At 72.6% G+C, this 48,443-nt stretch carries 40 protein-coding genes; 28 read left to right on the plus strand and 12 right to left on the minus strand.

Annotation, left to right across the window (positions count from 1 at the left end; translation table 11 throughout):
* Positions 1-163: 163 nt before the first annotated feature.
* Entirely contained in the window at positions 164-445 is a 282-nt protein-coding gene (locus ACFWUY_RS31705) for an HPr family phosphocarrier protein (RefSeq protein ID WP_384117785.1), read from the minus strand.
* Positions 446-661: 216 nt separating this feature from the next.
* On the opposite strand from ACFWUY_RS31705, the gene ACFWUY_RS31710 reads away from it, so the two are divergent.
* From ACFWUY_RS31710 to ACFWUY_RS31725, 4 genes are read left to right on the plus strand one after another with little or no spacing between them, the layout of a single operon-like run.
* The gene (locus ACFWUY_RS31710; protein WP_384117790.1) at positions 662-3,730 is read left to right on the plus strand and encodes a GNAT family N-acetyltransferase; all 3,069 of its coding nucleotides are present in this window, start codon (positions 662-664) and stop codon (positions 3,728-3,730) included.
* Positions 3,731-3,790: 60 nt separating this feature from the next.
* Positions 3,791-4,387, plus strand: coding sequence for a DUF5998 family protein (locus tag ACFWUY_RS31715; protein WP_384117795.1), 597 nt, complete (start codon positions 3,791-3,793; stop codon positions 4,385-4,387).
* Positions 4,387-5,592: an alkaline phosphatase family protein gene (locus ACFWUY_RS31720; protein WP_384117801.1), complete on the plus strand. Its 1,206-nt coding sequence runs from the start codon at positions 4,387-4,389 to the stop codon at positions 5,590-5,592. The genes ACFWUY_RS31715 and ACFWUY_RS31720 overlap by 1 nt, the downstream gene beginning before the upstream one ends.
* A gap of 52 nt (positions 5,593-5,644) precedes the next feature.
* Positions 5,645-6,295, plus strand: coding sequence for a thymidine kinase (locus ACFWUY_RS31725; protein WP_384117806.1), 651 nt, complete (start codon positions 5,645-5,647; stop codon positions 6,293-6,295).
* A gap of 87 nt (positions 6,296-6,382) precedes the next feature.
* On the opposite strand, the gene ACFWUY_RS31730 is transcribed toward ACFWUY_RS31725, so the two are convergent.
* From ACFWUY_RS31730 to ACFWUY_RS31745, 4 genes are all read right to left on the minus strand, one after another.
* Entirely contained in the window at positions 6,383-6,688 is a 306-nt protein-coding gene (locus ACFWUY_RS31730; protein WP_384117811.1) for a hypothetical protein, read from the minus strand.
* Positions 6,685-11,271 (minus strand): DUF6531 domain-containing protein, encoded by a 4,587-nt coding sequence (locus ACFWUY_RS31735; protein WP_384117817.1) that lies wholly within the window; start codon positions 11,269-11,271, stop codon positions 6,685-6,687. Before ACFWUY_RS31735 ends, ACFWUY_RS31730 begins: the two co-directional genes overlap by 4 nt.
* Before the next feature lie 312 nt (positions 11,272-11,583).
* Positions 11,584-12,771, minus strand: coding sequence for a PucR family transcriptional regulator (locus ACFWUY_RS31740; RefSeq protein WP_384117824.1), 1,188 nt, complete (start codon positions 12,769-12,771; stop codon positions 11,584-11,586).
* A gap of 86 nt (positions 12,772-12,857) precedes the next feature.
* Positions 12,858-13,064: a hypothetical protein gene (locus tag ACFWUY_RS31745; protein WP_384117826.1), complete on the minus strand. Its 207-nt coding sequence runs from the start codon at positions 13,062-13,064 to the stop codon at positions 12,858-12,860.
* A 212-nt stretch (positions 13,065-13,276) separates the two neighbouring features.
* On the opposite strand from ACFWUY_RS31745, the gene ACFWUY_RS31750 reads away from it, so the two are divergent.
* The 8 genes from ACFWUY_RS31750 (at position 13,277) to ACFWUY_RS31785 (ending at position 24,464) form a co-directional block, all read left to right on the plus strand.
* Positions 13,277-14,233: a DUF3068 domain-containing protein gene (locus ACFWUY_RS31750; RefSeq protein ID WP_384117828.1), complete on the plus strand. Its 957-nt coding sequence runs from the start codon at positions 13,277-13,279 to the stop codon at positions 14,231-14,233.
* A 260-nt stretch (positions 14,234-14,493) separates the two neighbouring features.
* On the plus strand, positions 14,494-15,747 hold the full coding sequence (locus ACFWUY_RS31755) for a glycosyltransferase family 4 protein (RefSeq protein WP_384117831.1): 1,254 nt from the start codon (positions 14,494-14,496) through the stop codon (positions 15,745-15,747).
* A 172-nt stretch (positions 15,748-15,919) separates the two neighbouring features.
* Positions 15,920-16,597, plus strand: a complete 678-nt coding sequence (locus ACFWUY_RS31760) for a class I SAM-dependent methyltransferase (RefSeq protein WP_384117950.1) — start codon at positions 15,920-15,922, stop codon at positions 16,595-16,597.
* A gap of 22 nt (positions 16,598-16,619) precedes the next feature.
* Positions 16,620-20,948 carry an alpha-(1->3)-arabinofuranosyltransferase family protein gene (locus ACFWUY_RS31765; protein ID WP_384117834.1) on the plus strand — a complete coding sequence of 1,443 codons (4,329 nt, stop codon included), beginning with the start codon at positions 16,620-16,622 and terminating at the stop codon, positions 20,946-20,948.
* A gap of 80 nt (positions 20,949-21,028) precedes the next feature.
* The gene (locus ACFWUY_RS31770) at positions 21,029-22,396 is read left to right on the plus strand and encodes a condensation protein (RefSeq protein WP_384117837.1); all 1,368 of its coding nucleotides are present in this window, start codon (positions 21,029-21,031) and stop codon (positions 22,394-22,396) included.
* Positions 22,393-23,307: a class I SAM-dependent methyltransferase gene (locus ACFWUY_RS31775; protein ID WP_384117840.1), complete on the plus strand. Its 915-nt coding sequence runs from the start codon at positions 22,393-22,395 to the stop codon at positions 23,305-23,307. The genes ACFWUY_RS31770 and ACFWUY_RS31775 overlap by 4 nt, the downstream gene beginning before the upstream one ends.
* Before the next feature lie 3 nt (positions 23,308-23,310).
* Entirely contained in the window at positions 23,311-24,216 is a 906-nt protein-coding gene (locus ACFWUY_RS31780) for a DMT family transporter (RefSeq protein ID WP_384117843.1), read from the plus strand.
* On the plus strand, positions 24,213-24,464 hold the full coding sequence (locus tag ACFWUY_RS31785) for a Trm112 family protein (protein ID WP_384117846.1): 252 nt from the start codon (positions 24,213-24,215) through the stop codon (positions 24,462-24,464). The genes ACFWUY_RS31780 and ACFWUY_RS31785 overlap by 4 nt, the downstream gene beginning before the upstream one ends.
* 49 nt (positions 24,465-24,513) lie before the next feature.
* On the opposite strand, the gene ACFWUY_RS31790 is transcribed toward ACFWUY_RS31785, so the two are convergent.
* A complete protein-coding gene (locus tag ACFWUY_RS31790) occupies positions 24,514-25,203 on the minus strand; it encodes a TetR/AcrR family transcriptional regulator (protein WP_384117849.1) in 690 nt (229 codons plus the stop codon).
* Between the two features lie 186 nt (positions 25,204-25,389).
* On the opposite strand from ACFWUY_RS31790, the gene ACFWUY_RS31795 reads away from it, so the two are divergent.
* The 5 genes from ACFWUY_RS31795 (at position 25,390) to ACFWUY_RS31815 (ending at position 32,265) form a co-directional block, all read left to right on the plus strand.
* Positions 25,390-26,310 carry an MBL fold metallo-hydrolase gene (locus tag ACFWUY_RS31795; protein ID WP_384117854.1) on the plus strand — a complete coding sequence of 307 codons (921 nt, stop codon included), beginning with the start codon at positions 25,390-25,392 and terminating at the stop codon, positions 26,308-26,310.
* Between the two features lie 58 nt (positions 26,311-26,368).
* Complete coding sequence (locus tag ACFWUY_RS31800) at positions 26,369-26,992, plus strand: isochorismatase family protein (protein ID WP_384117862.1); 624 nt, start codon at positions 26,369-26,371, stop codon at positions 26,990-26,992.
* A 139-nt stretch (positions 26,993-27,131) separates the two neighbouring features.
* Entirely contained in the window at positions 27,132-29,681 is a 2,550-nt protein-coding gene (locus ACFWUY_RS31805) for a YfhO family protein (RefSeq protein WP_384117869.1), read from the plus strand.
* A 163-nt stretch (positions 29,682-29,844) separates the two neighbouring features.
* Complete coding sequence (locus ACFWUY_RS31810; protein ID WP_384117872.1) at positions 29,845-30,810, plus strand: glycosyltransferase family 2 protein; 966 nt, start codon at positions 29,845-29,847, stop codon at positions 30,808-30,810.
* A 3-nt stretch (positions 30,811-30,813) separates the two neighbouring features.
* A complete protein-coding gene (locus tag ACFWUY_RS31815) occupies positions 30,814-32,265 on the plus strand; it encodes a polysialyltransferase family glycosyltransferase (protein ID WP_384117876.1) in 1,452 nt (483 codons plus the stop codon).
* Positions 32,266-32,433: 168 nt separating this feature from the next.
* Here ACFWUY_RS31815 and ACFWUY_RS31820 read toward each other — a convergent pair whose 3' ends face one another.
* Complete coding sequence (locus tag ACFWUY_RS31820; protein ID WP_384117883.1) at positions 32,434-33,207, minus strand: VOC family protein; 774 nt, start codon at positions 33,205-33,207, stop codon at positions 32,434-32,436.
* Between the two features lie 173 nt (positions 33,208-33,380).
* Between ACFWUY_RS31820 and ACFWUY_RS31825 the strand changes: the two genes are divergently transcribed.
* Entirely contained in the window at positions 33,381-34,208 is an 828-nt protein-coding gene (locus ACFWUY_RS31825) for a sulfurtransferase (RefSeq protein WP_384117890.1), read from the plus strand.
* A gap of 96 nt (positions 34,209-34,304) precedes the next feature.
* Here ACFWUY_RS31825 and sepH read toward each other — a convergent pair whose 3' ends face one another.
* Positions 34,305-35,345, minus strand: coding sequence for a septation protein SepH (gene sepH, locus ACFWUY_RS31830; RefSeq protein ID WP_384117893.1), 1,041 nt, complete (start codon positions 35,343-35,345; stop codon positions 34,305-34,307).
* Between the two features lie 561 nt (positions 35,346-35,906).
* Here sepH and ACFWUY_RS31835 point away from each other — a divergent pair.
* A complete protein-coding gene (locus ACFWUY_RS31835) occupies positions 35,907-36,737 on the plus strand; it encodes a hypothetical protein (protein WP_384117896.1) in 831 nt (276 codons plus the stop codon).
* Between the two features lie 3 nt (positions 36,738-36,740).
* Here ACFWUY_RS31835 and ACFWUY_RS31840 read toward each other — a convergent pair whose 3' ends face one another.
* The gene (locus tag ACFWUY_RS31840; protein ID WP_384117899.1) at positions 36,741-38,081 is read right to left on the minus strand and encodes a D-arabinono-1,4-lactone oxidase; all 1,341 of its coding nucleotides are present in this window, start codon (positions 38,079-38,081) and stop codon (positions 36,741-36,743) included.
* Positions 38,020-39,285: an MFS transporter gene (locus tag ACFWUY_RS31845; RefSeq protein ID WP_384117902.1), complete on the minus strand. Its 1,266-nt coding sequence runs from the start codon at positions 39,283-39,285 to the stop codon at positions 38,020-38,022. Before ACFWUY_RS31845 ends, ACFWUY_RS31840 begins: the two co-directional genes overlap by 62 nt.
* Positions 39,286-39,458: 173 nt before the next feature.
* On the opposite strand from ACFWUY_RS31845, the gene ACFWUY_RS31850 reads away from it, so the two are divergent.
* Together ACFWUY_RS31850 and ACFWUY_RS31855 are read left to right on the plus strand one after the other, a co-directional pair.
* Positions 39,459-40,586 carry a ferrochelatase gene (locus tag ACFWUY_RS31850; protein ID WP_384117905.1) on the plus strand — a complete coding sequence of 376 codons (1,128 nt, stop codon included), beginning with the start codon at positions 39,459-39,461 and terminating at the stop codon, positions 40,584-40,586.
* Between the two features lie 10 nt (positions 40,587-40,596).
* A complete protein-coding gene (locus tag ACFWUY_RS31855; protein WP_384117910.1) occupies positions 40,597-41,442 on the plus strand; it encodes an inositol monophosphatase family protein in 846 nt (281 codons plus the stop codon).
* Positions 41,443-41,639: 197 nt separating this feature from the next.
* On the opposite strand, the gene ACFWUY_RS31860 is transcribed toward ACFWUY_RS31855, so the two are convergent.
* On the minus strand, positions 41,640-41,816 hold the full coding sequence (locus ACFWUY_RS31860) for a hypothetical protein (protein ID WP_384117957.1): 177 nt from the start codon (positions 41,814-41,816) through the stop codon (positions 41,640-41,642).
* Between the two features lie 372 nt (positions 41,817-42,188).
* Here ACFWUY_RS31860 and ACFWUY_RS31865 point away from each other — a divergent pair, with 372 nt between their 5' ends.
* The 4 genes from ACFWUY_RS31865 to ACFWUY_RS31880 all read left to right on the plus strand — a co-directional run bounded on the left by ACFWUY_RS31865 (position 42,189) and on the right by ACFWUY_RS31880 (position 45,820).
* On the plus strand, positions 42,189-42,842 hold the full coding sequence (locus ACFWUY_RS31865) for a response regulator transcription factor (RefSeq protein ID WP_030146958.1): 654 nt from the start codon (positions 42,189-42,191) through the stop codon (positions 42,840-42,842).
* 3 nt (positions 42,843-42,845) lie between these two features.
* A complete protein-coding gene (locus ACFWUY_RS31870; RefSeq protein WP_384117916.1) occupies positions 42,846-44,084 on the plus strand; it encodes a sensor histidine kinase in 1,239 nt (412 codons plus the stop codon).
* Positions 44,085-44,479: 395 nt separating this feature from the next.
* Complete coding sequence (locus ACFWUY_RS31875) at positions 44,480-44,776, plus strand: DUF4193 domain-containing protein (RefSeq protein ID WP_003955561.1); 297 nt, start codon at positions 44,480-44,482, stop codon at positions 44,774-44,776.
* Positions 44,777-44,788: 12 nt separating this feature from the next.
* Positions 44,789-45,820 (plus strand): hypothetical protein, encoded by a 1,032-nt coding sequence (locus ACFWUY_RS31880; RefSeq protein WP_384117923.1) that lies wholly within the window; start codon positions 44,789-44,791, stop codon positions 45,818-45,820.
* Between the two features lie 67 nt (positions 45,821-45,887).
* Here the strand turns inward: ACFWUY_RS31880 and ACFWUY_RS31885 are convergent, their stop codons facing one another.
* A complete protein-coding gene (locus ACFWUY_RS31885; RefSeq protein WP_384117931.1) occupies positions 45,888-46,391 on the minus strand; it encodes a DUF3093 domain-containing protein in 504 nt (167 codons plus the stop codon).
* A gap of 58 nt (positions 46,392-46,449) precedes the next feature.
* Here ACFWUY_RS31885 and ACFWUY_RS31890 point away from each other — a divergent pair, with 58 nt between their 5' ends.
* The 3 genes from ACFWUY_RS31890 to ACFWUY_RS31900 are packed head-to-tail and all read left to right on the plus strand — an operon-like array spanning position 46,450 to position 48,312.
* On the plus strand, positions 46,450-47,034 hold the full coding sequence (locus ACFWUY_RS31890) for a PaaI family thioesterase (protein WP_384117935.1): 585 nt from the start codon (positions 46,450-46,452) through the stop codon (positions 47,032-47,034).
* Complete coding sequence (dut, locus tag ACFWUY_RS31895) at positions 47,034-47,546, plus strand: dUTP diphosphatase (protein WP_384117940.1); 513 nt, start codon at positions 47,034-47,036, stop codon at positions 47,544-47,546. Before ACFWUY_RS31890 ends, dut begins: the two co-directional genes overlap by 1 nt.
* A 1-nt stretch (position 47,547) precedes the next feature.
* Positions 47,548-48,312 (plus strand): DUF3710 domain-containing protein, encoded by a 765-nt coding sequence (locus ACFWUY_RS31900; RefSeq protein WP_384117947.1) that lies wholly within the window; start codon positions 47,548-47,550, stop codon positions 48,310-48,312.
* Positions 48,313-48,443: the final 131 nt, after the last annotated feature.

Raw genomic sequence — 48,443 nt, forward strand, 5'->3', positions numbered from 1 at the left:
ACTTAACCGCCCACCACCTATATAAACACCAACCATAGCGTGGCCTGGTACTTTTGTTAAAAAGCCACCGCCCCTAACGGGGGGATTTGTAAATGAGAAAGGCCGTGACCGCCGGAATTCCGGCGGTCACGGCCTTTCGTCGTAGCGGGGGGGGCGACCCGGATCAGACGGTCTCGGGAAGCTCGTCGAGACCCTCGGCGACCAGCTTCGCCAGACGGTCCAGGGCGGCCTCGGCGCCCTCGGCCTCCGAAGCGAGGACGATCTCCTCGCCGCCCTGCGCGCCCAGGCCGAGCACCGCGAGCATGGAAGCGGCGTTCACCGGGGAGCCGTCGGACTTGGCGATCGTCACCGGGACGCCGGAAGCCGTGGCGGCACGGACGAAGATGGACGCGGGGCGGGCGTGCAGGCCCTCGGCCCAGCCGACGTTGACGCGGCGCTCAGCCATGGTGTTGCCCTTCAAGTCTTAAGGGGTTGTCTAGACCAGTCTCTCACGGGATGCTCGGTGCTCGCGCCGACCTCCGGCCCGGACCGGACCGCCCTTCGGCCCTCCCGCGCCGCGCACGGCGTGCTCCCACCTTGCACGGGGTTGCCCCCACCTTGCACGGCGTGCACCCGCCGCGCGAGCGGTACCACCGTCGTGTCGCGGCCGTAGGCTGGCCCCATGCAGAGCGCGTCGGAGCAGTCGGAAGCGGCGGAACGACCGGCAACACCCGCATCACCCACGCCACCCGCACCACCGGCGAGTCCGGAACCACCGCAGCACGACTACCCCGACCACTGGGAAGCGGACGTGGTGCTCCGTGACGGCGGCACCGCGCGCATCAGGCCCATCACCGCCGACGACGCCGACCGTCTCGTCAGCTTCTACGAGCAGGTCTCGGCCGAGTCGAAGTACTACCGCTTCTTCGCCCCGTACCCCCGGCTCTCCGCCAAGGACGTCCACCGCTTCACCCACCACGACTTCGTGGACCGGGTCGGGCTCGCGGCGACCGTGGGCGGCGAGTTCATCGCCACCGTGCGCTACGACCGCATCGACGACCGCGGACTGCCCGCCTCCGCGCCGGCCGACGAGGCCGAGGTCGCCTTCCTGGTCCAGGACGCCCACCAGGGACGCGGCGTCGCCTCCGCCCTCCTCGAACACATCGCGGCCGTCGCGCGGGAACGGGACATCCGGCGCTTCGCCGCCGAGGTCCTTCCCGCCAACACCAAGATGATCAAGGTCTTCACCGACGCGGGCTACACCCAGAAGCGCAGCTTCGAGGACGGGTCCGTACGGCTCCACCTCGACCTCGAACCCACCGACCGCTCCCTCGCCGTCCAGCGGGCACGGGAGCAGCGGGCCGAGGCCCGTTCCGTGCAACGCCTCCTCACCCCCCGGTCCGTCGCCGTCGTCGGAGCCGGGCGCGCCCCCGGCGGCGTCGGCCGGACCGTCCTGCGCAACCTCCTCGGAGCCGGCTTCACCGGACGCGTGTACGCGGTCAACGCCGCGCTTCCCCCCGGCGGGGCGGCGGAGTTCGACGGCGTCCCCGCCCACCCCTCCGTCGCCGCCATCGGCGAGCCGGTGGACCTCGCGATCGTCGCCGTCCCCGCCGAACGGGTGCCGGAGGCCGTCGCGGACTGCGGCGAGCACGGTGTGCAGGGTCTCGTCGTCCTCTCCGCCGGATACGCGGAGAGCGGGGCCGCCGGCCGCGAGCGGCAGCGCGCGCTCGTACGGCAGGCCCGCTCGTACGGGATGCGGATCATCGGCCCCAACGCCTTCGGGATCATCAACACCGCCGCCGACGTCCGGCTCAACGCCTCCCTCGCCCCCCAGACGCCCGCCGCCGGGCGGATCGGGCTCTTCACCCAGTCCGGTGCGATCGGCATCGCCCTCCTCGCCGGACTGCACCGGCGGGGCGCCGGCCTCTCCTCCTTCATCTCGGCCGGCAACCGCGCCGACGTCTCCGGCAACGACTTCCTCCAGCACTGGTACGACGACCCCGGAACCGACGTCGTCCTCCTCTACCTGGAGTCGATCGGCAACCCCCGGAAGTTCACCCGGCTGGCCCGCCGCACCGCGGCCGTCAAGCCCGTCGTCGTGGTCAAGGGCGCCCGCCACAGCGGCAGCGCCCCGCCGGGCCACCGGGTGCCGGTCACCCGTGTCCCGCACGCCACGGTCTCCGCGCTGCTCCGCCAGGCCGGTGTGATCCGGGTCGACACGGTCACCGAGCTCGTGGACGCAGGACTGCTCCTCGCCGCCCAGCCGCTGCCCGCCGGGCCCCGGGTCGCGATCCTCGGCAACTCCGAGTCGCTGGGCCTCCTCACATACGACGCCTGCCTGACGGAGGGGCTGCGCCCGCTGCGGCCGCTGGACCTGACGACGGCGGCGGAGCCCGCGGACTTCCGGGACGCGCTGGCGGCGGCGCTCGCGGACGAGACCTCCGACGCGGTCGTCGTCAACGCGATCCCCTGGGTCGGCGAGAACGGGGCCACCGAGTTCGGCGACGGCGAGGTCCTCGCCGCCTCCCTCCGCGAGGCCGTCGCCTCCGCCCCGGCCCCGACGAAGCCGGTCGTGGTCGTCCACGTCGAGATGGGCGGCCTCGCGGAGGCCCTCGCCATCGCGACGAGCACGCGACCGGCGGCGCCGGTCCGGAGCGGCGGCCCGGGCCCGGGCGCCGGTCCACGGCCCGGAACGCCGACACAGCAGGAACCCGCGGCGCCGACCGGAGCCGGAGCCGGAGCCGCGGCCCAGGCCGGAGCACCGGCCGAGGCCCGGACCGGGACGTCGGCCGGGGGTCCCCCCGCCGGGTCCCCGGCCGGTTCCGACGACGGCCCGGAGGCGGCGGCCACGGGCACCGCGGCCGGTGCGGTCGGGAGCACCATCCCCGCCTACCCCGCCGCCGAGCGGGCCGTGCGGGCGTTGGCCGAGGCCGTGCGGTACGGGCAGTGGCGGCGGCAGGCGGCCGAGCCCGGACGGGTCCCCGCGTACGAGGACATCGACGAGGCCGGGGCCGCCGCGCTCATCGAGCGGGTGCTCGGCGCCGGCGAGGAAGCCGATCCCCGGGGTGTGACCCTCGACACCGAGCAGACCGGGGAGCTGCTCGCGCGGTACGGGATCGCCGTCCGGCCGACCCTGTCCGCGCCGACGCCCGACGCCGCCGTCGCGGCCGCCGGCCGGCTCGGCTACCCGGTCGCCCTCAAGACGACCGCGCCGCACCTCCGCCACCGCCCCGACCTCGGCGGAGTCCGGCTCGACCTGGCGTCCGAGCAACAGCTGCGCACGGCGTACGCGGAGCTGACCGAGGTCCTCGGCAAGCCCGAGGAGCTCCAGCCGGTCGTGCAGGCCATGGTTCCCCGGGGCGTCGACACCGTCGTCCGTTCCGCCATCGACCCGGCCGTCGGGGCCGTCCTCTCCTTCGGCCTCTCGGGCGCCGCGTCCGAGCTGCTCGGCGACACGGCCCACCGGCTGGTCCCCGCCACGGACCGGGACGTCGCCGAACTGGTCCGTTCCCTCCGTACCGCCCCGCTGCTCTTCGGCTGGCGCGGCTCCGCGCCCGTCGACACCCCGGCCCTCGAGGAGGTCCTGCTCCGGGTCTCCCGGCTCGTCGACGACCACCCCGAGGTGGTCGCCGTCTCCCTGGAGCCGGTGGTCGTGGCGCCGCGCGGACTCTCGGTCCTCGGCGCCACCGTCCGGCTGGCCCCGCCGCCGCCCCGGACCGACCTGGGGCCGCGCAGCCTGCCGAGCTACTGAGGGGCCCGGAGAGCCACCGAGGGACCTGAGGGGGCCCCGCCGCCCCGTAGGATGGAGTCCATGGCGAAGACCGGTACGACGACCCAGGGGCTGCGCGCGGCGATCGAGCGCAGCGGCTACTACCCGGCCCTCGTGGCCGAGGCGGTGGAGTCCGCCGTCGGCGGCGAGGCCGTCGCGTCGTACGTGGTGCACCAGGAGACCACCTTCGACGCGAACGAGGTCCGGCGCCACGTCACCGTCCTCGTCCTGACGCCGCACCGCTTCATCGTCAGCCACACCGACGAGCAGGCCGCCGACACCAGCTCCCCGACGCCGTACGCCACGACGTCGACCGAGTCCGTGAAGCTCGACCGGATCTCGTCCGTCGTCGTCAGCCGCGTGGTCGCCAACCCGGAGTCGTACACGCCGGGCACGCTGCCCCGCGAGGTGGTCCTCACCATCGGCTGGGGCGCCGTCTCCCGCATCGACCTGGAGCCCGCCGCCTGCGGCGACTCCAACTGCGACGCCGACCACGGCTACACGGGCAACGCCACGGCCGACGACCTCAGCCTGCGGGTGAGCGAGGCCGGGGACGGTCCGGACACCGTCCGGCAGACCCTCGCGTTCGCCCAGGCCCTCTCCGAAGCCATCGCGGCCACCGCCGCCCCCACCCGCTGATGGTCCAGCCCACCGCCGTGAGCCACGGCTGGCCCGACGATCCGGTCCCGCTCGCCCCGGAGACCGCGCCGGTCCCCGAGTACACCTTCGGTTCCCTCGGCGACCTGCTGCCGACGCTCGTCGCCGGCCAGGGCGTGCCCGGTTTCACGCCGCGGATCGCCGAGCTGGCCCCGGCCGACCGGAACTGCGTCTTCCTGATCGACGGACTCGGCTGGGAGCAGATCGCGGCGCACCCCGACGAGGCCCCCTACCTCACCTCGCTCCTCGGCTCCTCGCGGGGCGGCACGGGCCGCCCCGTCACCGCCGGCTTCCCCGCCACCACGGCGACCTCGCTGGCCTCCGTCGGCACCGGCCGCTACCCCGGTACGCACGGCCTGCCCGGCTACACCGTGCGCGACCCCGCGACCGGCGGGCTGATGAACCAGCTGCGCTGGAAGCCGTGGACCGCGCCGCACGTCTGGCAGCCGTACCCCACCGTCTTCCAGCTCGCGCACGAGGCCGGGATCCACACCGCCCAGGTGTCCTCCCCGATCTTCGAGCAGACCCCGCTCACCAAGGTCGCGCTCAGCGGCGGAACGTTTCACGGGCGGCTCTCCGGCGAGGAGCGCATGGACTTCGCCGCCGAGCAGCTCGCCGCCGGTGACCGCTCGCTGGTCTACACGTACTACAGCGAACTCGACGGCGCAGGACACCGCTTCGGCATCGAGTCCGACGCCTGGCGCGGCCAGCTGATGTTCGTCGACCGGCTCGTGCAGCGGCTCGCCGAGCAGCTGCCGCCCCGTTCCACGCTGTACGTCACGGCCGACCACGGCATGGTCGACATCCCCTTCGACGACCAGCACCGCATCGACTTCGACGAGGACTGGGAGCTGCGCGCCGGCGTCGCCCTCCTCGGCGGCGAGGGGCGGGCCCGTCACGTCTACGCCGTGCCCGGCGCCGAGGCGGACGTCCTCACCTGCTGGCGCGAGGTGATCGGCGAACAGTTCTGGGTGGCGAGCCGCGACGAGGCGATCTCCCTCGGCTGGTTCGGCGACGAGATCGACGAGCGCGTGTACGGCCGGATCGGCGACGTCGTCGCCGCGGCCCACGACGACGTGGCGATCACCGCCTCCGTCAACGAGCCCCACGAGTCCGCGATGGTCGGCATGCACGGTTCCATGACCGCCGCGGAGCAGCTCGTCCCGCTGCTCGAAGTCCGTTCCTGAGCCCCTCCGGCATCCTCACCTTCCCCACGACCTGAAAGGTCCCCGTTCCGTCATGCCCGAGCTGGTCTTCTTCTCCGGAACCATGGACTGCGGGAAGAGCACCCTGGCGCTCCAGATCGCCCACAACCGCGACGCGCGGGGGCTCCAGGGCGTGATCTTCACCCGTGACGACCGGGCGGGCGAGGGCAAGCTGTCCTCCCGGCTCGGCCTGGTGACGGAGGCGGTCGAGGCTCCGCAGGGCATGGACCTGTACGCGTACCTCGTCACCCAGCTCTCGCAGGGCGGCAAGGCCGACTACGTGATCGTCGACGAGGCGCAGTTCCTCGCCCCCGAGCAGATCGACCAGCTCGCCCGTATCGTCGACGACCTCGACATGGACGTCTTCGCCTTCGGGATCACCACCGACTTCCGGACCAAGCTCTTCCCCGGTTCACAGCGGCTGATCGAGCTCGCGGACCGGATCGAGCAGCTCCAGGTCGAGGCGCTGTGCTGGTGCGGCGCCCGCGCCACCCACAACGCCCGTACGGTCGGCGGCGAGATGGTCGTCGAGGGCGAGCAGGTCGTCGTCGGCGACGTGAACCGCCCCGCCGAGGAGATCGGTTACGAGGTCCTCTGCCGCCGCCACCACCGCCGCCGCATGACCTCGTCCTCGGCTCACGCCGGCGTCCTGTCCCCGGACGTCCTCCCGGTCAACCACGCCTGACAGCTCAAAGGCGGAGCCCCCGCGGCCGCGGCCGGTTCGTCAACACCCGCGCTCCCCGCTCCGCCCCGTACTCGCCGTACCTCCTGCTCACTCCGTCCGGGCCGGGCCTCCCCAGGGCGGAGGCCCGACCTGAAGCCGAATCTGCTGGTCCCGGTCGACCAGGCTCACCACGGTCCCCTCGACCGTCTCACCGACGTTCGGGAGCGGTGCCGGAGTCTCGCCGCCCTGATCGCCCGGGTTGTACGACACGATGTCGACGAACCCTTTCACCGCAGGTGCTTCCTCCAGTTCGAGGAATACGCCGAAGTCGAAACGGGCTTTGACGACTCCTCGCGCGGTGGAGCCCACGGGGTACCTCTCCTTGGCCTTCTGCCACGGTTCTGCAAGCGTCACTTGTGTCGGATCCTTGGGTACTTGTTGAGCTCTTCCACCACGGTGTTCGGTATCTCGAGCTCCGTCAGCGGGCCGCCTTCGTAGGGGCGTTCATACTGTGCGTAGCGTGCATCGTAGTCCGCCTTCGGGATCCTCACCTCGATGATTCCTTCACCGTAGTGAGGTGCGTACTTCTCGGCGAGTTCCCGTTCCTTCGCGAAATAGACGAGGCCGTTCATGTAGGGGTCGTCCGGGCCGCCGGGGAAGTTCTCCTCCAGATATCCGTCTCTCTCCTGGGCGTCGCCCTGATTCCTCTGTGGCGCCTTCCAGAGGGACTGTGTGTCGTCGTCGGGACACTCGGGTGCGAGCCCGAGGTGGTCGCTCCACGTGTGAGGGTTGTGGACGTAGACCGCCGGGTTCGGGGCGGGCGCCAGACCGAGGGGGTCCGGGGAGAGATAACGCCCGGTCTGCGGGTCGTAATGCCGGCGGAAGTTGTGGTGCAGACCTGTTTCCGGATCGAAGTACTGGCCGGGAAACCTCAGGGGCGTGTACGCCGTACTGGTGGCGGCCCAGGTCGTGCCGCCCCAGAGCGTGCCACGCGTGCGCCAGGCTATGTCGCCGTTCTCGTCGACCAGTTCGCTGGGAGTGCCCACGAGGTCGGTCACGATGGCGAAGAAGCGTGTGTCGACCTCGCTCTGGGGCGTGTCCCGCCCGAGGATCCGCTCGGTCTGGGCCAGCGGCCGCAGACCGTCGTGGTCCCAGGTGAGAGTGACCGGGTGTGGCAGGAAGTCCGCGTGGGTGGTCTGCTCGCAGAGAGTGCTGCCGTCCCAGGTGAAGTCGGTCCGCTCCACGATGCCCGCACCGTCCGCGGCCAGACGTTGTTTGGCGATGCGCCGGCCGACGGGGTCGTACGCGTAGCGCCACCGAGCACCGTCGGGCGTGGTGACCGAAACGAGGCGGTCCTCGGCATCCCACGCGTAGTGCCAGGTGCTGGGCTTCCGTGAGAGATGCTTCTGCCGGCGAAGGACGACGCGCCCCTGAGCGTCGTGCTCGTAACGCACGTTTCCCGCCTCGACGAGACGTGTGCCGGAGTAGGTCCGGGGGCCGATGGCCTCCTGGCCGGGATGGGACGCGGGCCAGGAGGCCTCGGCCTGGCTGCCGGTCTCGTCGTAGGCGTACCGCTCGGACCATCCCTCGGCGGTGACCGCGGTGACCCTGCCTCCGGCGTCGAGGTCGAAACGGCGGCTTCCCGAGAGCCGGTCGTCGACCCCGACGAGATGGCCGTCCGCGCGGTAGGCGTACGTGCGGTGCTGTGCCGGCCGGCCCCGACCCGTGACGTGCTGGACGGCCACCCGGCCCTGCGTGTCGAACGTCTGGGTGACCGCGACCGACTCACCGATGCGGCGGACCAGCTCATGCCCGACCGCGTCCCGTTCGAAGGTGATGGTCCGTCCGTTGGTGCGGAGCGAGGTCCGGCGGCCAGCGGCATCGTAGGTCCAGCTGGAGTGGGCTCCGGTGGGTGTGGTGCGCGCGATGCGACGGCCTGCCGCGTCGTAGGCGAAAGTCGTCGTCCTGCCGTTGACGGTCTCCGAGACGACGCGTCCGCACAGGTCCCGGGTCCGGCTCAGTTCCGCGTCCGGGCCCGTGATCCGCGCCATGCGCCCGGCGGCGTCGTAGGCGTAGGACGTCACGGAGCCGGAGGCGTCCTTGCTCGTGGCCTGGCCGAGCTCGTTGTAGGCGAACCCGACCCGCTGCCCCGCACCGTTGAGACGTTCGGTCAGGCGCCCCGCGGCGTCGTAGGCGTAGGACAGCACGCGACTGTCGAAGTCCGTCTCGGAGACGAGCCGGCCCGTACTGTCGTACGTGTACCGCCAGGTCAGACGCCGAGGATCGGTGACCGCCGTGAGGCGCAGCTCGGTGTCGTAGGCGAACTCGTACCTGACGCCGTCAGGCCCGGTACGCGCGGACAGCTTGTCGAAGTGCGTGTACTCGAAGCGGGAGACCGCGCCCATGGCGTCCGTGTGGGCGACGCAGTTCCCCTCTCCGTCGTACGTCCAGGACTGCTGGGTGCCGTCGGGCTCGACGCGACGGGCCGGCCTGCCCTCCACCGTCCATTCGAGCTGTGTGGTCGCGCCGAGCGCGTCCGTGATGCGCACGGGGCGTCCGAAGGAGTCCCGCTCGTACCGGGTGCGCCCATCGAGCGGGTCGGTCACCGTGACGGGGAGCCCGGCGCCGTCGCACCGCACGCGGGTCACGTTCCCCAGCGCGTCCTCGACGGCTGCGAGCCGCCCTGCCCGGTCGTAGGTGAAGAGCGTGGTGGAGCCGGTCGGATCGGTCTCGGCCGTCCGGTTGCCGCGGTCGTCGTAGGCCAGCGTCCGTACGGCTCCACCAGGCGCGCTGACCGTCGTGGGGAGATTCCGCTCGTCGTAGGAAGCCGTGGAGGTCTGCCCGTCGGCCCAGGTGATCCCGGTCCTGTTGCCTTGCTCGTCCCAGGTGTACGCAGTGGTGTGGCCGAGAGGGTCGGTGAGGGAGAGGAGCCGGTCGTATCGGTCCCAGGTCCGACGGACCGTATGACCCAGCGCGTCGGTCTCCGAGACGACCTGGAGACGGTCGTTGAGGACGTAGACCTTCGTTGCGCCCGTCGAGTCCGTGAAACGGGTGATCCGGTCCCCGGTCTCGGGGTGCGTGTCGTACGCGAACGTCGCGGAGAGGCAGCCGTCGGGGCCGACGGTGCGCACGACGCGGCCGACGGCGTCGTAGACGTAGCGGTAGACGGAGCCGTTGCGGTCGGTCCAGGAGGTGATCCGGCCGTCGGGGTCGTAGCCGAGCCGCAAGGGCAGGTCGGAGGAGTTGACGACCTCGGTGAGGTCGCCGCGCTCGTCGTGGCCGAAGCGCATGACGGTGACCGGGCCCTCGGGTGTGCGCAGGGCGAGCGCGTGGACGCGGGCGTTCTCGGTGGTGATCTGGACCGTGTATCCGCCGCTGTGGGTGACAGCGGTCGGGGTGCCGTCGGGGCGGCGGGAGAAGGCTATGCGGTGGTCGTTGCGGTCCTTGACCTCGGTGAGCCAGTAGCCGATGGAGGGGTGGTAGGGGCTGCCGGTGAAAGAACGGGTGAGTCCGGTGTGCGGGTCGGTGACCCGGTAGGTCGTTCGGTCCTCGACCTGTCCGCCGTGGTGCAGCGCGAGGCGCGGGCCCTCCAGGGGCAGGACGGGCTCGCCACCGGGCGCGGGCAGGTTCGGGTAGACGAGGAGGGAGCCGTCCTCGCGGGCCCAGACCGCGCCGGCGCCGAGGGGGTCGAGTTCGAGGCGTTCGTCCAGGGTGGAGGCCCAGCTGCGGCCGAACCAGTGGCCGTAGCGGTAATCCGACAGGTGTGTGCGGCTGAGGACGAGCGGGAGGCTTCCCGGCAGGGACAGGTCCGTCTGCCGCAGGGTCATCTCGCCGGTGGCGACGTCGACCGGGTCGGTCTCGCAGGTCTTCTTCCTGAGCTCGATGCCGTGGCGGCGTGGATCGGAGGCGGCATCCCTCAGCGGCTCCGGCCTTGCCCGTGCCGTGTCGAGGCCGTCGGCCTTGCGGTTACCGGCGCCAGGCCTGCCGTTCGGGCCCTGCTCGTCGTCGGTGCCCTTGCGCCGGCGGGCGAGGCGGTCGCGGATGGCGTCGTCGTTGTTCTTGTGGTCGACGGAGATCTGCTTCACGACCCTCGGCAGCGTCTTGCCGACGTGGTCGCCCATCGTGCCGGCCGACTTCACCAGGGCGCCCATGGCCTTGTCGATGACCGGGTCCAGGGCGTCGGCGATGCTGTCCCGGCCCTTGTTGCGGCCTTGGGCCGTCTTCGCCTTGGTCAGTTTTCCGGCGGTCTTGCCGTGGATGCCGGCGCTGACGCCGTTCAGCTTCGTGCCGGCGTTGTCGTGCTCGTCGTGCTCGATGTGGAAGCCGCCCCCGGGGCGACCGCCACCGCCGCCGACGGAGGCGAGGTTCAGGCCGTCCTTGCCGGCCTGCTGCGTCTGACCGGGGTCCACACCGTTCTGGACACCCAGGGCGTCCATGCCGATCTGGACCACCAGGTCCGCGGCCATGTTCTCCAGCGCCGCCACGGCCGGTTCGGTCATCACCCCGACGATGTGACCGACCGCCTCCTCCATCGCGCCCGTGATGAACTTCAGCAGCTGCTTCTTCGTGTAGGCGATCGCCCCGGCACCCAGCAGTGCCGACAGACCACCGGTCACCGGGATCAGCGCCATGGCCAGACCCGTCTGGCCCGCCAGGATCCCGAGCTCCGCGACCGCCTTCCACTTCATGGTCTCGATCGCGCCCGCCGCCATGTCCAGCGCGCCCGCGATCGTCCGGGCCCCGGACACGATGTCCTTCAGGTGCTTGCCCTTGACCTTGCCCCAGTGCTCGTTCAGCGCGTCCATCGCTTCGCCGTGCCCCGACGACAGCAGACGCTCCATGTGGTTGTTGGCGAGCTGACCGTCGTCGGCGAGATCGTCCGCGAACTCCCGCAGCGCGTCCGCCATCTCCCGGTAGGCGTCCTCGTCCACGTTGGGCCAGTTCACCCCCACCAGATCAAGGAGCGTGTCCGCCCAGTCCGGCACCGTGACAGCCATGAACCCAACTCCCCCGTACGCACAACATTTCCCGGAATGCTTGTGCGAAGAAGGTTTTCACGGCAACACCGACCGCAGCAAGGCGACTTCGGCGGCCCAGGCGCCCCCACGCGTGAGAGGCGCGAGCCCGCCGCACACGGGAAACACGGGCATCCGGCCTCTTTCCCGGAGTGCCTCCGGCCGGAATCCGTCTTGTCGGACCCGTCCGTCCTGGCGCGATCGGGCACACGGGCGATCAGCGAATCGTTCGCCTTGGCGAAGCTCACGCCGTGAGACGCGAGGTGTCGTGCGGTACGTCGGTACCGCCCCGAGTCAGTCGGGCGGTGGCGCGAGATCTCCGCGCAGCCGCCGGGTGCGAAGCGCCAGCTCCAGTTCGAAGCGGCGGTCCGGGTCGTCCAGGTCGTCGCCCCACAACTCACGGAGCTGCCTCAGCCGGTAGCGCACGGTCTGCGGGTGGACCCCGAGCCGGGCGGCCACCTCCGGAGCACCACCCCGCGTCTCCAGCCAGGCGAGCAGCGTCTCGGCGAGCCGGTGGGCGTGCGCCGGGCCGCCGGCCTCGTCGAGCCGCGCGAGCCGCCGCCGCGCCAGATCGTCGATCAGCTCACCCGCGGGCAGCAGCACCAGGGCCTCGACGTGCTCGCCGCAGTGCAGGAGCCGCCCCCGCGGCAGCAGACCCTGCTCGATCATCCCGACGGCGGCCTCCGCCCAGCGCAGTGACGTGACGGCCTCCGCCAGCGGAACCGACGGGCCGATCGCCCCGGACCAGCCGGTCACGGCCCGGTCCAGCAGCTCCGCGCGTCCGGGGGCGTCCGGATCCGGTACGACCAGGCGCGGCTGCGCGCCCTCCATGTCGAGCAGCATCTCGTCGCCCACGGCAGGGGCGACGGCCTCCTGGGCAGGGCGGAGCAGCACCGCCACCGCCACCTTCCCGGGCAGTTGCCAGCCCAGGTCGGCCGCGCGGTCGGCGAGCAGGGCGGTCGGATCCCCACGGTGTTCGGTGAGCAGGAGATCGACGAGGAGCCGTTGCAGGCGCAGCCGTTCCCCGGCCTGACGGGCGACGGCCTCGGCGTAGCCCCGTACCGACTGGGCCACCATGACATCGAGGTACTCGAACGCGGACTCGGCGAGTTCGTACATGGCCGAAGGCGGGATGTCGACCTGCTGGCCGACCTCCGCCATACGCCGCCAGGAAAGGCGCACGCCCAGCCGGTATATCCCCTGCAAGGAGTCCAGGCTGCGCCCCTGTGAGACCTCGCCGCGCCCGAAGTCCCGGAACAGCTCCGGGAGGGCGCGCGGCCGGTCCGACCCCGTGGTCATCTGTTCCACGAAGAGCTCGAGCGCGTGCCGGATCGCCACCAGGGCCTTCGGCTCTCCGGACTCGTCGGGGAGGAGCACCAGACCCGGATACTCCCGCCGGATCGCGGCGAGGATGTCCTGTGCCAGTTCGGGGACCTGCTCCAGGGCGCGGTCGGCGAACTGCTGAATCCGTTTTCGTGGCACGTCGTGCCACGCTGACGAGGCTTCCACCGCACCGCTCCTGAGTGTCCGGTCCGTACGCGCTCGGTCCGCGGGCTTCATGCCCCAACCTAGCCCGCGCCGGAGCCCGCCGTGCCGGACGGGCCGTCCGCGGGCGGTTCGGGGAACGTGACGAGCGGCACATTCTGCTGCTCGGGTGTGGCGTCGAGAGCGGTGACGATTCCGAAGGCGGCGCCTGCGGCCAGGAGGGCGGCGGCGACGCAGGTCAGGAAGGCGGCGAGCAGTCTGGACATGAGGATGATCGGCCTCTCGGTCATCGAGGTCTGTCACCCAGCGCGCCGGCCCGGTCCGGCGCGGCCAGTATGGAAGGCGCATTGACAGGTGGTCAAGAGCCGCCTAATTTCGCCGCCACAGGACTGTTACTCCCGGGTACGCACTCTCGCCCCGGACAGGCTGCACCCCGTGTGTGCGCCCTCTTCCCACACGGCCCACGAGCCCCCGCACGTCGCGCCCGTATTGGAGTACCCGTATGCGTCGTTCGATATCACCTTTGTCCCTGATTCTGCTGGGTGTCGGAGTCTTCCTGCTGGTGCTCACCCAGCTGCTTATCTGGTACGTGGAGCCGCGCGCCAAGCGCACGCCGACCGATGTGGACTCCACGACGGTCTTCAGCGGTCAGGGCAGCTACTTCGACACCGGGGCCGTCTCCACGGTGGACGGCCAGACGATCACGATCACCCGCCGGGTGCTGGGGGACGTCGCGGGCGGCGAGCGCAGCGGAAACGCGATCTGGGACGTGTCGACCCAGATCGACTCGCCGAAGACGCTCGCGCTGGGCGACCCGCGGAAATCCCTGCAGTGGACCACCGAGCGCTGGGTGACCGACCGCCGGACGAACCTGCCGGTGCACTGCTGCGACGAGAAGCCCGCGTTCGAGGGCGAGGCCTACCTGAAGTTCCCGTTCGACGTCGAGAAGCGCTCGTACTCCTGGTGGGACAGCACCCTGGGGGCCACCGTTCCGCTGGAGTTCCAGCAGGTCACCAAGGTCGGCGGGCACGAGGGCTACCGCTTCGCCGGCAGCGTCAAGGCCACCCGGACCGGCACCCGTCTGGTGCCCGGTGTGCTGGTGGGCAGCTCGAAGCCGGGCCAGGTGCCGGCGGAGGAGTGGTACTCCAACGCGAGGATCGAGCTGACCGTGGACCGGCGCACGGGGCGGATCATGAACGCGCTGATCGCGCCGAAGAAGACGCTGCGGGCCCCGGGTTCACAGAAGGACGCGGTCACCCTGCTGGCCAGCGACCGGCTGGAGTTCACCGAGGAGACCCGGCGTGAGCAGGCCGAGCTGGCCTCCGAGGACGGCGGCCGGCTGAAGTTGCTCGGCGAGACCGCGCCCCTCCTGGGCGGCATCGCGGGCGGTCTGCTGGCCCTCGCCGGCGCCGTGCTGCTGATCCGCGGCCCCCGACGGGGCGAGCACTCATCAGAGTGAGGGAAACGGGGTCGCCCAAAGTCCCGAAATTGTCACCGGTGTGAGTAGCCGGAACGAATGCTTGAACGAACACTGATGTTACTTCGCGGTAAGGCCAATGTTCCGCTCGAACCGGCTGCCACCCTCGGCAGCCCGCCCACCGCGGCACCCGCAGTACCCCCGTACGAGCCAGCCCAGCGCTTCATCCCCGGAAGCCCGGCAGACCGACATGCGCATCCCCGTGCGCATCCCACCCGCAGCCGCCGAGTTGGAGCACCTCTATGCCCCAGCGCTCGTCCGCTCTGGCCCCGGGCCAGAAGGACTCCCGTTCCGTCCCCGCTCAAGCACGCACCGGCAGCCCCTTCACCGACCCGCAGGTCACCGACCCGCACGTCGACCCGTTCGTCCCCGACCCGCACGTCGCGTCCTCCGGAGCGCCCGTGCCGCGTCGGATCACCTTCCTCGCCCGCCGCGATCTGGCCAACCGGGCCGCCGGCGGCTCGGAACTGCTCATCGACCGGATAGCCGGCGGTCTGACCGCCGGCGGTCACGAGGTCACGCTCGTGTGCGGCGGCCCGGCCGCCGTACGCGACTACCGGGTGGTCTCCGCGGGAGGCGACGCGAGTCACTTCCTGCACGCCAGGTCGACCTTCGCCCGCGAGGTCGGCAACTGCGACCTCCTGGTCGAAGTGTGCAACGGCATGCCGTACCTGGCGCCGCTGTGGCACCGTGGGCCCACGTTGTGCCTGGTCAACCACGTACACACCGATCTCTGGCAGATGCGTTACCCGGGCCCGGCGGCACGGCTCGGACGCAGGCTGGAGCACTGGGCCCTGGCAGGCACCCATCGCGACAACCTGATGGTGGCCGTCTCCGAGTCGACCGCCGCCGAGCTGCGCGCCATCGGCGTGGCACCGGACCGCATCCGGATCGTCAACAACGGCGTCGAGGAACCCGCCCCCCTGCTGCCCGAGGCGAAGGAACCGCTGTTCCTGGCCGTCGGCCGACTGGTGGAGTACAAGCGCGTCGACCTGCTCCTGCGGCTGTGGGAACGGGTGCGCCCCGTCACCGGCGGCCGACTCGTCATCGTGGGGGACGGCCCCGAACGGGAGCGGCTCGAAGCGATGGCCGGTCCCTCCGTGACGTTCGCCGGCCGGGTGTCGGAAACCGAGAAGCACCGGCTGATGTGCGAGGCGTGGCTGCTGCTGCACCCCTCCCTCGTCGAAGGCTGGGGGCTTGTCGTCACCGAGGCGGCCGCGCGGGCCACCCCCGCGATCGGATTCGACATACCCGGCCTGCGCGACTCCGTCGAGGACGGGGAGACCGGGGTGCTCGCCCGGGGCGAGAGCTCGTTCGCCGCCGCGTGGTGCGCCCTGTCCCTCAGCACCGAGCGGCGCGCGGCCATGGGGCGTGCCGCCGCGCAGCGCGCCAAGCGCTTCCGCTGGAGCGCGACGGTCCGTCAGTTCCAGGCGGTCGCCGCCGAGGCCGCGGCCCGCACCACCTCCCCGGGACGCGGCAGGAGCGTCCATGGCTGAGACCACCGAACGCGGACTCGAGGACCCGTCGGCCGGGACCACCGGTCGAGGGTTCGAGGATCCGCCGGCCGGGACCACCGGACACGGTTCCGGGGATCCGTCGGCCGGCATCCCCGAACACGGGTTCAAGGACCCGTCGCTGAGGCGATCGGCCGCCCTCTTCCGGGCGTTCATGCGCGAACCCAGCGATCCCGAGCGGTGCTACACCCTGCTGGCCCGTGACTCGGTCGCGCAGGTGGCACGCCATGTCGACCTGACCGGCAAGATCGTCGTCGACGTCGGCGGCGGCAGCGGCCACTTCACCGAGGAGTTCCGCCGCCGTGGCGCGCACAGCTACCTCTTCGAGCCCGACCCGCGGGAGCTGAGCGCCCGCGGCCGTACCACCGAGGACGCGGTCCTCGCCGACGGATATCTGCTGCCGCTCGCCGACGGTGCCGCGGACGTGTGCTTCTCGTCCAACGTGCTCGAGCACGTGGCGGACCCGCAGACGTTCATCAGCGAGATGGCACGGGTCACCCGCCCCGGCGGACTGATCTACCTGTCGTTCACCAACTGGCTCTCGCCCTGGGGCGGTCACGAGACCGCGCCGTGGCACTACCTCGGGGCCGACCGGGCCCGCGCGCGCTACGAGCGGCGCACCGGCCGCCCGGCCAAGCACACACTCGGGGAGAACCTCTTCCCCGTCCACATCGGTTCCACCCTGCGGCACGTCCGCGGTCGCGACGACGTGCAGGTCGTGACCGCGCGGTCACGCTACTGGCCGTTCCTCGCGAGCACGATCACCCGGGTGCCGGGACTCCGCGAGATCGCCACCTGGAATCTGCTGCTGATTCTCAGGCGAAGCCCATGAGCATGCGAAGCGAGGAACGGTCATGACCACTACGGTCCAGGCACCCACCCGGGTGCCGCAGCCAGGCCCGACGCCGGCGGAGGCGTCCGGCGAACCGCGCGGACGACGCCTGCTGTTCGGCTTCTGGGCCGTCGTCCTGGTGGCGTTCCTCGCGGTGTCACCCGGGAAGATGACGTTCGAGACCAAACTCGGCGTCGCCCTCGACCCCTGGCGCTTCCTCGGCGACCTCGGCTCGCTGTGGAACGGGAACGTCGGCCTCGGCGGCATAGCCAACCAGTACGTCGGCTACGCCTTCCCGGCGCTCCCTTACTACGCGCTCATGGACCTGCTGCAGGTGCCGGTCTGGCTGGCCGAACGGCTCTGGCTCTCCATCATCGTGACCGCCGCCTTCTGGGGCGCGCTCCGGCTCGCCGAGCGGCTGCGCGTGGGGACGCCCGCGTCCCGGGTCCTCGGCGCCGTGGCCTACGCGCTGTGGCCCACCTTCACGATCGTCGTCGGCTCGACCTCCGCCGCCGCGCTGCCCGGCGCCCTGCTGCCCTGGGTGCTGCTGCCGCTGACCTCCGCGGCGTACAGCCCCCGGAAGGCCGCCGCACGGTCGGCCCTGCTGATCCCCTTCATGGGCGGCGTGAACGCCGCCTCGACACTGGCCGCGCTGCTGCCCGTGGGCCTGTACCTCCTCAGCCGCCCGCCCGGCCGGCGCCGGCGCGCGCTGCTCGGCTGGTGGATACCGGGCGTCGTGCTCGCCACCGTGTGGTGGGTGGTGCCGCTGCTCCTGCTCGGCGCGTACGGCGAGAACTTCATGCCGTACGTCGAGCAGGCCGACACCACCACCGCCACCATGTCCGCGACCGAGCTGCTGCGCGGCGCCGGGAACTGGGTGGCCTATCTGCACTTCGGTGAGGCGTGGCTGCCGGCCGGCTGGACCGTCGCGACCTCCGTCATCACCGTCCTCGCTTCGGCGTTCGCCGCGGCGCTCGGTCTCGCGGGCCTGGCCCGACGGGACCTGCCGGAGCGCCGCTGGCTGCTCCTGACCGTCCTGGCCGTCGTCCTGATCGCGCTCGCCGGGTACGGCGGATCCTTCGGCGGCCCGTTCCACGGCGCCGTCCAGGACTGGCTGAACGGGCCGTTGAAGCCGTTCCGCAACATCTACAAGTTCCAGCCGGGACTCGCCCTCGCGCTCGTCCTCGGACTGGCCCATCTGACGGCCGTGCTGTCCGGGAGCAGAGGCTCCCGCGCACTCCGCGCACTCCATGGTCGCCGCTGGGTGCCCGCGACAGCGGCGGTCCTCGTACTGCCCGGTCTGGCGCTCCCGTACGTCAACGGCTCGATCCTCCAGCCCGGGGCGTTCACCAAACTGCCCACCCACTGGGAGAAGGCCGCCGGCTGGCTCGAGGACAACGCCCCGAACACCCGGGCCCTGGTCGTCCCGGCGACGGCGCACGGCATCTACACCTGGGGTTCCCCCATCGACCAGCCGTTCGACGTGCTGGCCGAGACCCCCTGGGCGCAGCGGGACTTCGTCCCCTTCGGCACCCCCGGAGCACGCCGTATGACGGACGCCGTCGAGCAGGCGCTGCTGTCCGGCACCGAGGTTCCGGGCCTTCGGGCGTACCTCGCACGGGCCGGCATGCACGAGGTGGTCGTCCGCAACGACCTCGACCCCGACCAGATCGGCTACGTCCCGCCGCAGACGGTGAAGCGGACCCTGGAGTCGTCCGGCTACCGCAAGGTCACCGGGTTCGGCCCGCTGGTGACCGGCGGACGCATCGCCGCCGACACCCCGCTCCAGGTGCAGGGGCTCTATCCGCGGCTCCAGGCCGTGGAGATCTACCAGCCGCAGGACGCCGGGCGGCCCGGCAGGGTCGGTGTCTCGGCCGTGGCCGACACGGCCGTGGTCAGTGGCGGACCCGAATCGCTGCTCCAGCTGTCCGCCGATCCCTCGATGGCGGACAGGCCGGCCGTACTGGCCGGGGACACGCTTCCCAAGGGCGTCGTCGCACCGGTGAAGGCGGTCGCGGACGGGCTGCGCCGAGCCGACACCCGGTTCGGCCTGGTCAACAACAACACCTCGTACACCTACACCGCGGACGAGCGCAACCACCCCGACAGCATGCAGAACCCGGGCGAGAAGCCCAAGCAGATCCTGCCGTCGGAGGGCACCGACCACCAGACGACGGCGGTGCTGCGCGGCGCCGAGGCCGTGACGGCCTCCAGCAGCGGCAACTGGCTGTTCCACCTGCCGCAGTACGACCCGGTGAACGCCTTCGACGGCAACCCGGACACCGCGTGGGCCGAGGGCAGTCCCGGCGAGCCGGTCGGACAGTGGCTCCGGGTGGACTTCTCCCGGCCGACCGACATCCCGGCCTCCCTCCAGCTGACCCCCCTGCCGGGCGACGCCATGCGCGCGGCGCCCACACAGGTGCGGATCGAGACCGACCGCGGTTCGGCCGACAGCCCCCTGCGGACGAACGGCCTGCCGCAGACCGTCAAGGCCCCCGTCGGTGAGGCCTCCTGGATGAGGATCACCGTCCTCGCCGCGCAGCAGGCGCGCCCGGGTCTCTCCGGCGCCGGCTTCTCCGAGGTGTCGATCCCGGACGTGCAGGTGACCCGCATGCTGGCGCTGCCCGCCGACGCGGAGCGGACCGACGCGGCGGCGACCGTGTACTCCCTGCACCGCGGCACCGACGCGGGCGGCCTGTCGCCCTCGTCGGTCGAGGTGGGACTGCACCGGCGGTTCAGCACCGAGGAGTCGGGCGAGTACGAGGTGTCGGCGCGAGCCGTCGCCGTGCCCGGCGGCGCGCTGGACGAACTGCTCGACCGCTCGGCCCCCGGATCGAAGAACCGGCTGACGGCCGCCGTGGACTCCACCAGCCGTGACGGCACGTCACTCGGCGCCCGCAACCTGGTCGACGGCGATCTGACGACCGCCTGGATCGCGGGCGACCGGCCGGTCGTCCACCTGAGCTGGACCGGGATGAAGAAGATCGACGAGATCGTCCTCGCGGCGGCGGGCGGGGTGTCCACCCGGCCCGAGCAGGTGATGATCAGCTCCCCGCACGGCGCCGCGGTGGCCGACGTGGACGAGAACGGGTGGGTCCACTTCCCGGCGATCGAGACGAACCGGCTCGACATCACCATCACCAGGGTCGCGCCGCTCACCGTCCACAACCCGGTGGCGGACGCGCAGTTGCAGCTGCCCGTCGGGCTGAGCGAGGTGCACGTTCCCGCACTGGCCGATCTGCGGGTGCCGAGGCCGAAGCCGTCCGCGCGCTTCTCGCTGCCGTGCGGTGGGGGCCCGGACCTCGCCGTGGGCGGCGTCCTGCACAAGACGAAGGCCTCCGGACTCGTCCGGGACCTCACCGAGCGGCGCCCCGTCACCGTCACCCTCTGCGCGGGCGAGGAGAAGGACGGCACCCTGGAGCTTCCGTCCGGCGATCACGAGGTGGAGGCGAGTGACGCGGGTCCGCTGGTGATCACCGACGTCACGCTGACCCGCGGCACCCCGCGGGCACTGGACGGAGCGGCGGGCCGTGAGGCCACCGTCACCAGGTGGGCCGACGACAGCCGGACCGTCTCGGTGTCGGCGGGCGCCGGCGAGGCCGCCTACCTGCGGACCTACGAGAACGCCAACGACGGCTGGAAGGCCACCCTGGACGGCACGGAGCTCGAGCCGGTGCGCCTCGACGGCTGGCAGCAGGCCTGGGTGATCCCGGCCGGGGCGTCCGGCACGGTGACCATGGAGTTCGAGCCCTCCGGCTCGTACCGGGCAGCCCTGATCGGCGGTGCGCTCGCGCTCGTCGTCCTGGCCGCCCTGGCCTTCGCGGGGCGTCGGCGCGACGGCGGCGGCACCGACGAGGAGCTGCCCGAGCCCGCGGCCCCGGGGATGCTGCTCGGAACGCTCGCGCTGACCGCGGTCGTCGCGGTGGTGGCGGGGCCGCTGGCCCTGGTCGTGCCCGTACTCGCCGTGGCCGCGCGGTTCCGGCCGGGCGTGCTGGTGCCGACAGCGGCGGCGGCGATGGCCGGCGCCGGGCTCGTCGCGGCCCTGGGTGCCGGGGATCCGGTCGCCGACGGGGTGGGCGCGTTCAGCGGCCTGGCGCAGGTGCTCACGCTTGTGGCCCTGTCCGCCGCCCTTGTGACGGCGGTGAGGCCGACGTCCACGGCCGCCGGGCACGGGGGTGACGACGGACACGGAGGCGACGACGGGCAAGGCGCCCTCGACGGGCATGAGGGCGACGGCGGTTCCGACGCGCGGGAAGCCGGACCGGTCGTCACGGCAAGGCCGCGGGGAACCGGCGACGGGCACCGGTCCGAGCCGCCCCTCTGGCGGCCGGAAGGCGATGGCCCCTCGTGACCGCGCCGTGGGCCGCCGTCGGGAGGGGGACCGGCACCCCTCCCGGCAGGGTCCGGATTCCCTTTCCGACAGTCGACGAGGTGTCGCGGCACTGCCTCAGCGACGACGAGCCGGAGAGCGTACACATGGAGGTCCACCTGCCCGGGCGGCTGGACCCGGTACGGCTCCGGGCCGCGTTCCGGCGGGCGCTCCTGGCGCACCCCCGGGTGCTGGCACGGGAAGTGCCCGACCGCGGGCACCGGCGGTCCTTCGCGTGGGAGCTGACCGGTGGACCGGACAGCGATCCGGTGAGTTTCGCGGGGTCGGGGCCTGACGCCTTGGCGCGGGCCCGGGCCCGCGCCCTGACGGAATGCCCGCCGCTCTCCCTGGCGCCGCCGATGCGCCTGGAAGTCGTCCAGGTGGAAGAGGGCGGGACCGTACTGCTGCTGACGTTGCATCACACCGCTCTCGACGCCGGATCGGGGCTGCGGGTGCTCGCCACGACCGCCGAGCAGTACGGCGGCACGGCGGCCCTCCCGGTCCCCGGGCGGGTCCGGCCGGGGCACTCGGGCCCGGCTCCGGGCGGGACCGGCGCCACCGGCCGCACCGTACGGACCCGGCCCGTACGGGTCGCGCCGGACTCCCGCCCCGGGCCGGTACGCGCCCGTGCCGTGGGCAACGGCATGGTGCGGGCGGACCTGCCCGTTCCGATGCGTGCGGCGCGGGACGGAGGCCTCCCGCCCTGGACCGTCAACGACCAACTGCTTGTCGCCGCCTCCCTGATGGTGGGCCGCTGGAACGTCTCGCAAGGCCGGCCGGCCGGTCCGGTACGGCTCACGATGCCCGTGGACGACCGTCCGCGCGGCTCGGAGATGCCGATGGGCAACGGAACCCGGCTCGTCGAGGTGGTCATGACCTCCGAGGACCCGCGCGACACGGAGCTGCTGCTCGGCGAGCGGCCGGACCCGGAGGCCGTGGACCGGCTGCTGCGCACCACCGCCCGGCGCACCCGCGCGCTGAAGTCGGCACAGGGCGCTCCCATGGGCGCCGGGGCGAGCCTGCTGACCGCACCGCTGCTCCCGGTCGGCGTCCGGGGCGTGCTCACCCGCGGCGCCCGGCGGGCGGCGGCGTCCTGGACGTCGACGGCGCTGGTCACCAACCTCGGACGCGTGCCGTACGCGCTGGACTTCGGCGACGCGGGCCGGGCGACGGCCGTGTGGTTCTCCGCACCGGCGCGGATGCCGCGCGGGCTGAGCGTGGCGGCGGCCTCCACCGGCGGGCGACTGCACGTGACACTGCGCTGGTCGCGGGCGCTGCTCGGTGACGCGGCAGGCGCGGAACTGGCGGGCCTGTTCGCGGAGTCGCTGTCGACGACGTCTCTCACCCCGACCGGGGCCGACGCACCGCGTCCGGACACGACCCCGGCGCGAGCCCGCTCCACCCAGGACAACCACAAGAGGCCGTCATGACCCGCTCAGCCACCGGCCCGGCAGCAACCGGCGCGGCAACCACCGGCTCTGCAGCAGCCGACACGGCAGCAGCCGGCTCGGTAACCACCGGTTCGACAGCAACCGACCCGGTAGCAACCGAATCCGCAGCAGCCGACCCGGCCGTAGCCGGTAAGTCGCCCGGGACCGAGACGACTTCGCCGGGCCCGCGTACCCCCGGGCTGCGGGACTTCTACGAGAACCCCACCGTTCCCGTCGCCTCCGGGGAAGCCCGGACACTCCGGCAGGCCCGGATGCTGGCCGACGCGCTCGGCCCCGTGGGCCCCGGCCGTCCGGCCGCGACCGTGCTCGACGTGGGCTGCGGGGACGGCTCGGCGGGCGCGATCGCGGCCCGCGTACTCGACGGGCACCGCATCGTGGGGATCGACTGGTCGCAGGACGCCCTGCGCCGGGCGGCCCCGCGCCTCAGCCAGGTCGTCCGCGGCGAGCTGACCGGAAGCGGGCTGCCGTTCGCCTCCGGCAGTGCCGACGCCGTCCTGTTCAGCGAGGTCGTCGAGCACCTCGTCGACCCCGACAGCGCCCTCGACGAACTGCGCAGGGTCCTGCGACCCGGTGGACACCTCATGCTCTCCACGCCGAACCTCGCCGCCTGGTACAACCGCGCGCTGCTGCTCGTTGGGGTCCAGCCGGTGTTCTCCGAGGTGAGTCTGCGCCGCATCCACGGCAGACCGGGCAGCGAGGTCGTGGGTCATCTGCGGCTGTACACGGCGCGCGCGCTCCGCGAGTTCGTGGCGGCGTCCGGGTTCGAGGTGGTGAAGGTCGCCGGTGCGCCGTTCCACGGAGTCCCGCGCCCGCTCCGGCCGCTGGACCGGCTGGCCTGCGGGGCGCCGTCGCTCGCGTCCATCCTCCTCGTGCATGCGAGAAAGGTGTAGCCCGTGGTGTGGGGTGTGGCCGCCGCGCTGGTGGCGAACGTCCTGTACAGCACCGGCTTCGTCCTGGAGAAGCGGGCGCTGGCCGGCATGCCGCCGCTGAGTGCCGCGCAGCCGGGCCGGGCCCTCCTCCTGCTGGCCGGCCGACCCCTGTGGATCTGCGGGGCCGTGGCCCTTGCCCTGGGGTTCGCCGCGCAGCTGGCCGTCTACCGCACACTGCCGATCGCCGCCGCCCAGGGCCTGTTCCTGTCCGGTCTCGTCCTCCTGCTCGTCCTCTCGTCGGTGGTGCTCGGCGAGCGTCCCTCCGGCCGCGAGCGGCGTGCGGTGGCCGTCATCGGTCTGGCGCTCGTGATGGTGGTGGCCTCGCTGTACGAGACCAGCGAGGAGATCAGCCGTACCGCTCCCACCGGCATCCTCCTTGCCCTGTGCCTGCCGACCCTCGCGGCCGGTCTCGTGCTCTACGCGGCCGCGGAGCGGCGCGCCCGCCGACGGCATCGGCAGCCGACCACCGGAGTGGCCTACGCGGTCGCCGTCGGACTGATCTACGGCGTCAGCTCGCTCGCGATCAAGGGCGTCTCCGGGCACGTGGACACCGCGGACCTCCTGGGCTCCGTGCCCGTCCTGCTCGCCTCCCCCTACCCGTACCTCCTGCTGTTGACAGGGGTCAGCGGCCTTGTGCTGTCGCAGACCGCCCTGCAGCGCTGCCGGGCGTCCCTGATCGTCCCGGTGTGCTCGACGGTGAGCTGCGTGTTCTCCATCGTGAGCGGCACGATCGCGTTCGACGAGCCGCTGCCCGACGACCCGTTGCGGCTGTTACTGCGTCTCGGCGGCACCGTGCTGGCACTGACGGTCCTGCTCACCCTGCCGCGACACGAGGCGAACACCCCCACACCCGAAGGAACCCGGTCATGAAGCCCGACAGCCCGCTGCTCAAGATTCTCGCCTGCCCGCTCGACAAGGGGCCGCTGATCCTGGACGAGACCGGGGGCGCTCTCTACAACCCGCGCCTGCGCCGCCTCTATCCGATCGTCGACGGCGTTCCGCAACTGCTTCCCTCCTCGGGCGTGCCCGCCGTCGTCGAGGAATCCGCTGGCGAGGAATCCGCTGGCGAGGAACCCGCCGTCGAGGAACCCGCCGTCGAGGGTGACCATGACGTGTGAGTTCCCCGAGACCAGGTAGGCCGGACCGGCCGGGCCGTGCCGGGGCCCGTCAGCGGCCGGCGGCCGGCGGTGTCGGCCGGAGCGCGTCGACCAGCCCTTCGAGAGCGGGTCCGTCCACGGTCGCCGTTCCCGTGAGCGTGCCGACCAGGGCCTGGGCGAGGACGGTGGCGGTACCGATCCGGGTGTCCTCCCCTTCGTCGCCGGTGGCCTTTCCGATCACGGCGTCGCGCACCGCGTACGAGACGGCCGCGTCCCCGAACAGGTCGGGGAAGGAGAGCGCCATCATGCACACGCCCACGTTGGCGGCGAGGATCGACCGACCGGCGAGTTCGGGAGCCGTGCGCAGCCGCCCGGCGTCCCGGCAGCGCTCCACCGCCGTCAGCAGGATCGCCTGGGCCTCCGTGATCGCCCGAGGCCTGGCGTCGCCCGTGGGCGTGAACATCAGGCGGTAGAGGTGCGGGTTGCGCAGCGCGAACGCGACATGACTGTCCCAGGCCGTACGCAGGTCCGCCACCGGGTCGTCGGTGAGCGGGTTCTGCCGCTTGGCGGCGAGGAAGCGCTCGAAACCGATGTCGGCCACGGCCGTGAGCAACCCCTGCTTGTCGCCGAACTGGCGGTAGATCTCGGGCATGCCGACCTTCGCCCGGTCGCAGATGGCCCGGGTCGAGATCGCCAGGGCGTCCTTGGTGGCGAGCAGTTCCCCGGTGGCTTCCAGGATGCGCTCTCGGGCCGTCGACATGGCTTCCACGATAACAGCGCTAACACGGGGGACCTGGGCGGATCCGCCCGCGGGAGGGCGGGTCGGAAACCTCCCCCGCTCCCCTTGTAATCGTCGCTTACATTCCGTGTTAGCGTTGAGAACGACTTGGGGGGTGGCCGCCTCCGAGCCGTCCGACCGTTCGCGACCAGAGAGCTGGTGTTCCCCATGAACCGTTCGACGTTCCGCCGCGCCGCCGCAGGCGTCGGCGCGGCCACCGTGAGCGTGACCCTCCTCGCCGCCTGCGGGGGCCGGGAGGAGGACGCCGGCGGCTCCCCGTCCGCCGCCCCCGCCGCGAAGGCCGCCGCCCCGGAGTTCACCGCCACGCACATCGGCGGGCCGACGACGATCCTGGAGGTCGGAGGCCTGCGCCTCCTGCTCGACCCGACGTTCGACGCGCCGAAGAAGTACGAGAGCGGCCTGGAGAAGCTCCGGGCGCCCGCCCTCGGCATCGACGGGATCGGCAGGATCGACGCCGTACTCCTCTCGCACGACCAGCACGACGACAACCTCGACGACAAGGGCCGCGCCCTGCTCGAAGACGTACCCGTCGTCCTCTCCACACCCGGCGCCCGGAAGCGTCTCGGCGACCACGTCACCGGCATGAAGAGCTGGGACACCCACGAGCTGAAGACCGCCGGCGGCACCGTCGAGGTCACCGCCGTGCCCGCCCTGCACGGCCCCGACGGGGTGGACCGCGGCGCGGACGGCGAGGTCACCGGATTCGTCCTCAGCGGCCGGGGCGTCCCCACCACCTACATCTCCGGCGACAACGCCTCGGTCGAGGTCGCCGGGCAGGTCGGCGACCGCGTCAGGAAGGAGATCGGCCCCATCGACACGGCCGTCCTCTTCGCCGGCGCCGCCCGTACCCCCGCCATCCTCGACAACGCGCCGCTGACCCTCACCTCCGAGGACGCGGCCCTTGTGGCGAAGGACCTCGACCCCCGCAAGGTCGTGCCGGTGCACACCGACAGCTGGAACATCTACTCCGAGGACACGCGGTCCCTCGTGCGGGCGTTCCGGGACCAGGGCATCGAGGCGAAGCTCGTCGACCTCGCACCGGGCGGCACCCCGAAGAACCTCGCGTGACCGCCCACCCGCTTTTCCTCCCCGCCTTCCCCCGCCACCTTCCGCGAAAGGAATCTCCGTGACCGCCTCCACCACCCTGCGCGAGGTGATCGGCCTGCCCCAGGAGCTGCCGTGCCTGAGCGAGTCGACCCTGATCATGATCGACTTCCAGAACACCTACCGCACCGGCGTCATGCTGCTCGACGAGGCCGAGCGGGCCGTCGCCGCCGGCGCGCGCCTGCTCGCCGCCGCCCGCGCCGCGGGCGCCCCGGTCGTCCACGTCGTCAACGACGGCGGCGAGGGCACTCCGTACGACATCCGCGCGGAGATCGGCGCGATCAGCGACGAAGTCGCCCCGGCGGAGGGGGAGAAGGTCGTCGTCAAACAGTTCCCCGACGCCTTCCACGCCACGGACCTCGAAGAGACCCTGAAGGGCCTCGGCGTCGGCGTCGGCGGAGATCTCGTCATCGCCGGCTTCATGACGCACATGTGCGTCCTCTTCACCGCACAGGGCGCCTTCAACCGCGGCTACCGTCCGATCGTGGTCGCCGAGGCCACCGCGACCCGCTCCCTGGCCGCGCCGGACGGCACCGTGCTCCCGTCGGACGTACTGCGGGCCGCGAGCCTGACGACGGTCGCCGACCTGTTCGGAACGGTGGCCCGTACGGTCGACGAACTCGTCTCCACGGCACCGGTGAACTGACCCCCGACATCGGGAGTTCACCAGAGGTGCGCGGAAAGACCGCCTGATGATCGGTTGCGGGTCGCCCGGCTCGGCGGTAATGGCGGTCGGCCCGTGACATCACTCCGGGCGTTCCCGTACGTGCGCCCCTGGAGGACGTGTGCCACCCGCCGCCGAGACCGTGCGCGACGAGGTCGACGGCGAGGAGGCGGCGGGCGGCGCACCGGTCGCTCCGGACGCCCCACGCGGCCCGCGTTCCCCGGTCGTCGTCGGTCCGCTCGCCGCCGCCCTGCTCACCGCCGTGCTGTTCTGCCTCGCGACCCGGCTCTCCCGCAGCTACCCCTTCGGGCCCGTGACCAGGAACGTCGTCGACCTCGGCCAGCAGTACCTGCCGTTCCACGCGTACTGGCGCGCCTTCCTCCGCGGCGAGACGCACGGCGACGCGTTCCTCAACTGGAACTCCGGATTCGGCTCCAACTTCCTCGGCGACATCGGCACCTATCTGAGCAGCCCCTTCGACCTGTTCGTCGTGCCCTTCCCGGCGGACCGCGTCGAGCTCGCCCTGTACGCCGTCACCGCCGCCAAGATCACCGCGGCCGGGGCGGCGATGGCGCTGCTGCTCCTGCGGCTGCGCCCCGGCCCCTGGCCGCTCGCCGCCGTGCTCGGCACCGCGTACGCGCTATCCGGCTGGACCTTCAACTCCGGTGCGAGCGTCCCGATGTGGCTCGACGGCCTCGTCGCGTTCCCGCTGCTCTGCCTGGTCGGGGAGTGGGCCCGCACCGGGCGCCGCCCCGTCCTCGGGCCCCTCGTCGTCGCGCTCGCCTGGACCGCCAACTTCTACACGGCGTACATGGCCACCCTGGGCGCCGCCGTCGTCCTCGTCGTACGGCTCCTCACCGCCGACGAGACGGCCCCCGCCCGGCGACGCCTCGCCGGAGGGCTGCGCGCCGTCCGCGCCGTCCTCATCGGCGTCGGGCTCTCCGCACCGCTCGTCGCGGTCGTCTTCCTCGCCACGAAGGTCGCCGATCCCACCCCCGAGACCACCTTCGCGCCCGCGGCCTGGACGGAGGTCCTCGCCCGGTTCCTGCCCGCCACCTCGAACGTCGCCACCCCCGGCCTCTTCATCGGCACGCCCGCGCTCGCCCTCGCCCTGACCCTGCCCTTCAACCGGGCCGTCGTCCCGCGCGTCCGGGCCGGCTGGTCGGTCGCGGTCGTCCTGGTGACGCTGTCCCTCCAGTGGGGGCCGACCCATCTGCTCTGGCACGCGGGAGCCTCACCGAACGGCAATCCGTACCGTCAGGTCTTCGTCCTGTGCGGGCTGCTGCTGATCGCCGCCTGGTTCTCGGCCGCCCCGGGCGTGCCGCGACCCGGTGCGCTCCTCGCGGGCGGCGCTCTGCTCGGGCTCCTGGCGTGGGCGGCCCGGGGGAGCGCCGACATCGACCGGTGGACCTACCCCGTCCTCGGCGTGGCGGCGGTCCTGGCCCTCGTGGCCACCGCTCTCCTCGCCACGCTGAACGGCGCCCGGCTGAACGGCAACCGTGCCCCCGCGCGCGTACTCCCCGTTCTGGCCGTGATCCTGCTCCTCGCCGCGCAGACGGGCGAGGCGGCCGTCAACGGGAAACGGACCGAGGAGCAGCAGCGGGCCAAGGTCGACTGGTCGCCCCGGATCGGCCCCTGGCACACCTCCGTCGCCGACGAGGTGGCGCGCGCGGACGCCTGGCCCCGGCACCGTACGGAGCCGGGAGAGGTCCCCGGCGGCAACGACGCGCTGCTCGTCGGCGGGCAGGGCGCCGACTACTACAGCAGCCTCACCGCGGAGGTGACCTCCCGGACCCTGACCTCCCTGGGCTTCGGCCACTACGCCAAGGGCAGGCATCCGGTCAGCCTCGACCATCCCGTGACCGACGTCCTGTTCTCCATCGGCACCCGCGTGCGATCGGAACCCACGGAGCCGGTACGACAGGACGCGCCGCCCCGCGCCACGGTCTCCGTCGCCACCACTCCCGTACCGCCGCTGGTCACCGTCCGCCCGCCGGAACGGCCGGCCACGCCCCCCGGGGACTCCGCGTTCGCGGCGCAGGAGCGCCTGCTCGGCGCCGACGTGTACGAGCTGCCGACCGCCGTCCGCACCGGACACACCCTCACCACCCGCTGCCCGGCGGGCTCCCAGGTCTGGTTCTGGGCGCCGGACTACCGGGGCACGGCGGCCCTCCCGGGGGAGCGGTCCGCGGACTTCGACGGCAGGCCGCCCGCCGTCCGCGCTCCCATGCGGGCCCTCGGCACCGTGCCCGATTCCGGGGCGGTGCGCATCGACCTGAGCTCCGAGGCCGAGCCGCGGCTGCCCCGTCAGCCGGTCGGCTGCCTGCTCCGGGCCCGGCTCGACTCCGCCGTACGGCAGTTGACCGCCACCGGCGCCACCCGCGTACGGGCCACCGGACACACCGTCACGGCCGAACTGCCCCCGGGCAGCAGGGGCGTCGCCGTGCTCGCCACCCCCCGCGTCTCCGGCTGGCACTGCGCCGCCGGCGAGGCGGCACCGCGGCCCGCGCGCGCGTACGAGGGGCTGGTCGCCGTCCCGCTCGACGGCCGGGCGAGCACGGTCACGTGCTCCTTCCGGCCCCCCGGGCTGCGCCTCGGCGGCGCCGTTGGCACGGCCGCGCTCCTCGCCCTGGCGGTGACGGGGGTCCTGCACCGGCGCTCCCGCCGGTGAGGCGGCCCCGCGCGGGCCTTCCGGGCGGCCTCCGCGCGCTTTCCGCAGAGGACGACAAGAGTTCACCCGGAGTGCACGCGCGGATCGTTCGCCCGGAGAGGGCGAGCGTTAATGTGCCCGCCGTAGCGGCGTTTAATTGTTCGATTCAGTATGGGGATTCCGAGTGCCGAAACTGTCCGTCGTCGTACCGTTCCACAATGTCGGTCCTTACGCGCCCGACACCCTGCGCAGCCTCGCGAACAACGCGGATCCCGAATTCGAGTTCCTGCTGATCGACGACTGCTCGACGGACGACACCCCGGAAATCCTCGACCGCTGGCGCGACCGTCTGCCGAACGCCACCGTCATCCGGCACGAGACGAATCGCGGCGTCGCCCAGGCCCGCAACACGGGAATCGACGCGGCGCGCGGCGACTACCTCACCTTCCTCGACGGCGACGACTGGTACGCACCCGGCCACCTCGCCGCCGCCGTCGCCGGAATCGACCGGCTGGGCTGCGATTTCGCCCGCACCGACCACGTCCTCTCGGAGGGCCGGAAGCGGCAGATCCGTTACGCCCCCGCCAAGCGCCGCGACACGGTCATGGACCCCCGGGACGGAATCTCACCCGCCAGCATGGTGACGATGGTGGACTATCCGTTCGTCCCCTTCGGCATTTACGGCGCCGGGCTCTTCGAGAACGGCGCCTCGCGTTTCGAGACGTCCCTGAGAACGGCCGAGGACCGCCTCTGGGTCTGGCGGCTCCACCTCAAGGCGCGTACCTTCGCCGCGCTTTCCCTGCACGGGGTCTTCTACCGGCGGGGCGTCACCACCTCGCTCACCCAGATCACCGACAACCGGCAGCTGGACTTCATTCCGTCGTACGACACCCTGCTCGACGACGTCTCCCGGGACGCGGAGGCGGACCGGTTCCTTCCGAAAGCGGTCCGCACCTACTGCGCGATGATCGCCTTCCACATGGGCAAGGTCGGAAAGTACGAGCCCGACGTCGCCCAGCGGCTCCGCGCCGACGTCGCCGACGCACTGCACCGGATGCCGCAGCAGGTCCTCGACGAGACCCTGGCCACCATGGACACCCCCCGCAGCACCCTCCTCCGGAGCCTGCGCGACACCGGAAGGACCGCCTGACCCATGGCACCCGAGAAGGCCACGGCCCCCGACACGGCGCCCCGGAAGGCCCCGGACACGGCTCCCGTCCCGACCCGGGACCCGGACACCGTCCCCGGCGCGGCGGCCGACCCCCGCCCCGTCCAGATCTTCCAGGTCTCCACCCTGTACGGCGCGGCCACCCTCGCCGCGTCCCTCGACGCCGGACAGTTCGGCCCCCGCGAGGACGCCCGCCGACTCCTGCTGATCTCGCGCAACGCCGAGATCCCGGAGACGGCGCTGCGCCTGGAGACCATGACCGGGTACGAGCGCATCGCCGCCCGCTTCGACGGCACCCTCGACTGGAACGAGACGATCCACCCGTACCACCCCGCCGCCTGGGCCCCCCGCCCCGAGGAGGCACCGCTCTGGCAGCGCGTGCTGCGCACGGCGTGGGACCTGGGCACCGCCCCGGTGGAGCTGATCGTCGAGTCCATCCAGGTCAACCCCGCCAAGGCACTGGCCGGCACCTTTCCCGAGAGCAGCCTCCACGTCTACGCGGACGGCCTCATGAGCTACGGCCCGACCCGCAACGACCTCGCGCAGTCGATCGCCTGCCGCGTCCGGCGGGTCCTCCACCTCGACCTGGTGCCGGGCCTGCGCCCCCTCCTCCTGAGCGAGTACGGCGTCGAGCCGGAGCTCGTCCCCGACGACGCCTTCCGCGCGGTCCTCGCCGAGATCGCCGAGGAGGCCGCCGACGACCCGGACGTCGCGCGGGCGGTGGCCGCCGAGCCCACGGCGCTCCTCCTCGGCCAGTACCTCGCCGCGCTCTCCCTGCTCACCGCGGAGGAGGAAGAGGAGCTCCACCTGAGGATGCTGCGCGGGGCGGTGGAGGCCGGGCACCGCTCGGTCGTCTTCAAGCCGCACCCGAGCGCGCCCGCCGGCTACTCGCGGGCCCTCCACGAGGAGGCGGAACGGTCCGGCGTACGGCTCACCGTCCTCGACGGCCCCCTGCTCGCCGAGACCTTCTACGAACGGTGCGCGCTCCGGCTCGTCGTCGGCTGCTTCTCCACGGCGATGTTCACCGCCGCCGTCTACTACGGCGTCCCCATCGCGCGCGTGGGCACGGTCGAGGTACTCGAACGGCTCACCCCCTTCGAGAACAGCAACCGCGTCCCGCTCACCGTCGTCGACCACCTGGTCGCGGACCTGGAGGGGGACGGGGAGCCCGCGGTCCCCGGGCCAGCCCCGGACTCGCTCACGCCGCTGGTCCGCGCCGTCGGCTACTGCATGCGGCACAAGAGCCACCCGGGGATGCGGGAGGAGGCCGCGGACTTCCTGGCCGCGCACCACGCCGACCCCGGCATCGCGCACCACTTCACCGCCGAACGGCTGACCCGGCTCGGCCTCCCGGGCGGGACGGAGGCCCCGGCACCGGCGCCGGGCGGCACGTCCTTCCGGTTCGGCCGGGGCCTCGTACGGTCCCGGCGGGGCTGAGCACGCGCCGTACGGTCCCGGCGCGGCCGTGTCGTGGCCGCGCCGGAGCCGCCCGCGTGGCTCTCCCGGCGTCTCCGGGCCGGCCCGTGGTCCTCTCGGCCCCTCCGTGTCACCGCGGGGGCCTCAAGCCTCTCCCGGGTCACCGGAGGGCCCTCAGCCCCTCCCGTGTCACCGGGCGGTGGCGGACCTGACCAGGGTGAAGACCGCGCCCTCAGGGTCCGCCACCTGGGCGAGCCGCCCCGCCGTGCCCTCGCGCGGCGGGCGCAGCACCCGACCGCCGAGCTCCACGACGAGCCGCGCGGCCGCGTCCGTGTCGGCGACCTCGAAGTACGTCATCCAGTGCGGGCCGCGGTCCCGGGGCAGCGCGTCGCCCACGCCGTGCAGGGAGGCCACCGGGAGCCCGTCCACGTGGAGCGTCGCGTAGTCCCGGTCGGCGGACACGACCGGCTCCACCTCGTAGCCGAAGACCGACCGGTAGAACTTGCCGACCGACGTCTCGTAGGTGAGCAGCTCGTTCCAGACCGGGGTCCCGGGCGGACCGGCCGCCGCCGTGCCGTGGTGCGCCTCCGCCTGCCAGACGCCGAAGACCGCGCCCGTCGGGTCGGAGCAGATCGCGAGACGCCCGGCCTCGCCCGCGTCCAGCGGGCCCACCGCCACGGTGCCGCCGCAGCCGCGGATGCTCTCGGCGGTCTCGTCGGCGTCGGCGGTGGCCAGATAGGGGGTCCAGGCGATCCGCAGGTGCCGGTCGGGCGGCAGCCGACCGATGCCCGCGACCTCCTTGCCGTCGAGCAGCGCGCGCACGTACGGCCCGAGCTGCTGCGGACCGGGCACGAAGTCCCAGTCGAAGAGCGCGTTGTAGAACTCCAGCGTGGCGTCAAGCCCGTGCACCATCAGGCTCACCCAACAAGGTGTGCCGGGTGTGCGCCGAGTCGCCTCGGTCATCGTGACTCTCTCCTCGGACCGTCGTCGTGCCCGTGCCCCTGTCCGATGGTGACACCGACGGGGCCCCGGCGCGCACCGGCCCCACCAACGAGTGACGTGATCCTGCGGTGCTGACGCGGGAAGGACGCCGGGTCGGCCCTCCGCGGCCGTGTGGCTGCGCGAGGATGGCACCCATGAAGCCCATCATCTCCGCAAGCGAACTTCTGAGCGAGTCGGCCGGGGCCCGGCCGCCGGTCCTTCTGGACGTCCGCTGGACGCTGGGCGGCCCGCCCGGCCGGCCCGCGTACGAGGCCGGGCACCTCCCCGGCGCGGTCTACGTCGACCTGGACACGGAACTGGCGGGCCCGGCCGGCGACGGCGGACGGCACCCGCTGCCCGACCAGGAGGTCTTCGGGGCCGCGATGCGCCGGGCGGGCGTCTCGGCGGACACGCCGGTCGTCGTCTACGACGGAGGCCTCGGCTGGGCCGCGGCCCGCGCCTGGTGGCTGCTCCGCTGGGCGGGGCACCCGGACGTACGGGTCCTGGACGGTGGCCTCGCGGCCTGGCCGGGGGAGCTCACGGAGAAGGTCCCCGTGCCGGAGCCCGGCGACTTCCGGCCGGAGCCGGGCGCGCTCGGCCTGCTCGACGCCGACGGCGCGGCGGCGCTCGCCCGTTCGGGTCTGCTCCTGGACGCGCGGGCGGCCGAGCGCTACCGCGGGGACGTGGAGCCGATCGACCGGGTGGGCGGCCACATCCCGGGCGCGGTCTCGGCCCCGACGACCGAGAACGTCGACGCGGAGGGGCGTTTCCTGGACGCCGACGTCCTGAGGGACCGTTTCGCCGCCCTGGGCGCGGCGGAGGAGACCCCGGTCGCGGTCTACTGCGGCTCCGGTGTCTCCGGCGCCCACGAGGTCCTGGCTCTGGAGATCGCCGGTATCCGGGCGGCCCTCTACGCGGGCTCCTGGTCGGAGTGGTCCGCCGACCCCAGCCGCCCGGTGGCCACGGGCCCCGAGCCGCAGTAGCGGAAACGAACGGGGCCCGCACCGATCAGGCGCGGGCCCCGTTCCCGTACAGCTACAGCTACAGCTACAGCTACAGCCGGAGTCACGGCTCCGCCGTCAGTCCTGCTTCTTCCTCCGCGTGCCGAAGACGATCTCGTCCCAGCTGGGCACGGCCGCCCGGCGGCCCGGACGGACGCCGTCCGCCTCGGCCTGGCGGTCCGTGGTGCCGGTGAGCCGATCGCGGTGACCCGAGACCGCGCGCGGCATCAGGACGTCGGCGTACGCGGAACCCGCGCCCGCCGAGGCGGCCGGGGCCGGCGGCTCCTCCACCTCGACCTCTTCCGAGGGCTCCGAGTCCGGCTGCTCGGGCACGACCATGTCGCCGCGGAAGCTCGGCACGGCCTCGAGGAGGCTGGTCAGCGAGTCGCGCTCGTCCTCCGGCTCGACGGGTGCGGGCGCCCGGTCCAGCTGGCGGTCCGACCGGTCGATCTGGCGGTCGAGGGCCCGGTCGAGGGGCCTGTCCCGGGGCAGTCGGGCGATGCGCGGCACGAAGGGGAAGCTCGGTTCCGGCGCGGCGGCGATCGTGTCGTCGGTCTCGCCGATCAGGGCACGTGCCTCGTCGTCCACGGCTTGGACGAGCCGCCGGGGCGGGTCGTACGTCCAGCTGGCCGTGTGGACCTCGCCCGCGACCCGGTAGACGAGCAGCACCTCCCAGGTGCCGTCGTCGCGCCGCCAGGAGTCCCACTGCACGGTGTCCTTCTCGGCGCCGCGCAGCAGCAGCCGCTCCTGCACCGTCTCGCCGAGCTGGGGGCCGCTGTTCTCGCCGGGCCTGCGGACCGGGGTCTTGCGGGCCCGCTCCGCCATGAAGGCGCGCTCGGCGAGCACGGGGCCCTCGAAGCGGCGCACGCGGTCGACGGGGATGCCGGCGAGCTGGGCGACCTCCTCGGCGGAGGCACCGGCTCGTATCCGCGCCTGGATGTCGCGGGGGCGGAGGTGGCTCTCCACCTCGATCTCGATCTGGCCGAGGCGCGCGCGGTCGTTGCGCACGGCGGCGCGGAGCCGCTCGTCGATCGGAAGTGTGTACTCCGTGCTGTCAGCAGCCTTCAGCACCAGTCGTGTGCCGTCGTTTGAGACGGCCACGACACGCAGTTCGGGCATGGGGACCTCCCGGGTGGTGCCTGCCGACGTCACGTGCGTCGCTGCTTCCGCTAGTCGAGTGTGGCCTGCCCGGGTGCAGCCTGCCACTACCTTGCCGAGTTGCCCGGCGTGTCGGGCGTGGACCCTGGAACGCCGTTATGACACGGTTACCTGTTCGCTACTCGGAGTGACAGGCGGTCACCCTCCGCAGTCGGTTCCCGTGCGTCGCCGCGGCGCCGCCGGTTCGAGCGCCGTGTCCGGCCCCCTCCCCTTGATCCCGGGCACCCGTGAAGGCGTCCGGACCCAGGGTTCGTCAATGTACTCCATTCGGGCCACCTGGGTGGACCGGCGCGCCGCCCAACTTCTCGGGCGGTACGGGAGTTGAGTGTCCGCGATCTTCCCCCGTACGTGTCGCTCTTCACAGAAACGGCAGAAACGGAACTATTCGCTTCGCCCATATGTCCCTTCTGGGTGCAAGACGAACAGAAGAGCCGTCAGGGGTTGGCGATGCGTCACAGGCCGGAAACCGACACGGAGGAACCGGAGGGGAAGGAGGGTGGCAGGAGAAGGATCGACCTGAGCGTGGCTCAGGTCTCGGGCAGCGCGCTGGCCGCGGTCATCGCCGCCAAACTCGCCTCCACCCTCGGCGTGTACGGCACGATCGTCGGCGCCGGTGTGATCAGCGTCATCGCGACCTGCGGCGGCCCGCTCTTCCAGCACCTCTTCCGGCGCACCGGCGAGCAGGTGCGGGACGTGACCGCCGCCGCCAAGCCGAGGGCCCGTCAGGTGCCGGTCGCGGCCGGGGTCCGGGACGACCGCACCCTGATGCTCGGGACGGTCCCGGCGCCCCTCCCGCACGACGAGGAGTTCGGCGAGGCGACCACCCACGGCACCCGGGTCCGGGGCTGGAAGCGTCCGGCCGTCGCCGCCGCCCTGGTCTTCGGCGTCACGATGGGCGGCATCACCACCTACGAGCTCGTCTCCGGACAGGACTTCAGCGGTACGCGGGGGGCCACCACCTTCGGCTCCGTCGTCAGCGGCGGCGACACCGGGCAGCGGGCGCCGGACCGGGACGGGGAACCCGCGCCCGCCGGTTCCGGATCCGCCGAGGACACCGGGCGCCCCGGGGACGGCGCCGGCAGCCCCTCGACGGACGGCACCCCGGCCCCGGGCGGGCCGGACACCGGGCGGAACGGCACCGCGACCCCCTCGCCGGAGCCGACCCCCTCCGGCTCCACCGGAGGCGAACCGACACCCACCCCGTCGGAGCCGACGGCGGACCCGACGACAGACCCGACGACGGAGCCGGCCACCCCCACCCAGGAGCCGACGACGGAGACCGGGCGGACGGAGACCCCGGCGCCGGAGGCGCCCGGGACCGGAGCGACGGAGGGCACCGGAGGAACCGAGTGACCGTCAGTCGCCCAGCACCCGCCGCAGATGGTCGTTGGCGAACAGCCGGTCCGGGTCGAGGCGGTCGCGGAGCGCCGTGAACTCGGCGAAGCGCGGGTAGACCTCGGAGAAGTACGCGGCGTCGCGCGTGTGGAGCTTGCCCCAGTGGGGCCGGCCCCCGTGCGCCGTCATGATGCGCTCCACCGCCGTGAAGTACGCGCGGTGGGGCGTCCCCCGGTAGAGGTGGACGGCGATGTACGCGGTCTCCCGCCCCGAGGCCGTGGACAGCGTGATGTCGTCCGCCGGAGCCGTCCGCACCTCCACCGGGAAGCTCACCTTGAGCGGCGAGCGCTCGACCATCGCCTTGAGCTCGCGCAGCGCCGTGACCGCCGCCTCGCGCGGAAGCGCGTACTCCATCTCCAGGAAGCGGACCCGGCGCGGCGAGGTGAAGACCTTGTACGGGATGTCGGTGTACGTACGGGCCGACAGGGCCCGGCTGGAGATCCTGGCGATCGACGGGACGGCGGGGGGCACGGCGCGGCCCAGTGAGCAGGCCACCTGGAAGAGCCCGTTGGAGAGGAGCTCGTCGTCGATCCAGCCGCTGATCCGGCCGGGGGGAGCGGCGGGGCCCGCGCTGCGGTTGTTGCGCTTGGTGTTGCAGTTGTCCGTGTGGGGGAACCAGTAGAACTCGAAGTGCTCGTTCTCCGCGTGCAGCGCGTCGAAATCCGAGGTGACCCGGTCGAAGGTCATCGGCTCCTCGCGCGCGGTGAGCAGGAAGACCGGCTCCACCGCGAAGGTGATCGCCGTGATCACGCCGAGCGCGCCGAGCCCGATCCTGGCCGCCGCGAAGACCTCGGGGTTCTCCTTCTCCGAGCAGGTGAGGAGATCGCCCGAGGCCGTCACGAGCTCCAGCTCGCGGATCTGCGCGGCGACCGACGCCGACTCGCGGCCCGTGCCGTGCGTCCCGGTGGAGACGGCCCCCGCGACTGTCTGCTCCATGATGTCGCCCATGTTCGTGAGCGACAGGCCCTCCCGGGCCAGCGCCACGTTGAGCCGCTTGAGCGGGGTGCCCGACTCGACCGTGACGGTCATCGCCTCGCGGTCGATCCGCCGGATCCCGGTCAGCAGGCCCGGCCGGACGAGGACGCCGTCGGTGGCCGCGATCGAGGTGAAGGAGTGGCCGGTGCCGACCGTCTTCACCCGCAGCCCGTCCTCGGCCGCCCGGCGCACCGCCTCGGCGAGCTCCTCGGCGGAGGCCGGACTCACCTCCCGAGCGGGGCGGGAGGTGACGTTCCCCGCCCAGTTACGCCACGGGCTGCCCGCCGTCCTCGCGCTCCCCGATCCCGCTGCTGTCGTCCCGCTCACGCTGCCCCTCCCGGTTCGGCGCCGGCCTGCGGAGCCGGCGGTGTCCGAGGAGACCCACCGCGACCGCGAGCGCGCCCGAGACCACGGGCACCACGTACCCCGCCTCGGCCCCCGACGCGTCGACCACCCAGCCGGCGGCCGAAGAGCCGAGCGCCACGCCGATCGCGAGCCCTGTACCCGTCCAGGTCATGCCCTCGGTCAGCTTGGTGCGCGGTACGTGCGCTTCGACGAGGGCCATGGTGGTCACCATCGTCGGTGCGATGGACAGGCCCGCGACAAAGAGCGCCACGGCCAGCAACGGCAGGTTCCCGGCCAGTAGGAGGGGGATCATACTCACGGCCATCGCACAGATGCCCAGGAGCCAGCGGCGGGACGGCTCTCCCTTGATGTGCAGCAGGCCGAACACGGCGCCGGCCAGACAGGAGCCCAGCGCGTAGACGGCGAGCACCAGACTGGCGGCGGCCTTGTGCCCCTGCTCCTCGGCGAAGGCCACGGTCACCACGTCCACCGAGCCGAAGATGGCGCCGGTGGCGACGAAGGCGAGGGCGAGGACCTGGAGACCGGGGGAGCGGAGCGCCGAGACGCCCCGGTCGCCCCGCTGCTGCGGATGGGGGACCGGCTCGGTGGCGCGCTGCGAGGTCAGCCAGAAGACGCCGACCGCCAGGAACACCCCGGCGAACAGCGGACCGGCCTCGGGGAACCAGGCCGTCGACAGGCCGATGGAGATGATCGGGCCGAAGATGAAGCACACCTCGTCGACGATCGACTCCCAGGAGTACGCCGTGTGCAGGCGCCGCTCCTCGCCCCGGTAGATCTCCGCCCAGCGGGCCCGGGTCATGGCGCCGACGCTGGGCACGCAGCCGATCACCGCCGTGAAGACGAAGAGCGTCCAGTCCGGGGCCTGCTGCTGCACGCAGAGGAGGAGCCCGGCGGCCGCCACGAGCGAGACCAGGGTCACCGGGCGGAGCACCCTGCGCTGCCCGTGCCGGTCGACCAGGCGCGAGACCAGGGGGCCGAGGACGGCGGCGGACATCGCGAGCGTCGCCGAGAGCGCGCCGGCGAGCCCGTACCTGCCGGTGACCTGCGAGATCATGGTCACGATGCCGATGCCCATCATGGACAGGGGCATCCGGCCGAAGAATCCGGCGACCGAGAACGACGCGGTGCCGGGCGCGTGGAAGATCGCGCGGTAGGGACTGGGCAAGAGGCGTCCTTGGTCAACACGTGTAATTAACTCCTAAAGCCTACGGTGTTGAACTCGATTGGTCATCCCCCTTCTTCCGGACAAGCGCCGACTTCCGGACAAGCACCGCCGGACCACCGGTCACGGACAGGGCGCACCCGCCGCCGACAGGAGCGGGTGGGAGGATCGGTGCCATGTCCGATCAGCACGATCCCGCCCCGTACGACGCCCTGCTGCTGCTCTCGTTCGGCGGCCCCGAGGGCCCGGACGACGTGGTCCCGTTCCTGGAGAACGTGACCCGCGGCCGCGGCATCCCGAAGGAACGGCTCAAGGAGGTGGGGCAGCACTACTTCCTCTTCGGCGGCGTCTCCCCGATCAACGACCAGAACCGCGCGCTCCTCGACGCGCTGCGGACGGACTTCGCGGAGGCCGGCCTCGACCTCCCGGTCCACTGGGGAAACCGGAACTGGGCGCCGTACCTCACCGACACCCTCCGCGAGATGATCACCGACGGCCGGCGCCACATCGCCGTCCTCACCACCAGCGCGTACGCCTCGTACTCCGGCTGCCGCCAGTACCGCGAGAACCTCGCCGACGCGCTCGCCACCCTGGAGGCGGAGGGGCTCCCCCTGCCCCGGATCGACAAGCTCCGGCACTACTTCAACCACCCCGGCTTCGTCGAGCCCATGATCGAGGGCGTCCTCGCCTCCCTCGCCGAACTGGACCCGGCCGTACGGGACGGGGCCCACCTCGCCTTCACCACCCACTCCATCCCCGACTCCGCCGCCGACACCTCGGGACCGGTCACCGAGCACGGCGAGGGCGGGGCCTACGTCCGGCAGCACCTCGACGTGGCACGCCTGATCGCCGACGCGGTCCGCGAGGCGACCGGTGTCGACCACTCCTGGGAGCTCGTCTACCAGTCCCGCAGCGGCGCCCCGCACATCCCGTGGCTCGAGCCGGACATCTGCGACCACCTGGAGTCGCTGCACGGCGCGGGGGCGCCCGCCGTCGTCATGGTCCCGATCGGCTTCGTCTCGGACCACATGGAGGTCCTCTACGACCTCGACACCGAGGCCACGGCCAAGGCGGCCGAGCTCGGCCTGCCCGTCCGCCGCTCGGCGACCGTCGGCGCCGATCCGCGCTTCGCCGCCGCCGTCCGCGAACTTCTCCTGGAGCGGGCCGCGCACGAGCGCGGCACCCGGGTCGAACGGTGCGCCCTGGGCGCGCTCGGACCCTCCCACGACCTGTGCCCGATCGGCTGCTGTCCCGCCAGGGCGGAGCGGCCGGCCGCGGCCGGAGCCGACAGCCCGTACGCCTGAGGAGCCCCCGTTGACCGACACGACCGACACGACCGACACGACCGACACGACAGAGGCGACCGACCCTCTGCTCGCCGAGCTGCTCGACCTCGCCCTGCGGGCCGCCCACCGGGCCGGAGCGCTGCTGCGCGACGGCAGGCCGGACGACCTGGCCGTGGCGATGACCAAGTCGAGCTCCATCGACGTGGTCACCGAGATGGACATCGCCGCCGAGAAGCTCATCACCGGCTTCCTCGCCGAGCACCGCCCGCAGGACGGCTTCCTGGGCGAGGAAGGCGCTTCCAGCCCCGGCACCAGCGGGATCCGCTGGATCATCGACCCGCTCGACGGCACCGTGAACTACCTCTACGGCCTGCCCACCTGGGCGGTCTCGATCGCCGCGGAACGGGACGGCGAGACCGTCGTCGGCGTCGTCGACGCCCCGATGCGCGGCGAGACGTACCGCGCGGTCCTCGGTGGCGGCGCGTACGCGGGGGACCGGCGCCTCGCCGTCCGCCCCTCGCCCGCCCTCGACGAGGCCCTCCTCGGTACGGGCTTCGGGTACGTGCGGTCCCGGCGTGCCCACCAGGCGGACGTCGCCCAGCGCGTGATCCCGCGTGTGCGTGACATCCGCCGCGGCGGCTCGGCCGCCATCGACCTCTGCGACGTCGCCGCCGGCCGCCTCGACGCCTACTACGAGCGCGGCCTCAACCCCTGGGACCTCGCGGCGGGCGCCCTGATCGCCCGCGAGGCGGGCGCGCTGACCGGAGGACGGCCGGGGGAGCCGGAGTCCGGCGAGCTGACCCTGGCGGCCTCTCCCGGCCTCTTCCGGCCGATCCAGGACCTCCTGGAGGACCTGGGCGCCTGGCACGACTAGCGGGCCGTCCAGGGACGCGCGAGGGCCCCGGTGCCGGGACGGCGCCGGGGCCCTGCTCGTGCGCGGGTCGTGCGGTCGGGCCCGGTCCTGCGGAGCCGGGCGGGTCGTTCCTCACGGGGTCGTGCGGGTCGTGCGGTCGGGCGGGTCTCTTACGGGGTCGGGCGGGTCCTCGACGGATCAGGCGGGTCGGGGACGGGTCAGACGCCCGGCACGGCGACCTGCACGCCGTGCTCGGCGGCCAGCCGGTGCAGGTCCTCCAGCTCCGCCTGCTCGACCTCCGCCAGGTAGTCGTCGCCCGTCTCACGAGCTCGCGTCAGGTCCGTCTGCGTGGTCCTGATGCGGTGCAGCAGGCCTGCGGTGAAAGCGTCCATCATGCGCCCCCTCGTCATGGGTCCGGTGGCACGGGGGTGTGCCGAGGGTGGGTGGATCACGCACTGCGGTCTCCTGGAGACGGAGAGCGGTAGGTGGCGCGCCACATACAGGGCGTGATCACGGGGTGTGCAGACGTCCTCCCCAGCGCTTTCCTCACAGAAACCTCAACTGGCCCGTGAATCCGGTGAATTCTTGGACCCCGGCCGCGCGCCCCCGCTCCGGGCCCCCGCCCGCCCCCTGGCCCCGCACCGCCGTCTTACAGCCGGTTTACGCGCGTACGGGGCAGGATGGACGCGCACAGTCAGTGCTCAGCTCAGTGCTCAGCTTTCAGCCGTTCCCCTCCGGACCGCGGCTCAACGGGAAGGATGTACGACGTGCGCGTACTCGTCGTCGAGGACGAGCAGCTGCTCGCCGATGCGGTGGCCACCGGACTGCGCCGGGAGGCCATGGCCGTCGACGTCGTGTACGACGGCGCCGCCGCCCTGGAGCGCGTCGGAGTCAATGACTACGACGTCGTCGTCCTCGACCGTGACCTGCCCCTCGTCCACGGCGACGACGTCTGCCGCAAGATCGTGGAGCTGGGCATGCCCACCCGCGTCCTGATGCTCACCGCGTCCGGCGACGTCAGCGACCGTGTCGAGGGCCTGGAGCTCGGTGCGGACGACTACCTCCCCAAGCCCTTCGCCTTCACCGAGCTCACCGCGCGCGTGCGGGCTCTCGGCCGCCGCACGAGCGTGCCCCTCCCGCCCGTCCTGGAGCGCGCCGGCATCAAGCTCGACCCCAACCGCCGCGAGGTGTTCCGCGAGGGCAAGGAGGTCCAGCTCGCGCCGAAGGAGTTCGCCGTCCTCGAGGTCCTCATGCGCAGCGAGGGCGCGGTCGTCTCGGCCGAGCAGCTCCTGGAGAAGGCCTGGGACGAGAACACCGACCCGTTCACCAACGTCGTACGCGTCACCGTGATGACCCTGCGCCGCAAGCTCGGCGAACCGCCGGTCATCGTCACCGTCCCCGGCTCCGGGTACCGGATCTAGTCGATGGCCCCGACATCGGCGCCCCACCCCCAGGCGCCCCCGAAACCGACCTGGGACCCCAGGGACCCGGTCCGCCCCCTGCTGCGCCCCACCATCCGGATACGCCTCACGCTGCTGTACGGCGGGATGTTCCTGATCGCGGGCATCCTGCTGCTCTCGATCATCTACCTCTTCACCGCGCAGGCGCTCACCGACAGTGCGGCCCAGCTGCCCTTCAAGATCGTCAAGGGCGAGGTGCAGCCCACCACCTCCTGGTGCGTCCTGCCCGACACGGGCACCGGAGAGCAGTTCAACGAGGCCGTCTCGGTCTGTCTCCGGCACCAGAGCGACCGGGCCCTGGACGACCTCCTGCGCCGCTCGCTCTTCGCCCTGCTCGGCCTGAGCATCATCGCCTTCGCCTTCGGCTACGCCATGGCGGGACGGGTGCTCTCCCCGCTCGGCCGGATCACCCGCACCGCCCGCCAGGTGGCCGGTTCCGACCTGTCCCGGCGGATCGAGCTGGACGGCCCGGACGACGAGCTCAAGGAGCTCGCCGACACCTTCGACGAGATGCTGGAGCGCCTGGAGCGCGCCTTCACCGCCCAGCAGCGGTTCGTCGCGAACGCCTCGCACGAGCTGCGGACCCCGCTCGCGATCAACCGCACGCTCCTGGAGATCCACATCTCGGATCCCGAGGCGCCACTGGCGCTCCAGCAGCTGGGCAAGACCCTGCTCGCCACGAACGAGCGCAGCGAGCAGCTCGTGGAGGGCCTGCTGCTGCTCGCCCGGAGCGACAACCAGATCATCGAGCGCAAACCCGTCGACCTCGCCGAGGTCGCCTCCCGGGCGGTCGACCAGACACACGCCGAAGCGGTGGCCAAGGGCGTCGAGATCCGGGGCGAGCGCGCTCCGGCGGTCGTCCAGGGCAACGGCGTGCTCCTGGAGCGGATCGCGCTGAACCTGCTGCAGAACGCCGTCCGGTACAACGTTCCGGAGGGCGGCTGGGTGGAGGTCACCACCGAGGTGGATCACGGTCAGGCGGTCCTGGTCGTCTCGAACACGGGCCCCGTGGTCCCCGCGTACGAGATCGACAACCTCTTCGAGCCGTTCCGGCGGCTCAGGCAGGAGCGGACCGGCAGCGACAAGGGGGTCGGTCTCGGCCTGTCGATCGCCCGGTCCGTGGCCCGGGCCCACGGCGGCCGTATCATCGCGGAGCCCCGCGAGGGCGGTGGTCTCGTGATGCGCGTCACTCTGCCGATCTGACAGACTGCACAAGCCGACCGGTTCCGTTCGCTTTGCGCGGAATTCCGAAGCCCTGATCCTGAGACGCTCCTGTGTGATCGATCACAGGGCGGGGCGTCGGGTCCTCCACTCTCCGTGACCGGGAATTCCCTCGGAAAACCAGGAAAAGTCCGGGTTTCCGGGCCCCGGAATGACGGGAAGTACACGGGGTGGCGCCTGTGAGGGAGGCCCGGAGGACCGTGTACGGTCCGGTTCGCCACCCGAAGCCGATCACTCGCGAGAGGACGGGACGGGTGTCGATTGAGTAACAGACCTTGATGTGAGGCAAAATCTCCGCCTCAGGTCGGGCACAAGTCCGACCTCTCACGCGTTACGTGCGCTGGAGACACCGCAACCACCCAGAGGGGGAGAGCGACATGGCAACGGATTACGACACCCCACGCAAGACCGATGACGACGTCGATTCGGACAGCCTTGAGGAACTGAAGGCCCGCCGGAACGACAAGTCGACCTCGACCGTCGACGTCGACGAGTTCGAGGCGGCCGAAGGCCTGGAGCTTCCCGGCGCCGACCTCTCGAACGAGGAACTGGCCGTCCGGGTCCTGCCCAAGCAGGCCGATGAGTTCACCTGCATGAGTTGCTTCCTCGTGCACCACCGCAGCCAGCTGGCCAGGGAGAAGAACGGCCAGCCGATCTGCCGCGACTGCGACTGAGAACGCTCGGCCGTGGCAGGCGACACACCGTCCAGGAAGCGGCGTCCGAGGCTCCCCGGGAGCCCGTGGGCGCACAAGGGCGATCCAGGCCCGGCAGAGGGTGCCCAGGAGGCCCCTGAAGCCGGTCCCTCCGCCTCCCTGCCCTCCCCCGGCGCACGTGACGACGAGCGAGGCCTCCCGGCCTCGCTCGAGGCGGTCACCGAGCCGGACCCGGCGCGCCTGCCGGTGGAGGCGGGAGAGGGCGACGCGCAGGTCGAGACGGCGCGGCAGGACGGACGCTTCGGCGCCGTCCGGCGGCTCGCCAATCCCGCGCGGGCCCAGCTCGACAAGATCAAGATCGATTCCGACCGGATCGACGCCGTCCGCCGCGGCGTCGCTCAGGGCGTCAAGCGCGGCGGAGACAGCGCCAAGGCGGGTCTCGGCCACCTCGCCGACCGGTTGATCGACCTCGCCCCGCGGATCCCCGTCCGCGATCTGGCGACCCTCCGCAAGCAGTTCCCCGGACTCGGCCCCGAGGCGCTCGCCGACAAACTCGTCGCCGGCGCGGCCAACGCGAGCTCGACCGTGGGCGCCGGCGTCGGAGCCGCCGCCATGCTCCCCGTACCCCCGGCCATGCCGGCGGAACTCGCGGCGGAGATCACCGGCGTCGCCGCCGTGGAACTCAAACTCATCGCCGAACTGCACGAGGTCTACGGGCTGCGGCCCCCCGGCCGGATCGGCCAGCGTTCGGCGGCCTACCTGACCTCCTGGGCCGAGGAGCGGGGCATCGACCCCACCAAGCCCACCACGGTCAACGCGGCGCTCGGCGGACAGCTCAAGCGCGAGCTGCGCCAGCAGATCATGAAACGCATGGTGCGCAACCTGCCGATGCTCACGCCCTTCATGGTGGGCGCTGCCGTCGGCGCGGTCATGAACCGCCGCGACACCAAGAAGCTCGCCGAGCACGTCCGCAAGGACCTGCGCCGCCGTCAGGTCCCCTGGGACAGCCTCGGGGAACTGCCCCCGCTGGAACAGCCCGAGAACCCGAAGGAACTGGGCTTCTGAGGCGCGCCCGGAGGCCGGGCGCGCCAAGGGCCCGTCGTGCGGACCGGGCCGTCCTCGCCGCCGGCCGTCAGTTCCCGGCGCCCGCGCGTTCGGCGTCGAGCGCCGCCACCAGCGCCTCCGGCTCGCGGCTGGACAGGTACACGTACGGCGTCGGGTCCGCCGGGTCCGTCACCTCGACCCGTACCGCCCGCGGCACGTAGCTGCGCATCAGCATGAACGCGCGCGGGTCGGCCTTGAACGTGCGCCAGGCGCGCGCCTCCTCCGCGTCGAGCACCTCGGCCGTCCCGAGGGCCGGGACCGGGATCCGCGCCTCGCCCGCCACCAGCGAACCGGCCACCACCCGGATCCGGGCGGAGCCGTACGAGGAGACCGCCACCCCGGCGAGCACCGCCGCCACGATCAGGCCGCCCAGCATCGGCACCGTACCCAGCGGGAACATGACCAGGCCGCCGGAGAGACCGAGCAGGACCACGATGACCCACCACGAACGGGGCGCCGTCAGCCGCTCGTCGAAGCGCGGCGCGGCGGGGAGCGCGGGGGAGGGGGCCGGGGACGGCACGGAAGGCTGCATGCGTCCAAGCCTGCCACGGCGCGACCGGCGCCCACCCGCGCGGGTAAGGTCTGCGGCTGTGACTGCAACATCTGCCGCCCTCACCCCGCCGGCCGACGCCATACCGCCGGTACGCCACCCCGACGCGCCGGCCCCCGGCGAGCTGCTCGGTTCGCACTACGCGTACTGCTTCGGGTGCGGCGGCGGGCAGCCCCACGGCCTCCACCTGGAGGCACGCGCGGGCGAGGGCGTGACCGTCACCGCCGAGTTCACGGTGACCCCCGACCACCAGGGCGCCCCCGGCCTCGCGCACGGCGGCGTGCTCGCCACCGCGCTCGACGAGACCCTCGGCTCCCTGAACTGGCTGCTGCGGGTCATCGCCGTGACCGGGCGACTCGAGACGGACTTCGCCCGGCCCGTCCCGGTGGGCACCGTGCTCCACCTGGAGGCCGCCGTCACCGCCGTGCACGGCCGCAAGATCTTCTCGACCGCCGTCGGCCGGCTCGGCGGGCCCGAGGGCCCCGTCGCCGTCCGCGCCGACGCCCTCTTCGTCGAGGTCAAGGTCGACCACTTCATCGACAACGGCCGCCCGGAGGAGATCCAGGCGGCCATGTCCGACCCCGACCAGGTCCGGCGCACCCGCGCCTTCGAGGTGAACCCCTGATGCGCAACCCTGTCGACGTACTGATCCGGCGGGTCGACCCCGACGTGCCGCTCCCGGCCTACGAGCACCCCGGCGACGCCGGGGCGGACCTCGTGACCACCGAGGCCGCCGTACTGGCCCCCGGTGAGCGCGCCGTGCTGCCCACCGGCATCTCCATCGCCCTCCCGGACGGGTACGCGGCCTTCGTGCACCCGCGCTCCGGACTCGCGGCCCGCTGCGGAGTGGCGCTCGTGAATGCCCCGGGGACGGTGGATGCCGGGTACCGTGGAGAGATCAAGGTGATCGTGGTCAATCTCGATCCGCGCGAGAGCGTGCGGTTCGAACGATTCGACCGGATCGCCCAACTTGTCGTCCAACAGGTCGAGAAGGTGCGCTTCCACGAGGTGGCGGAGCTTCCCGGCTCGGCGCGGGCCGAGGGGGGCTTCGGGTCCACCGGCGGTCACGCCGCCGTGGGCGGCACATCGGGTGGGAATCGATACGCTTCGGTCGTATCCGACCGGGAAGGACAGTGACGTGTTCGGACGTCGCAAGAAGAGCGGTGCCGCAGAGGACGCGGCGGGCGAGGCCGAGCAGGTCGTCGACGCGGTGGACGGCGAGGACGCGGACGGCGCGGCCCCCCGCCGGATGAACCTTCCGCCGGCGCCCCGGCCCGACGGTCCCTGGGACATCTCCGAGGTCACCAGGCCCGAGGAGGGCCGGGTGGACCTGGGCGGTGTCTTCGTGCCCGGAGTCGAGGGCATGGAGCTGCGGGTGGAGGTGGCGGGCGACGCGATCGTCGCGGCCACCGTCGTCCTGCGCGACAGCGCCGTGCAGCTGCAGGCGTTCGCCGCGCCCAAGAACGAGGGCATCTGGGGCGAGGTCCGCGACGAGATCGCCACCGGCATCGTCCAGCAGGGCGGTGTCATCGACGAGGTCGAGGGCCCGCTGGGCTGGGAACTGCGCGCGCAGGTCCCCGTACAGCTGCCGGACGGCAACCGCGGTGTCCAGCTGGTGCGTTTCGTCGGTGTCGACGGGCCCCGCTGGTTCCTGCGCGGAGTGATCTCCGGGCAGGGCGCGGTCCAGCCCGAGGCGGCCGGCCTCCTGGAGCAGATCGTCCGGGACACCGTCGTCGTCCGCGGTGACGGGCCGATGGCCCCGCGCGACCCGATCGTCCTCAAGCTGCCGAACGACGCGCAGATGGTGCCGGACGGCGTGCAGCAGGAGGAGCAGGAGAACTCCCGCTTCTCCGGCGGCATGGGCCAGCTCCAGCGCGGTCCGGAGATCTCCGAGATCCGCTGAGCGGCACCGCCGTCGCAGTCGCCCCGGCCGGGGGGGGGCGGGCCCGGCCCCCCGGGCGGGGGGCGGGGCCCCCCCCGGATGGACCCGCCCCCCCCCCGGGGCGGGGGGGCGGGGCCCGGGGGGGGTAAAAA

Origin of the sequence: Streptomyces sp. NPDC058664 (assembly GCF_042716635.1) — a bacterium.
In the GTDB taxonomy this organism is placed as follows: domain Bacteria; phylum Actinomycetota; class Actinomycetes; order Streptomycetales; family Streptomycetaceae; genus Streptomyces.

What these genes read in the sequence shown, in the direction of transcription:
- ACFWUY_RS31705 (WP_384117785.1), bottom strand. Translation starts at nt 445, where the DNA reads ATGGCTGAGCGCCGCGTCAACGTCGGCTGGGCCGAGGGCCTGCACGCC.
- ACFWUY_RS31710 (WP_384117790.1), top strand. Translation starts at nt 662, where the DNA reads ATGCAGAGCGCGTCGGAGCAGTCGGAAGCGGCGGAACGACCGGCAACA.
- ACFWUY_RS31715 (WP_384117795.1), top strand. Translation starts at nt 3,791, where the DNA reads ATGGCGAAGACCGGTACGACGACCCAGGGGCTGCGCGCGGCGATCGAG.
- ACFWUY_RS31720 (WP_384117801.1), top strand. Translation starts at nt 4,387, where the DNA reads ATGGTCCAGCCCACCGCCGTGAGCCACGGCTGGCCCGACGATCCGGTC.
- ACFWUY_RS31725 (WP_384117806.1), top strand. Translation starts at nt 5,645, where the DNA reads ATGCCCGAGCTGGTCTTCTTCTCCGGAACCATGGACTGCGGGAAGAGC.
- ACFWUY_RS31735 (WP_384117817.1), bottom strand. Translation starts at nt 11,271, where the DNA reads ATGGCTGTCACGGTGCCGGACTGGGCGGACACGCTCCTTGATCTGGTG.
- ACFWUY_RS31745 (WP_384117826.1), bottom strand. Translation starts at nt 13,064, where the DNA reads ATGACCGAGAGGCCGATCATCCTCATGTCCAGACTGCTCGCCGCCTTC.
- ACFWUY_RS31750 (WP_384117828.1), top strand. Translation starts at nt 13,277, where the DNA reads ATGCGTCGTTCGATATCACCTTTGTCCCTGATTCTGCTGGGTGTCGGA.
- ACFWUY_RS31755 (WP_384117831.1), top strand. Translation starts at nt 14,494, where the DNA reads ATGCCCCAGCGCTCGTCCGCTCTGGCCCCGGGCCAGAAGGACTCCCGT.
- ACFWUY_RS31760 (WP_384117950.1), top strand. Translation starts at nt 15,920, where the DNA reads ATGCGCGAACCCAGCGATCCCGAGCGGTGCTACACCCTGCTGGCCCGT.
- ACFWUY_RS31765 (WP_384117834.1), top strand. Translation starts at nt 16,620, where the DNA reads ATGACCACTACGGTCCAGGCACCCACCCGGGTGCCGCAGCCAGGCCCG.
- ACFWUY_RS31775 (WP_384117840.1), top strand. Translation starts at nt 22,393, where the DNA reads ATGACCCGCTCAGCCACCGGCCCGGCAGCAACCGGCGCGGCAACCACC.
- ACFWUY_RS31785 (WP_384117846.1), top strand. Translation starts at nt 24,213, where the DNA reads ATGAAGCCCGACAGCCCGCTGCTCAAGATTCTCGCCTGCCCGCTCGAC.
- ACFWUY_RS31790 (WP_384117849.1), bottom strand. Translation starts at nt 25,203, where the DNA reads ATGTCGACGGCCCGAGAGCGCATCCTGGAAGCCACCGGGGAACTGCTC.
- ACFWUY_RS31795 (WP_384117854.1), top strand. Translation starts at nt 25,390, where the DNA reads ATGAACCGTTCGACGTTCCGCCGCGCCGCCGCAGGCGTCGGCGCGGCC.
- ACFWUY_RS31815 (WP_384117876.1), top strand. Translation starts at nt 30,814, where the DNA reads ATGGCACCCGAGAAGGCCACGGCCCCCGACACGGCGCCCCGGAAGGCC.
- ACFWUY_RS31820 (WP_384117883.1), bottom strand. Translation starts at nt 33,207, where the DNA reads ATGACCGAGGCGACTCGGCGCACACCCGGCACACCTTGTTGGGTGAGC.
- ACFWUY_RS31825 (WP_384117890.1), top strand. Translation starts at nt 33,381, where the DNA reads ATGAAGCCCATCATCTCCGCAAGCGAACTTCTGAGCGAGTCGGCCGGG.
- sepH (WP_384117893.1), bottom strand. Translation starts at nt 35,345, where the DNA reads ATGCCCGAACTGCGTGTCGTGGCCGTCTCAAACGACGGCACACGACTG.
- ACFWUY_RS31850 (WP_384117905.1), top strand. Translation starts at nt 39,459, where the DNA reads ATGTCCGATCAGCACGATCCCGCCCCGTACGACGCCCTGCTGCTGCTC.
- ACFWUY_RS31860 (WP_384117957.1), bottom strand. Translation starts at nt 41,816, where the DNA reads ATGATGGACGCTTTCACCGCAGGCCTGCTGCACCGCATCAGGACCACG.
- ACFWUY_RS31870 (WP_384117916.1), top strand. Translation starts at nt 42,846, where the DNA reads ATGGCCCCGACATCGGCGCCCCACCCCCAGGCGCCCCCGAAACCGACC.
- ACFWUY_RS31875 (WP_003955561.1), top strand. Translation starts at nt 44,480, where the DNA reads ATGGCAACGGATTACGACACCCCACGCAAGACCGATGACGACGTCGAT.
- ACFWUY_RS31885 (WP_384117931.1), bottom strand. Translation starts at nt 46,391, where the DNA reads ATGCAGCCTTCCGTGCCGTCCCCGGCCCCCTCCCCCGCGCTCCCCGCC.
- dut (WP_384117940.1), top strand. Translation starts at nt 47,034, where the DNA reads ATGCGCAACCCTGTCGACGTACTGATCCGGCGGGTCGACCCCGACGTG.